We start from the raw sequence: 57,339 nt of genomic DNA on the forward strand, positions 1-57,339 counted from the left end.
ACCCCGCCGAGATCGCGATGGTGCTCGACGAGTGCGAGCGCCAGGGCCATTGACGTCGCTTCGCAGAGGTCCGGAAACCGAGCTCTATGGTCCCGTCAAGCGCTTCCTCGAAGAGCTTGGTTTTGCCGTGAAGGGCGAAATCGGGGGCTGCGATCTCCTCGGCGTGCGCGACGGCGAGCCGCCGGTGGTCGTCGTCTGCGAACTGAAGCAGGCGTTCAACCTCGAACTCGTGCTGCAGGGCGTCGACCGGGCCGCGGCCAGCGACGAAGTCTGGCTCGCCGCGCGCCTGTCGATCCGAGGCAAGGGACGCGAAGCCGACGCGCGGTTCCGCAATCTCTGCCGGCGCCTCGGCTTCGGGCTCCTGGGTGTCGGTGCCGACGATCAGGTTCATTGTCTCCTGAGCCCCACCGCGTTGATGCCCCGCCGGGATCCGAGGCGACGCTCGCGCCTTCTCGACGAGCACCGAAGGCGGCAAGGCGATCCCGTGCCGGGTGGGGGCTCCCGCGCGCCGATCATGACGGCCTATCGCCAGCAGGCGCTCGTCTGCGCCCGCGCATTGGCGGCGGGCCCGAGACGACCGCGCGACCTGGCGGCCTCTGTACCGAAGGCCGCGGCCATCCTGCACCGAAATGTCTATGGCTGGTTCGAGCGCACGGCCCACGGCGTCTATGCCCTCACACCAGCCGGCCATGACGCGCTCGCGCGCTGGCCTGTCACCATCGAGACGACATCATAGGAGGCACGCCCGGCGGCGGCGCATCGACCAAGTATCGGAGCGGCTGGCATGTCAGGTTCCGGCGCCGCGCCGATCGACGCAGCGCGAGGATCGTCGCCGAAGGCTGGCGCTGCCCATGCAAACATCGGGCGACCACGCTTGCGCCCGGGCCACCGTCCGCCGCCAACTGCCGCTCGGCCGTGGCCGGTCGTGCAAATCCCAACCCGCTTTCCGGGCGACCTCGACCGTCGGCGACACGCCCACCGTCCACCACCTTTGAACCGGACCACCGAGAGGGCCGGCCACCCTCCAAGCCCATACGATGAAGGCCTATAAATAGGGGGCGAAGCGGGTGGAGCGCGGCCCGCGGGATCGTGCGGCATTCAGGGGGTGTCAGGCGTCGTCCCGGCCGCCGTCCGACGTCCCGTCGGATCGCATGTGCGCCGCCAGCCGAAAGCCCGCTTCCAGCAGCACGGCCTCGATCAGCCGCCGCAGCAGCGACTCGCCGGCATCGTCCGCGAGGTCCCTCGCTTGCATCAGGTTCTCGATGACCTCCGAGAGAAGCCCCGTCGGACCGGAGGCCGCGCCGGTCGAGGCGTCGCCGCTCAGGAGATACCCGGACAGGTGGGTGCAATCACCGGCCCGGTTGAGGAAGCACTGCCCGCTCGCGTGAACCTGCCGCAACCCGTGGATCACGCTGATCACGCGGTAGCTCGCCTGAAACGCTTCCCCGCTCGCAATGGCCTGCGCGCTGCGGCGCGTCAGTTCCGGCAGATCGTCGGGATGGACGGCGTCCAGGAACGTGCGGAGCGGGACACCGGACTGCCCGTGGTTCGGATCCACGTTGAAGTACTCGCAGACCCGTTGGTCGGCGATCACGAGATTGTTGACCTTGTCGGACGTCCAGATGCCGATCAGCTCGTCTGCCGGCCTGAGGTTCTTGACCCTCCTGTCATCCATCCCGTCCTCGCGTCGAAACTACGGCAAGACCGTGAACGGTAGGGCGCTGGCGGGGTACGGCGAGATCCGTCGCAGAATGGGCGGTTCGATCGCACGTGACCGGATGACGCGTCATGCCTCGAGATCGGGTTGGGGACGGGTCGATTTCGACCAGATATCCCGTCGACGAGCACATCGGCCGGCGCCTGACCCGGGAGCGCACCCCGCGCCCGTCAGTCCACAACCGCGGCAACCCAGTCTGCGTACCGCAGCGACGGCATGACATCGCCGAGCTCGCCTTGATCGCTTTTCTGCAAGGGCCGGAGCGTGCTTCCACAAAGCGAGCGGCATGCGGGGCGCTGGCGCGACGCGTGGATGTGATCGATCCGGCTGGCCAGCGACGGCCATCGAGGCTATCTTACCGGTCAAGGCGTGTGCTGCGTGCGCCCTGGGCTTCCCAAAACCGACGGAGAACTGGATCAACCTTTCGCAAGAAGGAACGCGAAGCCATGTCCTCTCCGCCCGTCGTCAAGATCGGCAGCCAGCGTCCGTCCGGCTTCCTGCGCCGCTTCATGGCAAGCGAGGCCGCCGGCGGTCTCGTGCTGATGGCTGCGGCCGCGCTCGCGCTCGGGATCGCGAACTCCCCCGCCGCCTCGCTCTACTTCGAGGCTTTGCATGTCTATGTCGGCGGACTGTCGATCCAGCACTGGATCAACGACGCCCTGATGGCCGTGTTCTTCCTGCTCGTCGGCCTCGAGATCAAGCGCGAGGTCGTGGGCGGGCAGCTGTCGAGCTGGCAGGCGCGGATCCTGCCGGGCCTTGCGGCGCTCGGCGGCATGGCGGCACCCGCCCTGTTCTTCGTCGCCTTCAACACGGGGTCGCCCGAGACGCTGCGGGGCTGGGCGATCCCGGCCGCGACCGACATCGCCTTCGCGCTCGGCGTCCTGTCGCTCCTCGGCAGCCGAGTGCCGATCTCGCTGAAGGTGTTCCTCACCGCGCTCGCCATCATCGACGACCTCGGCGCGGTGCTGATCATCGCCTTCTTCTACACCGCCGATCTCGACGTCGCGGCGCTCGCCGGCGCCGCCGCGGTGGTGGCGATCCTCGTCGGGCTGAACCGGGCGGGCGTGACGCGCCTTCTGCCCTATCTCGTGCTCGGCGCCGCGCTCTGGCTTCTCGTTCTCCTGTCGGGCATCCATGCGACGCTGGCGGGCGTGGTCCTGGCGCTCACCATTCCGCTCGTGGTGGAGACGCCCGGGCTCCAGGAGGAGGAGCCGCCGCTCCTGAAGCTCGAGCACGCCATCCAGCCCTGGGTGGCGTTCGCCATCGTTCCGATCTTCGGCTTTGCCAACGCGGGCGTGTCGTTTGCCGGGTTCACGCCGGCGGCCCTCCTCGATCCGGTTCCGCTCGGCGTCGCCGCCGGGCTGTTCCTCGGCAAGCAGGTCGGCGTGTTCGGGGTCATGGCCCTGGCGATCCGGGCGCGCTGGGCGAGCCTGCCGGAGCGGGCGACCTGGGCGCAGGTCTACGGCGTCTCGCTTCTCTGCGGCATCGGCTTCACCATGAGCCTGTTCATCGGCCTCCTGGCGTTCCCCACGAACCAGCTACTCCAGGACGAGGTGAAGCTTGGGGTCCTGATGGGATCGCTCCTCTCCGGCGTCGCCGGGGCGCTGGTGCTCGGCCTGGCGCCGGGGCGAGGCGCGCGCCCGCAGCCAACTTGAGGAACCGGTTTCGCTCCGACGCCGCCCTGACGCCGAATTGACGCCTTTCCGGGGAGCGGTAAGCTCGCCACGGACCGGTCCGGCATCGTCGGACCGGACTTCAGCGACAGCCAATTCACGTCACCTGACGATCTCGATCGGAGCGAATGGCGAGCGATCATGGGGCAAGACGACTTCGACCAACTCGTCCTGAGCATCTACGACTGCGCCGTCGACCCGACATCCTGGCCATCGGCCCTCACGCGGACCGCCCGCTTCCTCGGAGCGAGGGGCGCCTTCGTCTTCGAGCTTCAGGGCGGCGGCGGGGCGCGTCGCATCGCGGCCCGCTGTTTCAGCGACACCTATGACGGGGCGCTCGTCCAGCAGTATCTGGACCGCCACAACGACCAGGAGCTGATCGATCAGGACATCTTCGCCCGGCACTCGAAGCAGTCGGATGCGATCGAGATGATCCCCGATACGGTGCTCGCGGACACGGAGGCCGAACTGCGCGAGCGAGCCAACGTTCGCGAGATGCAGCAGTATCGCATCGGTCACCGAGCAGGTGCCCTTCTCAACAAGGACCATCTCGACCAGGACCGCTTCGCTCTCCAGTTCTCGACCAGCTGGGAGAGGATCTCGCCCGAGCAGCTTCGGCTGGCATCGCGCGTGATGCCCCATATCGCGAAGTCCCTGAACATCTCCCGCCCGCTGACGAAGCTGGCTGAAACGCATGGGGCCATCGAGCAGTCGCTGGACCTTCTCGCCGTCGGGGTCTGCGTGATCGATTCGCGCGGAATGATCGTCACCGCCAATGCCGAGTTCCGGGCGCAGATGGCGGCTTACGGCATCTTCCGCCTCGACCCGCAGGGACGGCTTGCGATGCGATCGGAGGAATCGATGCGCAGCTTCGCCCGGTTGACGGCGGACGCCAGCGGTCACGGACGCTTCGGCGGCCGGCCGCGCAAGGAGGCGATCGTGGCGACCGTGAACGGGGAGGAGCATACGCTTTGCGTCGAGGTCGCACCCCTGCAGAAGGCCGCCTCGTTCGGCGAGCCCGACCTCGTCGGCCACATCGTCTACAGCATGGACACCGGCAAGGGCTTTGCGATCGACGAGGAGATGGTCGCCCCGCTCTTCGCGCTCACGAAGGCCGAAGCGAGCGTCCTGACGCTCATGGCCGAGGGGCTGACCAACCCGCAGATATCGGACATGCGGGAGCGATCGCTGGAAACGATCAATTCGCAGGTCAAGGCGGTCCTGGAAAAGACCGGCTCGGCCAACCGCACGCAGGCCATCCGCCTCGCGGTCAACGTGTCGTCCTCGTTTCTGATGTCGAAGCCCCGGACGGCGCCGAAGGAAGGCGTTCCGCCTCGAGAGTGAAGCAGATCATCCTGCGCCCGGTGCCGCGACGACGCTTCGAATTTCCAACGGCATCAGCGGGATGCGCTCAAGGTCGTCGCTGAAGCCTCGTTCGGCCGACCGAACGCCGTTCCGTCGCGCATCGGCCCTTCACCCCGAACGCTGACGGCGGCCCCGTGCGGCCGATCGACGACCCATCCCTTCAGGACCGGCACGAGGAACGCGAGGCCGACCAGCGCCAGCGAGATCGCCGAGGCGCGGGTAACGAGGCGCAGACGTCGTTCGTCGAGACGTTCGTGGCTCAGGAGGCGAACGGCGATGACCACGGTGCTCCACCAGGCGAACGATCCGGCGGCGACGCCGAAGACGACGAAGAACGGGATCCCGACCCCCGGCGTTCGCCCGAGGAGGCCGTCGAAGGAGGGAATGACGGCCACGAAGAAGAAGACCGTCATCGGGTTCGTCGAGCCGAGGAGCAGGGCCGAAGCGTAGGATTTGCCCAAGCGCCGCGCCAACCGGCCGGAGAGCGCCATCTGGTCCTTCTCCAAGCGCTGCGTCGACGTCAGAGCGCGAAAGGCGAACACGAACAGAAGGCATGCGGACGCGATCGTGAAGACGTCCGAGTTGGCTCCGACGAAGCTGGCGATCTCGCTCGAGCCGCGCACCGCGAGTGTCGCGTAGGCCGCATGCACGGTGGCGATGCCGAGCCCCGACGCCAGACCGACCGCAAGCCCGCCGGCGAGGCAGCGGTGGACGCAGAGCAAAAAGGAGGGCCCCACCGGGACCGCGATCGAGAGGCCGATCAAGACGCCCGAGAACAGGTCGGCTGCAGTCTCGCTTGCATGCATGGGCAGCCCCTGGAACCGGTCTCGTGCCGTCCGCGCCATCGAAGCGTCGGCGCTCGCAGGCCGACCATTTCTCCGGCCGATCGCCGCGTCATCACGCGATCGGGGGATGCGCCGCCTGATCCGCTCCTCGCCGGCACCGTTCGCGGCCGCGGTCCGTCGCCCCCGGCTCGAGGGTGCGCCGCAGGGCGCTCCCGTCCCCCGAACTGGTGATGCCGATCGCCTTGCGACGTTCCAGACTCCCCGCCGACATCCGCAACGATGGACCTCCACGCCCTTTCGGGTTCACGAGGGCCGCTGACCAGGGTTCGAGGAGGACCAATCCATGCTTTTCACGCTCGGTCACGGACAGCACGTCATCGTCGAGCCTTCGCCGCCCGCCAACGCGGCGAGGTCTTTGCGCAAGCCGGCGGAGGTCGTGCCGCTGGGCGCCGTCGTCGACGAGGGGGACGAAACGATGGCGCCAGGGGAGACGAACCGGGCCCGCGCCCTCCGCGCCAAGCCCGCCGCACCGCTCGGCGGCCCGTTCGCCTACTATTTCGCGCAAGCGCCGGATGCGCCCGACCTTCCGGACATGGCGGCGAAGCTCGATGCGCTGGCGGAGGCCATGGTGGAGGCGGACGGCGATCCGGACGCACAGAACTCCGATATTCCGCCGATCTTCACCTATTTCGGTCAGTTCATCGATCACGACATCACCGCGAACACGGACCGCGACGGCGCGATCTCGATCATCGAGGGAGCGCAACTGGCGCCGCTCCCTCGATCCACGGTCACGAGCGGCCTTCTCAACTTGCGGAACGGGGCACTGGAGCTGGACAGCCTCTACGGCGACGGGCCGGACCAGGGACCGTTCTCGAGGAAGCTCGCTCGGCTGATGCGGCACCCGACGCTCAAGGACAAGATGCGGATCGGCCTCCCATCGAAACCGGACGGCAACCGGCCGCCGCTACCGGCCGACCCGGCGGCCGACCTCCTGCGCTTCGGTCGTCTCATCGGCATCGACGCGTCCGATCACGTCACGCCTGAGGACCTCCAGGCGCTCGATCCCGCGTTGCGCGCAAGCTTCGTGGGGGCCGACGGAAAGCCGATCGTGCAGAAGGCGATCATCGGCGATGCGAGGAACGACGAGAACCTCATCGTCGCGCAGCTTCAATGCGCCTGGCTGCGCTTCCACAACCGGATGGTGGATCGCTCGCACGAGACCGGCAGCGGTTTCCACGACGGCGACCGGTTCGAATGGGCGCGGCAGCGCGTCCGCTGGCACTACCAGTGGCTGGTGGTCAACGCCTACCTGCCGACGGTCTGCGATCCCGCCATCCTCTCGCGCGTGAAGACCGCGAACGCGCCGCTCTATGCCGCGTTCTTCGCGGCCCACGGCTCGGGCGACGCCAGACGGATGCCCCTGCCGCTGGAGTTCTCGGTCGCGGGGTTCCGGTTCGGCCATTCGATGGTGCGCGGCGCCTACGATCACAACCGGTTCTTCGGACGCGCCGAGGGCGGCTCGACGCCGTTCATCGACCGGGCGCCCTTCGACCTCCTGTTCGCCTTCACGGGCAACGGCCATCCGCCGATGCCCTCGCCGCAAGGGGTGCAGGAGACGCTTCCGACGAACTGGATCATCGAATGGGACCGGTTCGTCGCCGTCGACCCGGCCTTCCCGGATCGCAGCGCGAGACGGATCGACACGCGCCTCGCGCGCCCCTTGAGCGTTCTGAAGAACGAGGCCGAAGGCGTCTTCAAGCATCTCGCCAAACGCAACCTGCGTCGGGGCCATCGGCTCAATCTTCCCTCGGCGCAGGACTGCATCGCCGGCATCAACGCCATGCGACCCTACGGCGACAGCGCCCTCTTCGCGCTCGACGAGGCGACCCTGTCGTCCGGCCGGACCGGCGACGCCGTGCGGGCCGGGGGCTTCGAGAAGCGCACGCCGCTCTGGTTCTACGTGCTCAAGGAAGCGGAGGAATCGGCCGGCGGCGCGCATCTCGGGGCCCTCGGCAGCACGCTCGTCGCCGAAACCCTGATCGGGCTGATTGCGAACGATCCGACATCCTACTGGAACCAGGCGGGATCGGATCACGGCCGCTGGCATCCCCGGGATGCCAGCGGCCCGGGGCACCCGCCCGTCGACAGCCTGGCGGCGATGCTTTCCGTGGCGGGGCTTCTCGGCTGACGCCCCGCCACCGGGCGTGTCTGGCGACCTCCCACGCCGGACACGTCATTTCGGATGCGCACTTCGGCAGTCGATGCTAGCCTGCCCGAAGAAAGCAGTCGCATTGCATGCATCAAGGTCCGGTTCTCGGGGGAATCGATGTTGCGCAACGGGCTTGTTCGTCTTTCCATCTCTTGTGCCGCGCTTCTCCTGTGCGTGGGGTTGCTCGACACGAGCCGCGACGTCGGCGCGGCGGAGACCGATACGGTCTGCAGCGGCAGCACCGTTTGCCTCGACCAGGGGTGGACGCTCGAGCAGCGGCAATGGTGGTATTCCGTGTCGCAAGGATCGCGGCTTCTGCCGTTGAGCTGGATGCGCGCGCTCGAAACGGCGGAAGCGGTCGGTGCTCCCGGCGAAGCGCCGCAGAAGTTCCTCGATCCGGCGCACATCGCCAGGCTCGGATATCTCGCCAATCCCGTCTCGCCCGCCAATCCCGAGGGCCTGCCGCTCGGCTTTGCCGTGGATCAGGACACGAGCCGCAGCGCCGACATCATGTGCGATACGTTCCCGGCGGCATGCGACGGGCTGGTGATGCGCCAGAAGTGGGTCGGGCTGAACTGCGCCGCCTGCCACACCAGCGAGATCGAACTCGGCGACCGCCGCCTGCGCATCGAAGGCGCGCCGGCCATGGCCGACTTCCAGGCCTTCGAGGAGGAGATCGCGGCCGCGCTCCGGCTGACGCTGGCCGACCGGTCGCGCTTCGACCGCTTCGCGCGCGAGGTGCTCGGCGACACGATGTCGATCGAAGGCCGGCAGGCGCTGGAAGCGCAGGTCTCCGAACAGCTGGGCTGGCAGCAGGCGCTTCTCGACAAGAACGCCACCCCGCTGCGCTACGGTCACGGCCGGCTCGACGCGCAGGGCCATATCCTCAACAAGGTCGCGATGACGACGGGGGTGGCGGATCAGCCAAGAACCATCGCGGCCGATGCGCCGGCCAGCTACCCCTTCATCTGGAACACCTCGCAGCAGGGCAAGATCCAGTGGAACGGGATCGCCAACAACATCTTCAAGATCGACCTGTTCGGCTTCGAGACCGACATCGGCGCGCTCATCCGCAACACGTCCGAAGTGGTCGGCGTCTTCGCGCATATCGACACCCGTCGCGGCAAGGCGACGCGTGGCTACGCGTCCAGCCTGCGCCTGCCGGCCATGGTGGCTCTGGAGCGCCAGCTTTCGGTCCTCCAGTCGCCGCGCTGGCCCGAGGAACTCCTCGGGCGGATCGACTACGACCGGGCGACGAAGGGCAAGGCCGTGTTCGACCGGATGGCTTGCGCCTCGTGCCATCAGCCCTTGGCGCCGGACGACACCCGAAGCCCGCTCAAGGAGGTGATGACGCCGCTCGCGGAGGCCGGAACCGACATCTTCCTCGCTTGCAACACGTTCCTGCATCGCTCGAAGGCCGGCAACTTCGCCGGGCAGAAGATCTTCGGCGTCGCCGGTGATCGCATCGCGGACACCGACTTCACGCGGACCATGCTCGTCAACACGGCGGTCGGAGCGGTCGCCGGACAGTTCGACGACCTCCTGCTCAGCCTCTTCACCGACGTCGCGCCGAACGGCCGGCCGTCCGCGTCGCCCTCCCTCGATCGGCGTGATTTCCTGCCGGGCGTCGACGATCCCGCCAAGAAGGCGCGCGCCCGCGTCTGCCTGACGAACTCCGACGAACTCCTCGCCTACAAGGCGCGCTCGCTCAACGGGATCTGGGCCACCGCCCCCTATCTGCACAACGGGTCCGTGCCGACGCTCTACGACCTGTTCCTGCCGGCCGGCGTCCAACTCGTGGGCCCGAGCGAGGCGGACCGAGCGGAGGGCGCGGCCGCGACCGCGGGCGAGGTCGGGCCGCACCGGCCGGAGGTCTTCGGCGTGGGCGGTCGGACGTTCGATCCCATGAAGGTCGGCTTCCGCAGCGATCCCGCACTCAGCCCTTCGGTGTTCCGGGTGCGCGATCCCGCCACCGGCGCGCCCATTCCCGGCAACTACAATTCCGGACATGACTACGGAAACGCCGCCCTGTCGGATGCCGAACGCCACGATCTCGTCGAGTACCTGAAGACGTTGTGAGGGAGGGCCGGGATGGGAGAGGGGAGCGTCGCGGAAAGGTCGAGGATCGGACCGGAAGCGTCGCACCGCCCTGTCGGCCGGTTCGGCATCCCGGCTCCCGCCGCCCTCGCGCGTGTCGGCGCCATCGCGCTTGCCGTGATCGTCTCCACCTCGGCCGGCGCCCAGGAAAGCGGGATCGTCGACGCCTTGCGGAACGGGACGATCCCCGGTGGTTCGATGCTCGCACTGCCGTCGCCGGCGGCGAGCGGCGAGCATCCTGGGCCGCCCGGCAGCGGCTTATCCGGCGCCGGGGCGGGGCGGGACGGCGGCATCCTCGCCATCACCGACGCACAGGAGCGCAACATCGTTGATCGCGCCTTTCCGCTGCTGGCCAGCAAATGGCCGTTCAACGTCGTCTATGTCTGCTGGGAGCGGCCGGAGGCCGGTGACCATGGCAAGCGCATGCTCGTGCGCCAGGCCGTCCAGGAGACCTGGGAGGCCAACTCGGGCCTTCGTTTCCGCGGATGGAACACCTGCTCGGCGAACTCGAAGGGCGTGCGCATCCGCGTTGCGGACGAAGGGCCGAACGTCAAGCTGCTCGGCAAGTTCGTGGACGGGGTGCCGGACGGCATGGTCCTGAACTTCGCCTTCCGCAACTGGAGCCCGGAGTGCCAGGCGATGAGCGACTACTGCATTCGCACGATCGCGGTGCACGAGTTCGGACATGCGATCGGCTTCGCGCACGAGCAGAACAGGCCCGATACGCCCGGCGAATGCGCGGAGCCCGCACAAGGCGCGTCCGGGGACACGACCACGCTGACGCCGTGGGATCCGCACTCGGTCATGAACTACTGCAATCCCGCCTACAACAACGACGGCGTCCTCAGCGACTTCGACGTCACGGCCGTCCAATATGTCTACGGAGCACCGTGATGCCTGGGAGATGGTCTGGGAAGTTCTCGTCGAAGGACCGGCATGCCGGCGGCTGGCGGCCCATTGTCGCGATCGCCCTCTTGTCCATCGCGATGGCGGGCGGCGAAGCGGCGGCCCAGTCGCCCCATGAAGCGATGCGACGCAGCCTCGTCGCCCTCGTAGCGGACGGGATCGGGGGGGAGGGCGGCGCCTTCACCGGCCAGACCGTCGAGGAGCGGGCGACCGGGGTTCTGATCTCCACCGACGGTCTGATCCTGACCACCTATCACCTGATCGGCGGCCTCCTGGAGCGATCGGTGGACGGCCAGACCGTCGCGATCAGCGCCAATATCGGCGAGAAGTCGGCCACCCCCCGGTTCACCAACGTCACCATCATGAACTCCATGCCGCTCCTCGATCTGCTTCTCCTGAAGATCCCGCCGGCTGCCGATCCGTTCCATGCCGCGACGATCGGGACCGCCGACGCGCTGACCACCAGCGATCCCCTCTTCACCTCCGGCTTTCCGGAGGCCGCGAACTACACGGTCGAGGAAGGTCACCTGAACAGCAAGGATGGTCCGAGGGGCTACCTGTGGACGGTGGATATGCCCTTCGCCAGCGGCCAGAGCGGAAGCCCGATCTACGACAAGGACGGCACGGTCGTCGGGATCGCGAAGGGAAACGACGACCGCGCCCCGCATCAGAACTACATGATCCCGATCCAGTTCGCCGATCCCCTGATCGCCCACCTGAAACTCGCGGCGGTCGAGGGTCGGCTGGCGAAGCTGGCGCGCGATATCGACCCGTTGCGCCGCCATTTCGAGTGGACCGGCCGATATTCCGAGGACGGGCGGGAGGTTCTCCTCGGATACACCAAGCTGATGGCAAGCGATCTGCAGGTGCGCAAACTTGCCTACAACGTCTACCTGGAGGCCGACAACTTCGACCGGTGGAAGGCATTCCCGGGCCTCAAGGAGATCGACGTCGAGCCGACGGGGCCCGCCGAAGGCACCATCCTGATGGAGGACGTGGCCCAGGCGATCGACAGCTTCGAAAGCTTCATCCGTTACAAGCCGATCAAGGAGATCCGCATCGTCTTCGTGCCGACCCTGAGCAGCGGCCAAACTCTTCCGCCTCAGACGGTCTACGTCGAGCCGCGCGGTCGGTCGTCGTGATGGGCCTGCGAGCTCGCATGGGCCTGGACCCGATGCGAATGCCGCGTTTCCGGGCGATCGGGATCGCCGTGGCCATAGCTGTGCTCGCGCCTGCGCCTTCCGATGCGCGGGCCGCCGGCCTCGATCTCGACCATACCGGCCGGCGTCTCGAACTCGAGGGTGTTCCCTCATTCATGGCGAGCATGGGGGACGAGCGCTTCGTATTCGGGTTTCCCGAGGATGATGCCACGCGGCTGTCCGTGATCGATCTCGGAGCGGATCCACCAGCGGAAGTCGCGCGGTCGAGCCTGCGGTTTCCGGTCCTCGATGGACAGGTGGACTTCTCCGGCCAACGGCTCGTGGCCGTCGGCAATGCGGACGGCCGGTCGTGGATCGCGTCGCTCGATCCGACGTCGGCCGGCGGGGGCGTGGAACAGCGGTTGCCGATGACGCTCGCCAATCCGCTGGTCGCCGTCGATGCCGCGGGCGTTGCGCGGGTGGCGGACGCGGGCCTCGGCCGGGTCTTCACGCTGGACGGCGATCTCTTCCGGGACGCTCGCGGCGAGGCCCGCGTCGCGCGGACCCAATTCTTCGACAGCGCCGGGGGCGTCGGGAGCCTGCACGTCACGGCGGACGGGCAGTTCACCTTTGTCGGGGACCATGCCAGCACGCGCCTTTCGATCCTCGACGCCTCGGGCCGTGTTCTCGATACGTTGGGAAAGCCCGCAACCTCGAACCGGGGCCGCGTCGCGGGACAGGCCACGGTGAGTTTTCACGACGGGAGCCAGGGCGTGTCCGCTCCGGCCTCGTTGCTCATGGCGGACTATGCCAGCGAGACGTTGCGGGTCATCGACTTCGAACCCGTCCTTGGCGCCCTGTCGGTGACGGCAACGGCACCGATCGGCCTGCCCATCCAGCCCGGCTCGGTCGTGGCGACCGATCCGGTCGGTGCGACACCTTTGTCCCCGATCCTTCTGGGCGCCAGCGCAGACGAGGGCACGATCGCGGTCGGCAACCTCTTCTCGACCGCGGTCCTGTTTTTCTCCCGGACCGGAAGCGTCCTGGAACGCATCGGATCGGCGACGACGCCGCGACCGCCAGCCTGGATTCTGGTTTCCCGTACCGGCAAGACCATCGTCGTCTCGTATCCCGATGCGTCCTTCGTCACGATCTTCAGTCTCTCAGGACCGGAGACGACGGCCGAGGGAGGCTCCCGCCTTGTGCCCGGCGGAAGCCGCGCGGTGCGGGACATCCAGAAAGCGCTCGATGAACTCGGATACCCGATCGGCGTCGTCGACGGCTATGCCGGTCCCCGGACGATGCAATCCCTGGATGCCCTGCGGAAAAAGACCGGCCGCGGCATCGACCTCGCAAAGCCGGCCGAGGCCCTGGAAACGCTTCGCTCCCTCCGGATATCCCCCCGAGAACGCTGAGCGGATCGCCGTCGCCATCGCTGCGCAGCGCGAGGGGGCATCGATTTCGGTTGCATCGGTCCCCTCGCGCGCGACGCGGGCTGACGGACGTGGAGGTGTCTTCCCGCAGGATCTGGAAACACCCGCCCGATCGCCTCCTCGCCGACTGCGTCGCTTCGATCGCTCGCGGCCCGCATGTTTCTTCGCAGGATGCCCTGATTTGAAAGGCGCCGCCTCGCGGACGTCGGACGCAAACTCGTCCTGTTCGTTGAAGGGCAGTCGTGGACCGTCCGCCTGCGCTGGTGAGATCGGAGAGCGGCTGTCCGCTTCAGGGGCGGTGGGCCACGGCAGACGCCCGTCGTCCCGACGAAACCCTTCACCCTGTTCCATGGGCTGAAGGTCCCCGTCAGGCAGCCCAGGAAGGGTTGGCTTTGGCTGAACGATGGGTCCTGCGTTCGGCTTCGACCCGAGTGAGCGAACCACGTGTGGTCCTACGACTTCGTCGAACACCGCACCCCAGGATGGGCGCAAGTTCCGCATGTCTGGCGACAAACGCTGCGCGTTTGCGCCGATGTCATCGATGTCCTGTCCGACCTTTTCATCCTGCGCGGTGTGCCGGGTCATCTTCGTTCGGCCAACGGCCCCGAGTTCGGGGGCAAGGCGGTGCTCGAGTGGATTCCCGAAGTCGGCGTCAGAACGGCGTTCATCGAGCCGGGCTCCCCTTGGGAGAACTGCTATTGCGAGAGCTTCAACTCTAAGCTTCTGAACGGCGAGATCTTCAATAGCCTCGCCGAGGCCACGATCCTCATCGAGAGATGGCGCCAGCACGACAACACCAAGCAACCCCGCTAGAGTCTGGGCTACCGTCCGCCGGCACCTGCCGCCGTGCCATGGCCGGCTGCGCCACCCCGACCCGCTTTGCCGGCCACCTTGACCGTGACCAGCAAGCCCACCGCGAATTTGTTTTGGACCGGGCCATCTATTGGGGGCAGTCCAACCTGTCATCTGCCGGATTGCCTTCTGAAGCTTCGGCTGACCAAAGGACTCCGTGACCCGTAGCGCTCGGCAAGGCGACGATCGCGGTGCTTCGCCGCTGACCGCCCTTGCTTAGGCGAGGCAGATCGGCGGGCGGCGAAGGTCCCAGTGCGTGGCGTCTTCCAGAGCCTGCGCGAGCGAGAGTAGGATCGCCTCGTCCCCATGCCGCCCGATCATATGAATGCCGATGGGCAGCGGCCCGGCCTCGGCCGCGCCCGGCACCGAAATCGCCGGCAGGCCGGAGATGTTGCAGGCGAAGAGGTAGCCGCCCTCGGCCCAAAGGTCGAGGTATCGGTCGAGATCCGGATTCTCCATCGACCAGAAGCCGATCGGGCGCGGCGGCTCGGTCAGTGTCGGGGTCAGGAACACGTCGAAGGCATCGAGTTCGCGCTCAATCTCCTGGCCTGCCTTCCGGACGGCGGCGACGTGATCCGCGTAGTCGACGGCCGAGAGCGCCCGCCCGCGCTCGACGAGGGCCGCATTGACGGGAGCGAGTTCGGAGAGATCGACGGGGTGTCCGACCAGCGGCTCCCAGCGGCGAAAGTCCGCCGCCGTCTCGACGGCGGTGATGCGGGTGTAGTTCCTCCAGGCGTTTCGGAGATCTGTCTCAAGATCGTGCTCGACGAGATCATGTCCCATGGATGCGAGAAGCGACGTTGTCGCATCGAGGTCGGCAAGAACGGTCGGAGAGACCGGCCCTCCCCAGGGCGCGGTGCGCGTGAAGCCCACTCTCAGCCGCTCCGGCGGGCGGTCGAGGGCGGAGAGCCAACTCCGTTCGGGCCGGGCGAGGCGATAGGGATCGCCCGGCGCATCGCCGACTACCGCGTCGAGATAGGCGGCGGTGTCGCGAACCGTGCGCGTGACGCAGAAGGTCGCGATGCTGCCGAACCAGAGGTCCGGCACCTGCGGCCCATAGGTGATCCGCCCGCGCGAGGGCTTCAGGCCGACGAGGCCGCAGCAGGAGGCCGGCCCGCGGATCGAGCCGCCTCCGTCGGAGGCCTCGGCGATCGGCAGCATGCGGGCTGCGACGGCCGCCGCCGCGCCGCCGCTCGATCCGCCGGCCGTGCGCGACGGGTCGTATGGGTTGCGCGTCGGACCATAGAGCCGCGGCTCGGTGCCAAGCGACCAGCCGCCCTCCGGCGTGTTGGTGCGCCCGAGAAGAAGGAAGCCGGCCTGCCGGATGCGTCGCGACAGCTCGGTATCCTCGGGGCACACAAAGTCGGCGAGGTAGCGGTAGCCGTTGGTGAGCGGCGTTCCCTTCCACATCGAGCCGATGTTCTTGAGAAGGAAGGGCACGCCCGCGAAAGGACCCTCGGCAGGCACGTCTGCGGCGGCGCGGGCGAGATCGAAGAGGCGGAGCGGGGCGGGAACCGCGTTCAAATCCCCATCCAGTGTCTCGATCGCCGCGATCGCGGTGTCTACGAGCTCGCGTTGCGAGACCTCGCCCCGGCGGACGAGGGACGCGAGGCCGAGAGCGTCGCTTTCGGCGTAGAGGCGGGTCAAATCCGGCGTGACCATGTCGATCTCCTGCGGCCGTGCCGTTTCCTGGTTCGTCAGCCCCTGTCACGCAGCGGCTTCACGGTCTCGACGAGTCTGCGCACGCGGGACGTCTCGACCGCGTTCCACCAGACCCCGCCTTCCTTCAGGCTGGAGCCGACGATGGCGCCGTCCAGCCGGCCGAGGATCTCCGGAGCGTTGTCCACAGTCACACCGCTTCCCGCGATCAGGGGGAGGCGGGTGCCGCCGCGAACGGCGGCGATCTCGCTCTCGGGAACCGCGTCGCCCGTCCGGTTGCCGGTGGCGATCGCGACGTCGGCATCGGCGAACTCGACATCCGAGGCCTGTTCGCTGACCGGTCGGTCCCCGACGATGGCGTGCGAGCCGTGCTTGACGTGGACGTCGGCGAAGATCGCGACCCCTTCAGCATCGATCTGGCGGCGGAAGCGCAGGGCGCGCGCGCTCTCGCCGTCGATCACGCCTTCGTTGGCGACGTAGGCGTTGACCCACTGGTTGACGCGGATGAAGCGGGCGCCGGAGGCTTTCGCGACGGCAAGGCCCGCCACCGCGCCGTTGGCGAGGACGTTGATGCCCATCGGCAGACCGCAGGCTTCGCGCACGGCTGCGGCGACCACCGCCATCGCGGCGACGATCTCCGGCCCAATGTCGGCCGGCTTCAGGAAGGGAACGTCGCCGTGGTTTTCGACAATCACGCCGTCCATCCCGCCTTGGGCGAAGGCCTGCGCGTCGCGGCAGGCCCGCTCGATAATGGCGGCCATGCTTTCACCGCGCGAGCGCGGCGTGCCGGGCAGCGGCGGCAGGTGGATATCCCCGATGAGAGGCTTCCTGACAGGAAAGATCGTGTCGAGGGCGGAGGGGCGGATCGAAGAGATCGACATCAGGTTTCCGTTTGGCCGGAGAAATCGTCAGGGGACCGTTTGCATCGCGGCCGCGACATGGGCGAGGCGGGCGGCGCGGTCGGCGTGGTCCGGCCGCCGGGTGGCGAGAGCCCCCGTCGCCTCGACGACGTAGGAAGCCGAGACCGTTCCCATCGCGGCGGCGATGGAGGGCGGATGGCCGGCGACGAGCCCGGCGAGGAAGCCGCCGCAGAAGGCATCGCCTGCACCGGTCGTATCGACGACCGCCGCGGGCCAGGCGGCGACGCGGATCAGTTTTCCCGTTCCCGCCTCCGCCAACAGCGCACCGCGCTCGCCGAGCTTCGCGCCCATGTGGCAGCGGTGGCGGATCGCGTTGTCCGCAAGGAAGCCCTCGATCGTCGGAGGATTCCAGATCCGGCGGATCTCCGCTTCGCTCGGGAGAAAGGCGCTGAGGTCGGCGAGGAAGGCGAGATCCTCGTAGAGGGAGGCGTCGATGAAGCGGTCGGAGAGAATGTCCATCGTCACGATCGGCCGGGAGTGGAGGGCCGAGAGCCGTGCCGCGTTCGCCCGGGAGCTCGCTGGCCCCTGCGGCGCGATGTGGAAGCCGCGAGCGCCGGAATAGACCGGCGGCAGGTCGCCGCGCTCGTTGTCGAGGTTGAGGGCGCTCTCGGAAGTCAGCTTGGGGACCTGCTGCTTGTGGACTTCGCTCTCGTGGAGGAGCCAAAGCTCGAGGCCGTTGCCCACGCTTTTCGAGATGCCGGAGGTGTCGATGCCGCGCGCGCCGATCGATCGGCACGTCTCGTCGTGATGGGGGCGTCCGGCGACCGAGTGGATGCCGACGGAGGGGCTCCAGAGCGAGGCGCCGATGGCCGAGTAGAGCGCGCCCCCGCCCGGCACGCCGAGACTGCAGGTCCCGTCCGTCAGGACGATGTCGTCCATGGTCAGCCAGCCGACCGTCACGACGTCGGTCATCGCCCCGCTCCGGCCAGGAGTGCCAGGGGCGGGCGAAGCAGGGCGGCGTAGACGAGCGCTTTCGAGAGATCGACGATGTCCGACAGGGCCGCGCGCGGCTCGCCGCGATCGAAATGGCGGTCGAAGCCGGGGAAGCCGAGAAGCAGGATGTTCGGGGTCTTCAAGAGGACGCTTACGTCGTCGCTCCTCGACGTGTAGGCGTTGTTCGATTCCTGGATGCCGACGCCGAGCTCCGGCAGCAGGCCGCAGAGATGACGGGCAAGCGCGTAGAGGGGCGGGGGCGTGACGGCGCCGCGCGCGAGGCTCGAGAACTCGCTGAGGACCGCGCCCTGGCCGATGCGGGTGGAGTTCGAAGGCCCGGCGCGCGCATCCGCCTCGCCGCCGGCCTGCTGCATGTCGGCGACGATCGCGAGATCGGGCGGGGCGAGCCGCGAGACGATGCGCGATCCGCCTCGCCCCATGACCTGGCTTCCCGTGCCGTGCGGTCCTTCCTCCTCGTCGGGAAAAGCCAGCAACGCGTCCACCCCGGCCTCGGCGATCACCGGTGCGGCAACGGCAAGGGCGGCGGCGCCGCCGGCATTGTCGAAATGCCCGGTCCACAACCCGTCCCGTCCCGGCAGGCACCGCGTGACGGGCACGACGCGGTCGCCGGCGCGCAGGCGCAGCGCCGCATCCACCGGCGCGAAGAAGGGCGCCCCGGCCTCCGACTCCAGCCAGCCCTCCGCCGCGACCGCGTAGCGCCCGCTGGACAGGTCGAAGCGATAGGCGCGCGCGGCGCGGCGGCCGTCGGCCGTCAGGTGGTAGCAGAAGGGGACGAGCGGATGGCGGTGGCCGTCGTGCGGCTGGACGAGGTAGCTGATCGTGTCGAGATGGGCGAAGTACCAGAGGCCCTTGTCACCGGACGCCGCACCGGCGGTGAGGACCGTGCTCGCGGTGTTGCCGAAGTTCGGCTCCAGCACGAGGCGGCCGTCGGACAAAGCGCCGTCGGCATCGAGCAGGTCACGCAGGACGGGGGCGCGCATGGCGCTCGCCGCCGTGGAGGGGGCCGGGGTCTCGGCGAGGGCCACGAGGTAGCGGGCGACCCGCTCGGCCGTGACGTGCCGGTCGACGAGCGGACGAAGGGCCGCCGCTTGCTGCCGCAGGGCGTGAAGGCCTTCCGCGATCGCCACAACCGGTTCCATCGCGATGGCGGCGCTCATGCACGGCCCCTTCGCGACATGAGGTAGACCGCGACGACGATCAGCGCGCCCTTGAAGAGCTGCTGGACGAAGGGGTCGACGCCGGTGAGATTCAGGATGTTGGCGAGGACGCCGATGATCAGCGTCCCGAGGAAGGTGCCCCAGACGCTGCCGACGCCGCCGAAGAGGGAGGTGCCGCCGACCACCACCGCCGCGATGGCGTCGAGCTCGTAGCCCTGCCCGGCGATCGGCGTGCCGATCGAGAGCTGCGAGGCGTAGACGAGGCCGGCAAGGCCCGACACCGCCCCGGAGATGACGTAGACCGCGGTCGTGTACGCGCGAACGGGCACGCCGGAGAGGCGCGCCGCGTCCTCGTTCGAGCCGATCGCGTAGAGGCTGCGGCCGAACGGCGTGCGGCCGAGGATCACGGCGCAGACGAGGAGGAGGGCGAGCAGGATCAGCGAGGGAATGGGGACGCCGAGGATGTAGCCGTTGCCGAGGTCGTAGAAGGACTCGTCGAGGATCGGGATCGGCGTACCGCCGGTGTAGATGAAGCAGAGGCCGCGCGCGAAGGAGAGCATGCCGAGCGTCATGATGAAGGGCGGGATGCCGGCGACGGCGACGCCGAGCCCGTTGACGAGGCCGGCCAGCACGGCGGCCCCCAGGCCGAGCGGGATCGCGATCGCCATCGGCTGGCTTTCCAGGAAACCGGCGTAGAGAACCACGGAGATGCCGAGGATCGAGCCGACCGACAGGTCGATGCCGCGCGTCAGGATGACGAAGGTCATGCCGATGGCGAGGATGCCGACGATCGCGACCTGCCGCAGGACGTTGAGGAGGTTCGGCAGGGTGAGGAAGCGGTCCGACAGGAAGGAGGCCGCGATCACGAGGATCACGAGGGCGGCGAGGACGCCGACCCGGCGCCAGGCCCTCATGAAGGACCGGCCGTCGATCCTCGAACTCTTCGGAACGTTCTGCATGGTCAGGCTCATCCGTCGTCAGGCCGCGATCGCGGCCGCCCTCATGATGGTGGCTTCGCTGGCGTCCGCCCGGGAAAGCGTCGCGGCCACCCGCCCGCCGCGCAACACGACGACGCGGTCCGACAGGCGCAGGATCTCCTCCATCTCGGAGGAGATCAGGATCACGCACATGCCGCCGGCGACGAGTTCCTCGATAAGGGCGTAGATCTCGCTCTTGGCACCGATATCGACGCCGCGCGTCGGCTCGTCGAAGATCAGGATGCGCGGCTCGACGCTGAGCGCGCGGGCGATCAGCGCTTTCTGCTGGTTGCCGCCGCTGAGGAGGCGGATCTCGGTCTCCATTCCGGCGAGGCGGATATCGAGCCGCCCGATCAGCCCGGCGACGTGCCGGCGCTCGAGCGCGGGTCTCAGCAGCCCGAAGCGCCGGAAGCGCGAAAGGGCGGAGACGACGACGTTTTCGCGCACGGAGCGATTGGGCAGGAGGCCGAGCGCCTTGCGGTCCTCGCTGACATAGGCGATCCCGTGCCTTGCCGCGGCGCCGGGACCCCTGATGCGGACGGGCTTGCCGAAGAGGCGGATCGACCCGGCGCCGAGGCTCCGGATGCCGAGGATCGCCTCCGCCACCTCCGTCCGGCCGGCCCCGACGAGGCCTGCGAGGCCGACGATCTCGCCCCGACGGGCGACGAAGGAGACGTTCTCGAAGATGCCGCGGACGGTCAGCCCCTCGACTTCCAGCGCCGGCTCGCCGCCCGGTCTCGCCCCAGCGGAATGGGCCGGGAAGCCGCGTCCGATCATGTGTGCGACGAGCCACTCCTGGTCGATGTCGCGGACCGCCGCCGTGCCGGTGCGCGTCCCGTCCCGGAGGACCGTCACGCGGTCCGCGATGCGGAAGATCTCCTCGAGGTGATGGGAGATGAAGACGATCGCGAGGCCCTCCGCCTTGAGGCGCTCGATGAGGCGGAAGAGGATCGCGACCATATCCTCGTCCAGAACCGCCGTCGGCTCGTCGAGGATCAGCACCTTGGCGTCGAAGGAGATAGCCTTGGCGATCTCGACCATCTGCTGCTGCGCGATGGAGAGCTCGCCGACGGGACGCTCCGGGTCGATCGAGATGCCGAGCCGTGCGAGAAGGTCGGCGGTGAAGGCGCGCATGCGCCGCCGGTCCACGACCCCGAGGGCGGTACGGGGGAAATGGCCGAGGAAGATGTTCTCGGCGGTGGTCAGGTGAGGCGCGAGCGAGAGCTCCTGGTGGATGACGATCACGCCGTGACCGATCGCATCGCGCGGCGAACGGAGCTGCACGGGAGTCCCGTCGATCGAGATCGTGCCGCCGTCCGGCCGGTGAATCCCTCCGAGCGCCTTGATGAGCGTCGACTTGCCGGCGCCGTTCTCGCCGACGATCGCATGGACCTCGCCGGCGTGGACGGCGAGGTCGACGCCTGAGAGGACGGTGTTCCCATCGAACACCTTGCGCAGGGCCTCAACTTCGAGACGCGCCGTGGACGTGGTCATCGAGCCGGCTGACCTTGATGCGAGGGAGGAAGGGGCGGCCGATCGGATGGCCGGCCGCGCGAGGCCTACTTGCAGGGATCGGGGGTCGGCTCGAAGTCGCCCCAGCCGCGCCCGATCCATTCATCGGCATTTTCAGCGACGACGGTCGGGGAGTCCGGGAGAAGCAGCCGCTGGCCCGGCTGGTCGTAGCTTTCCTGCCCGGGGATCGCCTGGCCCATGAGCGTGTAGAGGGCCGCACGAAGTCCGATGTCGGCGATGAAGGGCGTGTAGTTGCCATCCGCGCCGAAGGTGCCGGCCTTGACCGACTTGAAGCCGGCATTCGAGCCGTCGAACGTGTAGTGGCGGATCTTGTCGCCGCAGCGGTTGGCGCGCGCGATGGCGAGCTGGGCGCCCCAGGACGACTCCTCGGCGTGGGAGAACACGGCCGCAATGTCCGAGTTGGCCGTCAGGAAGTCCTCCATCAGCGGCACGGCGGGCTCGCGGATCCACTGCCCGTCGCCGGTCGCCAGAACTTTGATGTCCGGGTGCTTCGCGAGGACGTTCTTCATGCCCTTGTCGCGGTCGACGGCTGCGGAAGAGCCCTTGAGGCCGGTGATGACGACGATGTTGCCCTTGCCGCCGAGGTCCTTGGCCATGCGCTCGGCGACCTGCTCGGCCATGGTGACGTTGCTCTGGCCAATGAAGAGCGTCTTGGCGGCCGGCACGTCGCGGTCCATCACGACCAGCGGGATGCCGGCATCGTTGACCGCGCGGGCGGCGGGGACGAGCGCGGCCGACTCCACCGGGCTGAGCAGAACCGCGTCGACGCCGCGGGTGAGAAGGTCGCGGAGGTCGTTGCTCTGCTTGGCGACGTCGACATTGCCGTCGAGGACGACGAGCTCGACGTTCTTGTGGCGGCAGGCCTCGGCCTGCAGCGACTCCAGCATCGAGACGCGCCAGGGATGGTTGAAGGCGGTCTGGGAGAAGCCGATCGTCAGCTTCTTCTCGTCGCCGCCGACGAGCACCGGGCCTTCGGGCAGCGGCAGGATGTCCTTGAAGGGCAGCTTGTCGTAGCCGGCGAGCAGCGTCTCGCAGGTCTTGCCGGAGACGGGCAGGACCTCCTGCGCATGGGCAGCGCCGGCAAGCAGCGCGGCGAAGGAGACGGCGAGGGAAAGACGTCTGAGCATGCGGGCGGCCCTTTCACGATGGCGGCAGATCGCCGTTGGAGATGCGGAAAGTCCTCGTCGGTCTCTTCGCCCCGCCGTGCGGGACGATGGTTCGCGTCGATGGGTTCGGGGTCAGCGCCCGGCGAGCCAGGTCGCGATGTTGACCCAGAGCTTCGGGTAACCCTCCCAGGAGACGAAGGCGGGCGGTCCCCAGTGCGGGCCGCAGTCGGAGGCGAAGACCGCGCTGCGGCCGCCTCCGACCTCGCGCGTCGCGATGAAGGGATGGTCGCCGAAGCTCGCGACGAGACGGGCGTCGGGGCGGAGCGTCGACTTGTTGTAGCCGAGGAAGTGCGGCCACTCGCCGAGCCCCGCGACGATCGGATGTGCCGCGTCGTGGATGCGGGGATGGATGCCCTGCGGCTGCTCGCTGCGGTCGTCCGAGGCCTGGAGCGCGACGGGCAGGACCTCGTCCACCGGGCTCTGGAAGTAGTTGCCCTTGGCCTGGATGCCCTGGAAGGTGAGATAGCCCCCGACCATCAGGAGTCCGCCGCCGCCGCGCACGAAGTCGGCGATCAGTTCCAGGCGGTTCGCGGTCGGCTCGGAGCGCACGGCGGTGCGCTCCGGAAGAAGCAGGGTGTTGGCGCCGATGTCGGACAAGACGACCACGTCGAAGGCGCCGAGTTCCTCGGCCGTCGTCGGGAAGGCGTTCGCGGCGATATGGCTCGGCTGATAGGTCACCTCCACGCCGCCGTTGCGCAGGGCCGCGATCATCTCCGTCCCGCCCTCGTGGTAGGACGACATCTCGAAGGAGTCGAAACCCTTGATGTGGAGGCTTCGCGTCACCCAGGACTCGCCGGCGAAGAGAAGTCTGATCGCATCAGCCAAAGGCATCACCCCATGCTTCGCCACGACGCTCTCCCGGTTGCGGGCCGGCCTTCCCCGTATTGTTCGATGCGCCTTCTCCGGGTTAAGGACAGGGCGTCATCGGGAGGCCGACGTGCACGGACAAGACGATCGAGACGATCTCCTCAAATGTCATGACGTTCGGACGTCATGACTGGAGCTTGGTACGATCCGCTGACGAAGTCCAGCCCCCTTCCGCTCTGGTTTCAACTGGCCGAGCGATTGCGGGGAGCGATCGCCGACGGCGTCTTCAAATCGGGCGAAGCGCTGCCCTCCGAAGCGAAGCTGAACGAGACGTTCGGCATCAGCCGCGCCACCTCCCGCGCCGCGCTCGACGCGCTGGAACAGGACGGGCTCGTCGTGCGCCGCTCCGGCAAGGGATCGATTGTGCTGGCGACGCGCGTCGACCAGCCGGCCAACGAGATGCTGGGCTTTGCTGACGACATGCATCGCCGCGGACTGAAGCCGTCCTACGAGACGCTGTCCGCCGGCAAGGTGCGCGCGACGCCGGAGGTGGCGGAGGCTTTCGGCGTGCGCGCCGGCAGCCCGGTCTTCCAGTCCCGCAGGCTCCTGAAGGCGGACGACGTGCCGATCGGATGCGCGGTCTCGTGGCTCTCCCCAGCGCTCCTGAAGGGCCGCAAGCCGCCATCCGAGAGCGAACTGCGGGAAGGGTCGCTTTATGCCTGGCTGGCCAATCACTGCCAGGTGCGCATCGCGGGCGCCAAGGAGTTCATTGAAGCGGCCATCGTGGAGGATGAGATGGCCGCGGCTCTTCAATTCCCGAAGGGCAGTGCTGTTCTTATTGTCAGGCGCCGTTCCCATCAGGGAGATGGATCGCCCGTCGAATATGTCGTCCTGCATTTCCGGGCCGATCGCTACAGGTTCCACTTGGAGTCCGGCACGAGCGCGTGATCGGGCGCCTGGAAGTCATGGCGGGGTGGAGCTTCGCCCTGCCTCGCCGTCCAACTCGCTGTCGTTGCGCTGGCGCAGACTGTGCGGCCGGACGTTGGGCTGGGGGTAGGGTGTGGCGGGTTCGGCGATCGCTTTTCCGTAGCGCTGTCGGCACGGCGTGCAGCTCCTGCAGCTTCATAGCGGGGACGAACATCATCACCCGCGAGGCGCATACCAATGAGTTGAGACGCCGCGACGCCGAAGAGCGCGATGTCGACGTTTGCACGAAGACGCGCATCATCTGCTAGCGTCGGAGGGAAACGGCATGAGAACTGCGTCGGTCACGCGGTGCGGGTCGTAACCGGAGCCGCACCCAATTGCCGGCCGTCGAGCGGGATCAGGGTCATGGTGGATGAGGGAAGCGGAGGACCGTCCGCAATCAGGCAAACCCCCGGGCAAGCGCATTGTCGCCACGGAGTCGAGCGCGGAAGGGCAGCTATATTAAACAGAAAGTCGCATAGCTGCCGGCCCGCTTTCGGCCCTCCGTCGACCTTCAAGCATAGAAGAGGCTGCACAGTTGCCCGGAGGGCTCGTTGAAGCAGGAGCTATCCAACGTCGGTCCAGCACCGATCCTGTCTCTTCCGGAAGCTCGCTTACCGGTTTTTTCGCTCCTGCGATCCCATCTCACCGCGTACAACCCGGCAGGCCCGCCCGCTCAGATGGCGAGCGAGCCTCCATGTGAGGGAGCTATTCAGAACCCATCACCAGACCTTCGATGTCATGCTTCTGCGTGATTGGCACCAGTTCCTCGACCACGCGGCAGACGAGGTGGTCTCGCACCGACTGTGGCAGTCCATCGTAGAAGGCACGGGTGACCATCATGTCGTGGAGCTCCGCGTGGCCAGCGCCCGGTGCATCGACCCCAAGCACCAGGACAGGGCGAGAAATCGGCGATGGATGCGCCGTGCCCCGGTGCATCATCAGAGCCGAGCGGCAGGAAATGTCACCCATCGAGGGATACTTGCGCGTCGCACGCTCTTCGTAACGGCCCCAGAGCGAGCGGTCCGGGAACATCTCGTGCTTCCATTCGCGCCCGTCGTCCCACTGTGTGCCGGGAGCGCATTCGAAGGGGCCCATGTCCTGGGTCACGTCGACACCCGTCAGGTTGAACGCGAGCGAGGTGATCTTCTTGTTCTGCCAGGAGTCCTGGGGGGAGGGGAAGTCGCGGTGCCAAGGCTGGTTCTCGGCGCCTTGGAAGGGCGTGTCGAAGCCGATCTCGACGATCTGGTAATCCGGTCCGCAGACCGCCTCGCACATGCCGGCGACCCAAGGGTGGGTGACGAGGTCCGTGAAACCGGAGATGGCCTCCGGGTGCAATTCCACATACCAGCGCCGGGGACCGCGCGTCACGGCGCCGCCCGGACGCTGGATCGCCTCCCAGAACGAGGTCATCATGTCCTCGCGCATCTGTTCGGTCCATTCCCGCGAGAAGGCGCCCTTCAGGCCGGTGATGCCGTCGCGATAGAGCGTGTCCACGCTCGCCCGGATATCGAAGCTCGGCAGTTCATGGGATTTCTGGAGTGCGGACATGACCATTCCCTTTGCTTAGAAGTCGTCGGAGGTCTTGGCGATCTTCGCCTGAAGGAGGACGAAGAGGAGAAGGAACAGCCCGCGGATCACCGACTGCCAGTAGGCCGAGAGGGAGATCCAGCCCTTGCCGTTCTCGAAGTTGAGGAGGTTGAAGAGGAGCGCAAGGAGCATGGCGCCCGCGAAGGTCGCACCGACGGAACCAGAACCGCCGGTGAGAAGGGTGCCGCCGACCACGACCGCAGCGATGGCGAAGAGCTCCCAGCCCACGCCCTCCGTCGGCTGACCCGCGCCGAACTGAGCGGCGAGGATGACGCCGGCAAGACCGGCCAGTGCGCCGGAGGCGAGATAAACGCCGAGCTTCAGCCGGTCGACGTTCAGGCCCATCAGGCGCGAGGCGTCCTCCGCTCCGCCGACGGCGAGCACCCGGCGGCCGGTGCGGGTCCGCTCCAGGACGACCCATCCGACGAGATAGGCCGCGACCATGACGAGCGCCGGCATGGGCAGGGCGAACAGATCGCCTTGGCCGAACTCGGTGAAGGCCGTGTCGTAGGAAGCCGACACGGACTGGTTGTCGGCCAGCAAAAGGGCCGACCCATAGGCCGCCAGCATGGTGGCGAGCGTCGCGATGAAGGGCGCGATGCCGAGCCGCGTGACGATGACGCCGTTCAGGAGCCCGGCGACGAGACCCGTCGCGGTGCCGGCCACCACGCCGGCAAGGAGGCCGTAGGGCGAGGCGAGAGCCGCCACGACGCTGGCGAGCGCCGCGACGGCGCCGACGGACAGATCGATGCCGCCGGTGATGATCACGAAGGTCATGCCGAGCGCGATCAGCGCGAACATCGCGTTGTATCTGAGGAAGCTCAGGATGTTGTATTCCGACAGGAAGTTGTCGTAGCGCGCCCAGCCGAAGAGCACGAGTAGCACGAGGGCGGCGACGACGCCGACCTTGGCGATGTCTTGCGGCGAGGCGAAGGGCGTGCGGGGCGAGGCGGATGGGTTGAGGGACATCAGCCGGCCTTTCCGAGGGAGCGCTGCTGGATCCAGACGGCGGTTACGATCAGCGCCGCCTTGACGACGAGGGCTGCGGCATCCGGCACGCCGTTGGCCAGAAGCGTGTAGCGTACGAGCTGGATGACGAGAGCGCCGAGCAACGTGCCGACCATCGAGGCACGGCCGCCCGACAGAAGCGTGCCGCCGACCGCGACGGCCGCGATGGCATCGAGTTCCATGCCGAGGCCGACGAGGTTGGCGTCGCTCGCTCCGTTGCGGGCGATCACGACGAGGCCCGCAAGGCCGGCAAGCGCGCCGCTCGCCACATAGGCCAGGGCGCGCACGCGCCGCACCGAGATGCCGGAAAGATGGGCCGCGCGCGCATTGCCGCCGACGGCGATGAGCTGGCGCCCATACAGCGTCTTCGTCAGGACGAAGGCGCCGACGGCGACGATCAGCACCATGAGCACGACCTGGATCGGCACGCCCGCGATGCGGCCGAGCCCGATCGCCTGGAAGCCCGGCTCGCGGAAGACCTGGAGATTGCCGTTGGTCACGACCTGCGCGATGCCGCGCCCTGCGATGAAGAGAACAAGGGTCGCGACGATCGGCTGGATGGAGAAGCGCGTCACCAGCCAGCCGTTGAAGAGGCCGAGCAGCGCTGCGACGAGAACCGGCAGAACGAAGGCGAGCGCGATGCCGACCCCGTGCGAGGGCAGCGGGAACAGGGCGCCGGTGAAGACGAGCGGTGCCAGTGCCCCGGAGATCGCCATCAGCGAGCCGACCGAGAGGTCGATGCCTCCGGATGCGACCACCAGCGTCATGCCGACCGCGACGATGACGATCGCGCAGGCCTGCGTCAGGTTCACGTTCAGGGTCTGCCAGGACAGGAAGTTCGGCGTGAAGACGGCGTTGAAGGCGAGAAGCAGAAGCAGCGCCACGACGACGCCGTAGCGGCGCACCAGCTCGGCCGTGTTGGGGCGGGCGCGGGAGCTGCGAGCCGGGGCGGTTGCTGCGAGGGTCGGGTGGCTCATCGCGCGGTGGTTCCCTGCACGGCTCGTGGTGCGTCGGCTGCCATGGCCGAAAGGATCGCGGGTTCCGAAATGCCGTCGCCGGACAGTTCTGCGACCGTCTGCCCGTCGGCAAGCACGGTGACGCGGTCAGCCAAGCTCAGCACTTCCTCGATCTCCGAGGAGATCATCAGGACGCCGAGCCCATCCTTCGATAGTTCGCGCAGGAGGGTCAGGATTTCCGCCTTGGCGCCGATATCGATGCCACGGGTCGGCTCGTCGACGATCAGGAGGCGCGGGTTCATGGCGAGCCAGCGAGCGAGCAGCACCTTCTGCTGGTTGCCGCCCGACAGTTCGCGGATCTTCTGGTCGGGCGAGGCGAGCTTGATGCCGAGCCGCTTCACGAAGCGATCGACCACGGCCCGCTGCGCCGCCTCATCCACCAGGCCCGCCTTCGCAAGGCGCGGCATCAGGGCGAGCGTCAGGTTCTCGGCGACGCTCATGTCGGGCACGATCCCCTCGATCTTGCGATCCTCGCTGCAGAAGCCGAAGCCGGCGGCGATCGCCTCGGCCGGGCCGGAGAAGACGCGCGGGCTCCCATCAAGATGGAGCGTTCCGGCATCGGGCCGGTCGGCGCCGAAGACGATGCGGGCGGTCTCCGTGCGCCCCGAGCCGAGGAGTCCGGCCAAGGCCACCACTTCCCCACGCCCGACGGAGACGCTGGCCCCGTTCAGCCGGCGTCCGGCGACGAGGTCGCGCGCGTCGAGGAGGGCTTCGCGCCCCGTGCCGTCCTGAGACCCGCCGAGCCGCCTCTCGGCTTCCGCCAGCGTGCGGCCGAGCATGGCGGTGACGAGGTCGATCTTGGCGATCTCGCTCATGCGGTGGACGCCGACCGTCTGGCCGTCGCGCATGACGGTGACGCGGTCGCAGACGGCGTAGAGCTCGTCCATGCGATGGCTGACGAAGAGAACGGCAACGCCTTCCGCCGTGAGCTTGCGGATCGTGGCGAACAGGGTCTCGACCTCGCGCTCGTCCAGCGACGAGGTGGATTCGTCCATGATGACGAGGCGCGCGCGCATCGACAGAGCGCGGGCGATCGCCACCATCTGGCGCGTGGCGGCATTGAAGCGCCCGAGCGGCAGGGACACGTCGACGGCCAAGCCGAAGCCGGCGAGCAGCCGTTCGGCCTCGCGCGCCATGGCGCGGCGGTCGGTGAGGCCGAAGCGGGTCAACTCGCGGCCGAGAAAGATGTTCTCCGTCACCGAGCGCTGCGCGACGAGATTGATCTCCTGGTAGATCGTGGCGATGCCCGACCCCTGCGCCGCACCGGGGCTGGCAAAGTCCACCGGCTTGCCGTCGAGCGTGATCGCCCCGCCATCACGCCGATAGGCGCCGGTCAGGATCTTGATGAGGGCGGATTTTCCCGCGCCGTTCTGGCCGATCAGGGCCATGACTTCGCCGGGCTCGATCTCCAGCGAGGCGCCGGACAAGGCCGGCACGCCGGAAAAGGACTTCTCGATCTCGCGCATCGAAACGAGCGCCATGGCCTTGGTCTCCACTGTTCGGTCTGCGCCCGGCCGGAGCCGGGCAGCAAGGTCGGTGCGAACCCTGGAGGTCAGTAGGCGTTGGCGACTTCGGTCGAGGCGTTCGACTTGTCGTAGAAGGCATCGACGTTCTTGACCCAGGGCTCGATCGTCTCGCCGGCCGCATAGCGGTTCAAGGTCTCGAAGGCCTTGGGGCCGAAGCGCGGGTTGCACTCGACGACGGCGGCGATCTTGCCGTCCACGACCGCCTGCACGGCCTCCTTGCCGCCGTCGATCGACAGGACCATGATGTCCTTGCCCGGCACTTTGCCGGCTGCCTCGATGGCGGCGATGGCGCCCATCGCCATCTCGTCGTTGTGGGCATAGACGACGTCGGCGTCCGGATGCGCCTGAAGCAGCGCCTCTGCCACCTGGCGGCCCTTGTCGCGGGCGAAGTCGCCGGACTGGGAGGCGACGACCGTGAAGTTGGCCTTGCCGGCCAGCCCGTCCTCGAAGCCCTTCTTGCGGTCGTTGGCCGGCGAGGAGCCGGTGGTGCCTTCAAGCTGGATGATCTTGGCACCGTCCGGCTTTTCCTTGGCCAGGAACTCCGCAACGCGCCGTCCCTCGTCCACGAAGTCCGAGCCGATGAAGGTCACGTAGTCGCGACCCGCCTTGGCGAGGGCGGGATCGACGTTGCGATCGAGCAGGATGACCGGAATGCCGGCACGGGCGGCGGCGCGCACGGCCGGAATCAGAGGCTTTTCCTCGCGCGGGGCGAGAAAGATGAGATCTACGCCCTGTGCGATCATGGAATTGACGTCGGCGACCTGCTTGGCAGCCGAGCCGGCGGCATCGGTGTAGACGAGCTGGTGACCGAGCTTCTTGGCCTCGTCCTGCATGCTCTGCGTCTGGGCGATGCGCCAGGGATTGTTGCTCTCGGTCTGGGCGAAGCCGACCTTGTAGCTGTCCTTCTTTTCGAGCTTCGGCAGCTCCTGCGCGCCGGCCGGCAGCGAGGCGGCCAGCGACATGGCGGCAAACAGCGTGGATGCCAGAAGCACGGCACGGCGTGTCGGTGCGAACATATGATTCCTCCCCAGGAAGGGCGACCGCTTGGGATCTCCCGCCGCCCGGGTACAGAGAAGCTGATAATAATATTATCAGTCAATCGATAATTTTATCAGCCACGCAACGAGATGGCTTTTGACGCGAAGGCTGACACAAGGGGATGGTGTGCCAAGCCGCTTCGGCCGGACGAAGGAGACTGACGTGCAGAGAAAACCGGATGAAGATCGCATCCGGCGGGTCCAGGACGCCAAGGCTTCCGAGCGGCGCCCGACGATGATCGAGGTCGCTCGGCTCGCGGGCGTCTCGCAGTCCAGCGTGTCCATGGTGCTCAACCGCATGGAGGGCGCGCGGATCACGGATGCGACGCGCCAGCGTGTCGAGGAGGCGGCCCGCACGCTTGGCTACGAACTGCCCGGCCGCCGCCGGCTTCGACACCGGGACCTGGAACGGCGGACGATCGCCTATCTGGTGGACGAGATCTCGACCAGCCCGCATCCCGTCGTCAATCTTGATGGCGCGCGCGACGCAGGCTGGGAACAGGGCTATCTGGTCAGCGCCCATGTGACGCGATCGGACCCGGCGCTGGAGGCGACGACGCTGGCAGCCATCCTTGCCGATCCGTCGGTTCTGGGCATCGTCTATTCCACCATCTTCACGCGCCGGATAACCCCGCCCGAGCCCTTGCGCAGTCTGCCGAGCGTCCTTCTCAACTGCTACGATGAGGAGCGCTCTCTTTCGGCCGTGCTGCCGGCGGAAGTCATCGGCGGCTTCACCGCGACCACCCATCTGACGGAACTCGGGCATCGCCGGATCGGCTTCATCAACGGCGAGCCGTGGATGGACGCGGCCGCCGACCGGCTGGTCGGTTACCGCCAGGGGCTGGCGACCTCGGACCTGCCATTCGACGAAAGCCTCGTGCGCCATGGCGACTGGTATCCGACGAGCGGCTACCAGCACGCGAAGGAACTCCTGACGCGTGCCGACCGGCCGACGGCCATCTTCTGCGCCAGCGACCAGATGGCGGTCGGTGCGCTGGAGGCGGCCGTGGAGCTGGGCCTGAAGGTACCGGACGACGTGTCGATCCTCGGCTACGACAACCAGGAACTGGCGCGTTACACCAACCCACCTTTGTCCACCGTGGTTCTTCCGAACTACGAGATGGGCCGCCGTGCCGTCGAGACGCTGATCCGCCTCGCCAATGCCAACAAGCCTGCTCGCCCGCATCTCATCAAGATCGACGGCCCTTTGGTCGCGCGTAACACGACGGGGCATCGCTCGGCGGCAGCTTCGAAGAGGTGAACGATCTAGAGGCTGTTAGCGCCTGATCCAGTCGAGGGCTGCGGCGAGGCAGGGGACGCCGAGATCGGCCAAGCGCTTCACGGCCGTCTCGCACTCTTGCAGATCCCCCTTTCGGCCGGCGCCCGCCGCTTGTCTGTGGGCGCGGACGTTGGTTCCGTCCGGGAATACCATGCCGAGCCTGACGCCGCGCTCCTGAACCAGTGGCAGCCGCTTTTCCCCGACGCCGAGCCGCAACTAGCGGATGAAGGTCTGCGCCGCCATCCACCTGGGCCGAACTCGGCCGGCGGCGATCGCCGCATCGCCCCGTTCTGGTGACGCCGGAAGATCGCCTCGATGGTTCGGCGAAGGCGCGGGCTCGGAACCGTCGCATGCGGGCGGAACGCTTCGATCAGCGGTTCCAGATCAGACCATCGCTCGTCGCCCGGCATCTGCACTCTCCCTCATCGGAAAAGCCAGCGACATGAGGACCGGCTTCAAACGCTCAAAGCCCCGAAGGCCCGGCGATGAGGATCAGGGGGCATGATCTCGAAATGGTGGAAAGCGGATGTCGCATCGGGAGGGTGCAACGTATCGTTTCGTCGACAGGAGCGGATATGGTCTGCCAGGGCTACGACATGGGGTGGAAAGAGGCGATCGAGCGGATCCACCGGACGGCGGAAATTCGCAAGGGAAACGCCGGAGACGGCAATGACACCGTTGTCCCGTACGGAAGGGAGAATGGCTCCGCGTTCGAACGGTAGGTGACCGGGTCATCCCATGGGATGACCCGGTCAACAACGGGGTCCCCGCTACTTCATGTTGGCTTCGAAAATCCGGTCGAACTCGCCCGTCGCCTTGGCGAGGTGCAGCCACTGATCGACGTAGGCCTTGAACTCGACGTCGCCGCGCGGCAGCAGAAAGCCCATCTCGCCATACTGGAGTGGCTGGTCGGGGTTCACCGCGCACAAGCCGGGATGCAGCTTCTCCTGAAGCTTCACCTCGACGGACTCGGCGACCATGACGTCGGCGCGGTTCTCGGCGATCTCCTGCCAGATGACCCGGTTGTCCGGGAAGAGCTGGATCTGCGCGTTCGCGAGGTTGGCCCGGGCGAACTTCTCGTTCGTGCCGCCGGGGTTCACGACGACCCGCGTCGCCGGCTGGTTGATCGCCTCGGCGGTCTGGTACTTCGAGACGTCGTCGCAGCGCACGATGGGCGCCTTGCCGTTCACGAGGTAGCCTTCGCTGAAGAACGCCTCGCGCTGACGCGGCAGCGTCACGGAGATGCCGCTCATCGCGACGTCGCACTTCGCCTTGAAGTCGGCCATCAGGTCCGACCACTTCGTCTGGATGAAGACGGCTTCCGCGTCGAGCGACTTGGCCAGCGAGCGGCCGAGGTCGATATCGATGCCCACGAAGTCGTTGGCGCCGTCCGGGCGGTACGAGAACGGGCGGTAGTCGCCCGTCGTGCACACGTTCAGGATTTTACGCTCGAGCACCTCGTCGAGCCGCGATTTGGATGGCATCTCCTGAGAGAGCGCCTGCGTTGCTGCGACGGCCAAAGTGATACCGATCGCAACCCGTGATGTCCGATAGCCCAACGCCATTCCGTCCGCCCTATGCCACGTGATTCTGCTGGCAGCAGCCTACGGTTGGTGGTGTCGAGCGTCCAGTTCGACGCACTCCGCAGGAGTGTGATGCGTTGGTCGCGACGTCGTTGGCGATCAACGTCGTCGTCTTTCCATGCGCCTGCGTCCCGGAGCGGTATTCACTCGTTCGGACGACTACACGATCAGCCGTATCCGACGCGTTCGGCTAGGCGCCGGCGGCACTTCCCGCGTTCGCGGCTGACGACCGAACGATCATTCCCCCTTGGGGTCTTCGAACGCAAATCCCTGCCTTCAGATCGCCCGTCGAACATATTTATATATCGACTGTGTAGATATATTAGGCCTTCGGGCTGCGTGGTGAGACGAGGGGACCGTATGCTGGATCGCCGCCAATTCATCCTGTCGACGCTGGCCGTCGTCAGCGTCTCGATCCCGGGACGCGCGTTCGCCGTCGGCGAGGCTGCCGCGGCTCCGCTGACCGTCGCCGACCAGAGCGAGCTCCTGCGCAACCTGTTCGAGGCGAGCGGCGAGGCCGCAAAGCTGGGCTCGCCGGTTGCTTTCCCGAACTTCGCGGGTGGTCCAGCGATCCTGGAGGCCATGCGCGCCGGGGCGCTCGACCTCGCTTATGTCGGCGACACGCCGCCGATCCAAGCGCGAGCGTCCGGCACCCTCCTGCCGATCGTTGCGACTTTCACGCGGCCGGTCGCCGAGTACCGTCTCACGAGCCGGCCGGGTCTGGTCATCGAGAAGCTCGCTGAGTTGAAGGGCAAAAAGGTGAGCTACGTCGAGGGCTCGGGCCGGCAGGCCTTCCTGATCGAGGCGTTGAACCGCGCCGGCCTGAAGCTCGACGACGTGGAAAGGGTCAACCTTCGCGTCGCCGACCTGCCGGACGCGATCCGCACCGGGGCGGTGGACGTCGCGGTGTTGCAGGAACCGTTCGTCACGCGTCTGACGAAGCAGGTCGGCGCTGCCCAGGTGCGCGACCCGGAAGAGCGTCGCCTCCTGCCGAGCACCAGCTATATCTACGCCCGGCCGGAGGTGCTGGCTGATCCCCCAAAGGCGGCCGCGATCGGTCCGTTCCTGTCGGCGTTCGTTCGGGCGGGCAACTGGTCCAACGCGAACCGGGACGCTTGGGGCGAGCACTACTACTCCGGCTTCCAGCGTCTTCCGCCGGAGGACACCGCGTCGATCCTTGCCGCCCAGGCGCCCGTCTCCTTCCAGACCTCGGCGGAAGCGATCCCGCACCATCAGCGTCTGATCGACATCCTCTACCAGGCCGGGTCGCTTCCCCAGCGCTTCGACGCCGCGGGCTCCTTCGTCGACACGTTCGATCCGGTGATCGTGGCCAGCCGCTGACCTTATCCCTTTCGACCCGGAGGCATCCGATGTCCGACTTGGCGATCCGAACCGCGGCGCACCATGCGCCACCGCGGCACGCGGTGGATCTCGTTCCTGCGGCTGGTCCGAGGAGCCGGCGCTCCGGCCCGGCCCGCAGGCTCACCCCCGCACCTCTTCCGAAGGGCATGCGGCTTCTCGGCCCCATTCTCCTGCTCCTCGTGTGGGAGGCGGCGTCGCGGCTCGGCCTGATCTCGCCCTATACGCTGGCGGCGCCCTCGACCGCGCTCGCCACCGGCTACGCGCTGATCGCGGACGGATCGCTCCTGCCGCATCTCGCGGCCTCGGCCGCCCGCGCCTACTCCGGCCTCGCGCTCGGCGTGACGGCCGGCGTGGTGCTCGCGCTCCTGTCCGGCCTGACCCGCAGCGGCGAGGCGCTGATCGACGGGCTGGTCCAGGTGAAGCGCGCCGTGCCGACGCTGGCGCTCATCCCGCTTGCCATCATCTGGCTTGGCATCGGCGAGGCGATGAAGGTTTTCCTGATCTTCACGGCCGTCCTCGTGCCCGTCTACATCAACACCCACGCGGCGCTCCGCGGCATCGACATCCGCCATATCGAGCTGGCGCGAACGCTGCGGCTGACGCGCTGGGAGTTCATCCGCAAGGTGGCGCTCCCGGGAGCCTTGCCGGGCTTCTTCGTCTCGCTGCGCCTCGCCGTCGCCCTCTGCTGGACGGCGCTCGTGGTGCTCGAACTCGTGAACACGCAGACCGGCATCGGCTATCTCATGAACCGCGCCCGCGACTGGGGCCAGACCGACATCATCGTCGTCGGCATCCTGATCTACGCCGCGTTGGGGCTCGCCTCGGATGGCGTGGTCCGCGCTGTGGAGCGCCGCGTGCTGCGCTACCGCAGGGGGCTCGGCGCATGACCTTCCATCAGGCTCCGCCACCGGCCGTTTCGCTGCGCGAACTGTCGCGCGGCTTTGCAGGCAAGACTGTCCTCGACCGCCTGTCGCTCCAGATTCCGCACGGCCAGTTCGTAGCGCTGCTCGGAGAATCCGGTTCCGGCAAGACGACGCTCCTGCGGGCGCTCGCCGATCTCGACGAGGACGCCGACACGCAAGGCGAGTTCGCCGTGCCGGACGAGGTCTCGGTCCTGTTCCAGGACGCCCGTCTGCTGCCCTGGATGAGCGTCCTCGACAACGTCGTCCTCGGGTACCGAGCCGCCGCCGCACGCGAGAAGGCAATGACGCTGCTCGATGCCGTCGGGCTCGGCGACAAGGCGGACGTCTGGCCGGACACCCTGTCCGGCGGCCAGAAGCAGCGCGCCGCTCTCGCACGCTCGCTTCTGCGGGAGCCGGACCTCCTCCTTGCCGACGAACCCTTCGGGGCCCTGGACGCGCTCACGCGCATCCGCATGCAGGGCCTGCTGCGCGACCTCGTTCGGCGCCGCAACCCGACCGTCGTCCTCGTCACCCACGATGTCGACGAGGCCCTGCTGCTCGCAGACCGCATCCTTGTCCTGAAGGAGGGGCGGATCGCCGAGGACCACCCTGTGCGTCTCGGCCATCCACGCCTTGCTCACCATCCCGACTTCATCTCTCTACGCCAGCGCCTGCTCGCGAGCCTCGGCGTCGAGGCCGGCCTTGTAGAAGGAGAACGCCCGTGACGCGTCAGCTTCACCTCAACCTCTTCCTGATGCCCCGTGGCCACCACGAGGCCGCATGGCGTCATCGGACCGCGACCCGGCGCGCATTGACCGACTTCGAGCTCTACGTCGAGGCGGCGCGGATCGCAGAGAACGCGCGGTTCGACGCGGTCTTTCTCGCCGACGCCCTCGTGGCCCCCGGCAATGGAGGCCTTGTGGCGAGCGGGGCGCTGGAGCCGCTGACGCTCCTGTCGGCGCTTGCGGCGCGGACCGAAACGATCGGCCTGATCGGAACGGCATCCACGACCTACAGCCACGCCTACACGCTGGCCCGCCAGTTCGCCTCGCTCGACCACCTGTCGCACGGGCGTGTCGGCTGGAACATCGTCACCTCTTGGCTACCGCTGGTCGGCGCCAACTACGGGTTGGAAGACGACGTGCCCCATGCCGATCGCTACGCCATCGCCGAGGAGTTCGTCGAGGCGGTGGACGCGCTCTGGCGCTCCTTCCCGGCCGATGCCGTCCTCGACGACCAGGCGTCGGGCCGCTATCTCGATCCAGCCCGCGTCGTGCCCGCCGACTACCGCGGCGAGCGCATCCGCACGCGCGGTCCGCTCAACGTGCCGGGCAGCCCGCAGGGGCGTCCGGTCTACATTCAGGCTGGGCAGTCCGACACGGGTCGGGACTTCGCGGCGCGCTGGGCGGAGGCGATCTTCACCGCGCACATCAACAAGGAGTCGGCGCGCACCTTCTATGGCGACGTCAAGGGCAGGGCGGCCGCCTACGGGCGCCGGGGCGAGGACATCGTGGTCCTGCCCGGCATCAGCCCGGCGATCGGGTCGACGCAGGCCGAGGCCGAGCGCGTCTGGGAGGAGCTCGACGACCTGACGAGCACCGAAGTGGGCCTCTCGCGCCTGTCTGCCCGCTTCGGCGGACACGATTTCACCGGCGTGCCGCTCGACCGGCCGCTCCGGGCCGGGGACTTTCCCGATCCCGCCAAGGTCGAGGCTTCCAAAAGCCGCGCCATGGGCTACGCCGACGTCGCCTTGAACGAGGGGCTGACGCTTCGCCAGCTCCTGCGCAAGCTCGCAGGCGCGAGGGGACATTTCACGGCAACGGGGACGCCCGAGGCGGTTGCCGACATCATCGAGGACTGGTTCACGACGGGAGCCGCGGACGGCTTCAACGTCATGCCGCCGATCATGCACAGCCAGTTCGAGCTGTTCGCGACCGAGGTGGTGCCGATCCTGCGCCGACGCGGCCTGTTCCGGCAGGAGTACGTGGGTTCGACGCTGCGCGCGCACTTTGGGCTCGGCCCCGTCGCGGAACCTGCACCGCTGGCCCGGTCCGCCTGACTGCGCTCTCGAGCCACATCCGGTGTCGGGCCTTGAACCGTTCGGTCGCTGTGATGCGTTGTACGATCGCTTTCGAGTGGCCGCCGTAGGCCTTTTCGGAAGGGAGCGCGTCCTCTTCGTCGAAGGCAGTCTCGTCGACATCGCGCCATCAGCATTTGTCGCGACCGTTCGACCCGTCCGACCAGCGACAGCCGCGCCCCTTCAAAGCGTCCTTCATTGCGCCGTCCGCTGACCGTTTGCGCGCTTCCTCAATCTTGGATCGCCTCATTTGCTTGGCCCCGCCGATTGCGCCCGCGACGGGGACGGCCCTTCTCCGCAAGGGGCCTCGACTTCGAGGACGGCTTCACCGACAGCTTCGTCAGGTTGCGCTCGATCTCTTCGTTCAGCGTGGCAACACCCTGTCGCACGGTCGGTTCGTCGACATAGACATCGGGGAACCGCTGCGACAGCCAGAGCCAGGCAGTGGCGAGGTTCACGCCGTCCTCCAGACGCTGGAGGTCGCCCGAGCGCAGCGGCGGGAGCGGCGCCCGTTTCCGGGCCGCATGTGCTCTTGCCCAGGTGACGACCGTGTCCATGAACCAAGGGTGGCGCAGCGAGACCGGCACCACGGCATAGGCGAGGCGGTCAAGGAGCGGCAGGCCGATGCCCGACAGCCGCCGTGCCTTCTCGATCTCCTCGTCCATGTCACCGATCTTGAGATCGGGATGATCGAGCACGAGCCGCGAGCGCAGGTAGGCGAGAACCTGATCGAGGGCGTCCGTTTCCAGGAACTCGGCGGCGAGTGCCACGCTGTCGCGGTTGGGTCGCACGAAGGCGCGACCCGCGAGTTCCTTCGGCGGTGTCGAGAGCGCGGCGCGGATTTTCTCGACCCCGTAGTTGCCGCCGCCGATCGATCCGACCCAGCCCTTCTCGAACATGCCGAATCGGCCCGCCCGCCCGCCGATCTGACGGATCTCGGAATGGAGGAGGGCGCGGCGCTTCGTGCCGTCGAACTTGTCGAGCGCCGAGAAGAACACGCGAGAGATGGGAAGGTTGAGTCCCATGCCGATCGCGTCAGTGGCGACGACGATGTCGGCCTCGCCGCTGCGGAAGCGGGCGGCCTCCGCCCGGCGCACCTCGGGGCTGAGAGCGCCATAGACGGTCGCGACCGAAAGGCCGAGGGGGGCGATCTGCTCGCGGAGTTCGTGAACCGCCGCACGGGAGAAGGCGACAACCGCGTCGCCGCGCTGAAGATCCTTCAGGGAGATCGGCTTCGGCCAGGCGTCCAGCTCGTTCTTGCGGGCGAGGGTTCGCACCTCCAGCGGCTCCCCGAGCACCTTGGCCAGGCGCTCCACCATGGGGACGGCGTCCGGCGAGCCGGTCATCACGACGAGGTCGGCCGGTACGCCGAAGAGCGCCTGCGTCCAGGCCCAGCCGCGCTGCCCGTCGGCCAGCATCTGGATCTCGTCGATAACAGCCACATCGATGCGCCGCCCGACATCGATCGTCTCGATGGTGCGGGCATAATGGGTGACATCGTCGCCTGTGTCGCGCTCCTCGCCGGTGACGAGACCCGCCCGCACGCCGCCAGCGGCCAGCGTCTCGCGATGCTCGTGGGCGAGCAGGCGCAGTGGCGACAGGACCTCGGCGGTCGGTGCGTCGATGGCCAGGCGCATGGCCTCGTAGGTCTTGCCGGAGTTCGTCGGGCCCGCGAGGAAGAGGAGCTTCCGGCCGATCGAGCGGGCGAGGGGAAAGAGGTTGGGATAGCGGTCGTAGCCGGACGCTTCGGCGAAGCTCGTGCGTCGACGGCTCTGGCGGCGAAAGGACCGCACCGACCCCAGCACCTTGTCGAACCACTTGTCCGCCGCGCCCCGGACCTCTTCCTCGGAGGCGGACTGTGCCGCAAAGACGAAGCGCTCGAGGTCGGCCTGAACAGCGGCTTTCAGGAACGACGCCGGGTCGCCGAGATCATGCGTCGCCTCGGTGAAACGACGCGCGTAGTCCTGGCCGACCCACGCGAGAGCAACCCGCATGCGCTCGGCCGTCGCGGTCGCATCGGCGGCGACGAACTCGACGGTCGCCTCGACCTCGTCCTCGCGCAGAAGCACGTCGTCGGCCAAGCGCCGGCGTACGTCCGCGGGCGCGCGAACCCGAACGAAGGCCATGAGAAGAGTCTCGCGCTCGACGGGAAAGATCGAGACGAACACCGGGACCTCGACCTCGAAGGCGAGGAAGGAGCTGTCCTTGGCTCGGCGAGCTCGGACCACCTCGCCGGCGCGCGATGTGGCGATCCGCGCGATGCGGTCGGCGTCGTCTTCTTCCGCATCGGGCGTGATTTCGCCTTCCGGAATCTGGGTGATGGCACGCACACGACCCGCCGGAACGAGCATGGCTTTCCGGCGCCCGCCGTCGTCCTTGGCCTTGTCCCCGAAGGGCACTTCCATCCGGCGAACGAGCCCCGCCTCGACGATCTCGAGGCAGCGGGACAGCGAACGTCCGGTGAGCGCCGGAAGCATGCCGATGGGATAGGCGGTAGGCGGCTGCATGAGCTACTTGTCCGAAACTCTGTACGCGATGGGTCGTCGTGGACGACCGCCGCCGGCATGTCCATGCGGTTGAGACCGCGATCGCCGATCCTTTCGCTTCCCGCGATACGAACCGTTTGCCCGTCAGAGCGTCAGGATCTTAGCGAACACGACCCGGGCGCTCATGTCGACCAGAGACATCGCGCCGCCATTGAGGTTCTGTACCTGATCATAAGAGTGGACAGTCAGCTTGCCGCCCATCGATGCGTCGGAAAGTGGGGGGCGGTCTGAGTTGTCGCTCTCTAGAACCGTCGGTCTCCCCTATCGAACCGCCAATCGATTCGTTGACGTCCTTTCGTGCCGCTTGGGGAGTGGTAGGCCTCGTCGCGCCGACGATGCGTTCGACCGGGCGAGGCGATGAAACCCTACCCGGTCTTCTTTGTCAGTGACTGGAGGCCGGTCGGCCCAGCGAATCCACGCTGCTCGCAAGCGCGCTCGCGGTCCAGATCGCGTCCGCGATCGCTCGGGCCGATAGCGTCACCGGAACCGAATGGATGACGTTGGTCGGCATCATCGCGGCTTCACCGACGCGGGCCATCTCGGCGGCCGTGACATCCCCTAGCCCAAGATCCGCCAGGGTCGTCGGCAGTCCGATATCGCGGCAGAAGGACAAGGCTTCGGCGAACTCGGCCTGCGGCCGGTTCTCCAGCACCAAGAGGCAGAGGACACCGAAGGCGACCTTTTCGCCGTGCAAGAAGTGATGCGTCGGCTCGAGGACGGTCAGCGCGTCGTGGATACCATGCGCGCCCGATACACCGCAGTTCTCGAAGCCCAGGCCCGAGAGGAGCGTGTTGGCCTCGATGATATTCTCGACCGCGGTCGTCAGGCGCTCATCCCTTGCCGCGACATAGGCCGCGCGTCCGTCGCGCATCAGCGTGTCGTGGCAGGCGCGGGCGATCTGGTAGCCGCCGACCGTCGTGGCGTAACTGTCGCCGATATAGTTCTTGGACCGCGACTCGACGTTGGAGCGGGCCTCGTAGAAGGTCGAGAGCGCGTCGCCCATGCCGGCGGCGAGAAAGCGCGCCGGCGCCTTCACGATCAACTCGCTGTCGACCAGCACCACGTCCGGGTTGCGCCCGCAGCGCACGACGCGGTCGTAGACGCCTTGCGGAGAATAGATCACGCCGAGCGAGCTCGTCGGGGAATCGGTCGATGCGATGGTGGGCATCGTCACGATCCGCGCGCCGATGTGGAAGGCGGTGATCTTGGCCGTGTCGAGCGCCTTGCCGCCGCCGATACCGACCACCGACGTCGCGCCGGCCTCGCGGCCCGCAGCCACGCAGCGCTCGATCTCGGCGTCCGACGATTCGCCGCCGAAGCGCACGAACTCCGCCGCGACCCCCGCCCCGGCCAGCGCCGACTGGAGTTCGGGGCGCAGCGTGTCCCAGAAGAAGCCGTCGATCACCACCAGCGCCCTGTCGCCGAGCGGGGCGACGTAGCAGCCGAGATCGGAGGCCACGCCCGGGCCCTGGACGTAGCGAAGCGGTCCGCCGTATCCGCGTTGTGTCATCGTGATATATCCTTGATGGCGTTCAGCGCAGCGTCAGGCCGCCGTCGACGGTGTGGATCTCGCCGGTGGTGAAGGAGGCGGCGTCGCTCGCGAGATAGACGACCGAGCCGGCGAGCTCGTCCACCGTGCCGATGCGGTTCTGCACCGCGCTCTTCGCCCAGTGGTTGTTCACGACGTCGGGGTTCTCGCGCAGCACCTCTTCCGTCAGTTCGGTGAGGATGTAGCCGGGCGCGAGCGCGTTGACGCGGATGTTGTGCTCGGCCCACTCGGTGGCGAGGCACTTGGTCAGCATGTGCACCGCCGCCTTCGACACGTTGTAGGCGGAGTGCTTGAACGGCCAGTTCACGATGCGACCGGACATCGAGCCGATGTTGATGATCGAGCCGGACTTCTGGCGGATCATCAGGCGCCCGATCGCCTGGCTGACGAGGAACACGCCATCGAGGTTCACCGCCATCGTGGCGCGCCAGTCGGAAAGCGCATAGGTCTCGGCGTCGCCGGGATAGATGGTGCCGGCGTTGTTGACGAGGATGTCGGCGCGTCCCCAGCGCGCCTCGACTTCCGTCGCCAGCCGCTCCACGTCGGCGGGGTCGGCGACGTCGGCCTGGATCGCGAAGCTGTCGCCGCCGCCGGCGTTCAGCTCGGCCACAAGTTCCCCGGCCTGGGGCAGCGTCGAGCGCACCACGACGCACACGTCCGCGCCGTGCGCGGCGAGCGCCTCCGTCAGCGCCCGGCCGATGCCGCGCGAGCCCCCGGTCACGATGGCCTTGCGGCCGGTCAGGTCGAACATCCGCGCGTAGTCACGCTTGGGCGCCATGGTGGTCCCCCTCCCTTGAAAAGTCTTCTGTCGTTCGATGCGGCGTCAGGCGGGCACGGTGTCGGCCACCCGCGCCAGTGGGACGGGCACCGCCATCGGCTCGCCGAGTTCCCGCTCGATGTGCTCGGCGGTGCGCAGCGCCTGCGCCACGATGGTCAGCGACGGGTTGAAGCCCGTCGAGGACGGCAGGAAGGACGCGTCGACGACGTAGAGATTGTCGACGTCCCAGACCTTGCAGTTGGTGTCGAGGACGGAGGTTGCAGGGTCCTTGCCGAAGCGCGCGGTGCCGCACTGATGCATCGAGACCTTGATGTCCATCTTCTGCGTGATGATCAGGGGATAGCCGAGCGAGCGCATCACCTTCGACCAGACCTTCACCAGCTCGCCGTGCGATTTCAGGTTGTTCGATGTATAGGACAGGCGAATACGGCCGTCGGGATCGACGCTGACGCGGTTCTCCGGGTCGGGCAGGTCCTCCGACATCAGCCACCAGTCCACCGAGCGCTCGGCGAACAGGCCCATCGCCCATTCCGGCGCCCACTTGGCGTTCGCCGTCAGCATGCCGGCCTGCAGCTTGCCGAGGCCCTGGATGTTGCCGAGCGGGTAGGGCCTTTCGGAATTGGCGAGGTAGAAGTCGTTGATCGCCATCGACTTCTGGAAGGTGACGCGGTTCTTCTTGAACGGCGAGATCGCCATCATGGCCGTGTTGTTGTGAGCCATGTAGTTGCGGCCGAGCTGATCGGACGTGTTGTTGCCGAGGCCGCGCGGGTGCTTGTCGTTCGCCGAGCGCAGGAGCAGCGCCGAGGAGTTGATGGCGCCGGCCGACGAGACGAAGATGTCAGCCGAGACCGTGCGGCGCTCGCCCTGGTAGTCGAGCTCGACGGCCGTGACCCGGCCGCCCGACGGGTCGGTGACGAGCCGATGGACGAAGGCTTCGGTGATGAGCGTCACGCCACCCTTGGCAAGCGCGGGGTTGACGAGGCGCACTTCCGCGTCGCCCTTGGCGCCGATCTTGCAGGCGAACCCGTCGCAGGTTCGGCAGCGCGCGCAGGCGCCCCCGTCGTGGTAGTCGATCGCGATCGGCAGCGGAAAGGGGCGCAGACCCTTCTGGCGGAGCTTCCGCTCGAACCAGGCGATCTCCGGCTCGTGGCCGATCGCGGGGTAGGGCATTGGCCCCGAGCGCGGCGGCTCGATCGGATCGACGCCCGCCTCGCCATGCGTGCCCATCAGCCTCTCGGCGCGGGCGTAGTAGGGCTCGAACGTGTCGTAGCCGACCGGCCAGGCAGGCGCGACGCCCGCCTCGTGCTGCAGGTCCTCGAAATCTTCCTTGCGGAAGCGCACGGTGGCTGCCCCGAAGAACTTCGAGTTGCCGCCGACATAGTAGTAGGTCGAGGGGTTGAAGAGCTTGCCGTCGCGGTCGCGCCACTCCTCCTTGGTGGCGTACTTCTTCCTGTGGAAGACGGCGTCGACGCTCCAGTTGTCCTTCTCGCGCGGAAGGCGGGGGCCGCGCTCGATCATCAGGATCTCGCGGCCGGGCGCGGCCAAGGCGTTCGCCAGCGCGCCGCCGCCGACGCCTGCGCCGATGATGACGATGTCGTAGTTATTCTTGAGTTCGCTCATTGTCCCGTTCCTCCCGAACACCCGGCCGCTCGCCTCCCAGCGCGCTGGCGCGACGTCCCGTCCTCACATCATCGCGCCGGCCTGTCGGGGCGTGAATTCGCTGTCGTCGTCGAAGGCTCTGGCGCTCGCCGGCTCGCCGGAAGCAGCTGCCGGAATCTCGGCAAAATGCGGGCATCCGCCGCCTCCGCCGTCCCGTCACCCGCCGTCACGGCAACAGCGTCGTCGCTCATGCGGATCGGCGGGGAGAGGCCTCTCAGGGAGCCCGGCATCAGATCTCCTTGCGTTTGAAGTAGCGGCCGTCCTCGTACATCGCGCTCATCACCGCGAAGGAGGATTCCAGGTGGATCTTCATGGCGAGCTCCGCCTGGTCGGCGTTGCGCCGGCCGAGCGCGCGCACGATGGCGGCGTGCTGTTCGGTCACCTCGGCGAGATGCCCGGGTACCGGCGCCGACAGCTGGCGCATCCGGTCGAGATGCGCCTTCACGAGGTTGATGAACTTCCAGATGCGCGGATAGCGGCTGATGTCGGCGATCGCCGCATGGAAGGCGTCGTCCACCTCGATATATTCGTGCAGCGCGCCGCGCTTGAGAATGTCGCGCATCTCGTCGATCAACCGTTCGAGGCGGCGGATGTCCTCGTCGGTGGCAAAGGCGACGGCGCGCCGGATGCTCTCGATCTCCAACGCCCGGCGGATGACGAAGCCTTCCTCAGCCACCTCGAAGGAAATCTTCGAGACGTACGTCCCCGAGTGCGGAAACACGTCGACGAGGTCCTCGTCGGCGAGCCGCTTGATCGCCTCGCGCACCGGCGTGCGGGAGACGCCATAGGCGAGGCACAGTTCCTTTTCGGAGATCACCGAGCCAGGGACCATCGACAGCCGCACGATGGCGTGGCGCAGCATCTCATATATCTGTTCGGCTTTCAGCGTCGGCTTTTCCGCCGGCGAGCGCCTGTCTTTCACAGCGCTAGTCCCTGCAATCATTGCATAATCCGACGGATCTGATGGGGTGTTGACAACCTGGAACCGGTCTGGCTTCAATAACTCATATATCGGTTGACGGCGCAAGGCGCAATCCGATACGAGATCGAACCGCGGCGGAGGAGGCCGCCACGGACCGGCCGGCCGGTCCGCCCCATCCGAACCATCATCGCAGTCCTGATCGCGTGGCGCATCCGGGCGAGCGCCGGCCCATGCCGGCGGCGCTGCGGCCCGCCCCGACGAGACCCATCGCGCCCGATCGGCGCGGCCAGCCCCCTGGCCGTGGACGATGCCGCGCATCCCATATGTCGACAAGTACGAGAGTGCCGGCCATGGCCCTGATCACCTATCTCACCCGCATCGAGTTCGACGAAGGCGCCATCGCCAAGCTGCCCTCCATCCTCGAAGGGCTGAACGTGGCGCGCCCGCTGGTGGTGACCGACCGGGGGCTCGTCGCGAGCGGCCTTGTGGAACGGGTGCTCTCCCTCTTCGCCGAGCGCCCGTTGGTCTTCTCCGACACGCCTGCCAATCCTACCGAAGCGGCGACCGAGGCAGCCTTCGCGCTCTACCGCGCCGAAGGCTGCGACGGGATCGTCGGTCTTGGCGGTGGTTCGTCGATCGATCTCGCCAAGGCCGTGCGGCTCCTCAGCGGCCACGAGGGGCCGCTCGCTCAGTACACCGCGGTCGAGGGGGGCGCCGCCCGGATCCACGCTCGCATCTGCCCGCTGGTGGCGGTCCCGACGACGTCGGGCACCGGCTCCGAGGTCGGGCGCGCCGCCGTCATCATCACGGCAGAAGGGCGCAAGCTCGGCATCGTCAGCCCGCACATGCTGCCCTCGGTCGCCTTGTGTGATCCCGAGCTGACCTACGGCCTGCCGCCGTTCCTGACGGCCGCGACCGGCATGGACGCGATCTCGCACTGTCTCGAGACCTTCATGGCGCCGTCCGTCAACCCGCCGGCCGACGCCATCGCGATCGACGGTCTGAAGCGCGGCATGGGCGCGATCCGGATGGCGGTGCGCGACGGCTCCGACCCGCGTGCGCGCTGGGAGATGATGATGTGCGCGCTGGAGGGCGCGATGGCCTTCCAGAAGGGCCTCGGCGCGGTGCACGCGCTGACCCATCCGCTCGGCGCGGTGCGCGAATTGAACCTTCACCACGGCACGCTGAACGCCGTCCTGATGCCCGCGGTCCTCCGGTTCAACCGCGAGACGATCGGCGCGAAGTGGCAGGTTCTGGCCGACATCCTCGGCGGCGAGCCGGACGCCGTGATCGCCGACCTCGTGCGCGACATCGGCATGCCGTCCGGCCTTCGCGCCATGGGCGTCACCGACGAGATGATGGAGCGCGTCGCCGGCGAGGCGCTGAAGGACCATTGCCACGGCACCAACCCGCGGATCCCGACCCGCGAGGACTACCTCGAACTGCTTCGCCAGTCCGCCTGAGGGCGGCGGCGCCATTCCAAGCGGGGCGGCGGGGGGCCGCCTCGTCCACCGATCACTGGGAGGACCGACATGACCGACTTCGACGACAACAGCCTTGAGGCCGCCCGCCTGCGCCTGACGCGCCGCGGGTTCCTGAGCGGGGCCGCCGCGCTCACCGTGGCCGCGGCGCTCGCCCGTCCGAACTTCGCCTTCGCGCAGGACGCGCAGTTCTGCGCCTCGCTCGGCTGGACGGTCTGGGAATCGGGCCGTCACATCGTGGCCGGCTACGAGGACGCCGTGAAGCGCCTCGGCGGCACGCTGACGATCGCCGACGCCAACTACGACGTGAAGAAGCAGGCCGACCAGATCGCCGCCTTCGTGGCGTCGAAGCCCGCGGCGATCTTCATCACGCCCGCCGACGCCGCCGCGATCGCCCCGGCCGTACAGGCCGCGGTCGCCTCCGGCATCCCGATCTTCTGCGGCGACAGCTACGTGCCCAACACGACGGTGACCTCCACCGCCATGTCCAACAATTTCGGCCTCGGCTCCTATGGCGCGCAGTACATCGCCGACCGCCTGAAGGGGAAGGGCAAGGTCGCCATGGTCTGCCTGCCCTCCAACGAGTCCTGGGACCAGCGCACGCTCGGCGCGAAATCGATCTTCACGCGCTATCCCGACCTGGAGGTCGTGTCCGAGATCGCGTTCGCGCTCGGCGGCACGACGACGCCGCGCCAGGTGGTCGACAACATCCTCACCGCCAATCCCGAGCTCGACGCCATCTGGTGCGCCTGGGACGGCGCGGCCTCGGAGGGCACGCTGGCCATCAAGGCCTCGGGCCGCGACGTGTTCATCACCGGCATCGACGGCGGCGCGCAGTCCTTCGAGTACATCCAGGCCGGCTCGCCCTTCGCGCTCACCATGGCGCAGAGCTTCTACGAGATGGCCTACATGAACGCCTTCTTCGCGCACGAGGTGATCGCCGGGCGCAAGGCGCCGCGCTTCGTCATCACCCCGTCCTACGCGGTGACGCAGGAAAGCCTCGCCGACATCGACATCCCCGACACCTACGACCAGCCCGGCGAGGCCGCCAAGCTCGGCTGGAACCGCGTGCTCTGATCACGCCGACGTAACGCAAGGAGGGCGGGGACCGGTCCCCGCCCTCCAGTGTCGAGAGGAGGGGAGGCCATGTCGAAGATCCTGACCATGAGCGGCATCGCCAAGCGGTTCGGGCCGGTTCAAGCGCTTGGCGGCGTCGATTTCGACCTCGACCGCGGCGAGATCCACGCGCTGCTCGGCATCAACGGCGCGGGCAAGTCGACGCTGATCAAGATCCTCTCCGGCGTCTACGTGAAGGACGACGGGACCATCTCGATCGACGGCGAGGCGGTCGAGCTCGGCACCCCGCGCGCGGCGATCGATGCGGGCGTCGCCACCGTCCAGCAGCATCCCGAGCTCGTGCCCGACTGCACCGGCGTCGAGAACATCTTCCTCGGCGGCGAGGGCGCCGCGCCCGGCCTCTTCCGCCGCATGAACCGCGCCGCGATGCGCGAAAAGGCGCAGAAGCTGCTCGCACGATTCCCGATCGAGATCGATCTCGACGCGCGGGTGGGCGAGATGCCGGCGGTGGACCGCGAGATCGTCGCCATCCTCCACGCCCTGCGCCACGACCATATCAAGGTCCTGATCCTCGACGAGCCGACCTCGACGCTGACGGAGCGCGAGAAGGCTTCGCTCTTCCAGATGATGCGGGCCCTCCAGGCGGGCGGCATCTCGATCATCTACATCACCCACCGACTGGAGGAGGTCTACGAGATCGCCGACCGGTTCACCGTGTTTCGCGGCGGGCGCAACGTCGCGACGATGACGCTCAGTGAGGCGCGCCGGACGGGCGTGTCGATCCCCGAGCTCATGCTCGACGAGGCGGCGGGCGACCTTTATCCCGCCCGCGACGGTCGCTCCGACGGCGACGTGCTCGTCGAAGCGAGGGGCCTTGGCTGCGGTGCGCACTTCTCCGGCGTCGACCTCGTCGCGCGGCGCGGCGAGATCCTCGGCATCTTCGGCCTCGTCGGGTCGGGCGTCGACGAATTGTCCAAGGTGCTCTACGGCGCGATGCGCCACGATGCGGGCGAGCTTGTCGTGAAGGGCGAGAAGCGCACCTTCCGCGGCGCTCATGACGGCCTGGCCGCCGGCATCTTCCTCGTGCCGGGCGACCGGCGGACGGAAGGGCTGACGATGACCAAGGACGTCGTCTTCAACACCACCGTCGCCCATCTCGGCCGCGCCTCCTGGCTTGGTGGGCTCCTGCGCATACGTGCCAACCGGCAGGCGAGCGAGCGGCTTGCGCGCGACGTCGGCCTCCAGCCCTTCGAGCTGGACCGTCCGGTCAGCGCCTTCTCGGGCGGCAACCAGCAGAAGATCGTCATCGCCAAGGGCCTCTTCCGCGACGCCGACATCTACATCTTCGCCGAGCCGACGGTCGGCGTCGATATCGGGGCGCGCGCCAAGCTCTATGCGATGATGCGCGAGCTCTCATCGCGCGCCGCCGTGATCGTCGTCTCGTCGGACTGCGACGAGGTCCACGGCCTCGCCGACCGGGTGCTCGCCCTCTACAAGGGCCGCCCCGTGCATCCGGGCGGCGCCGAGCCCACCCGCGACCAACTTCTCGCCGCCGGCATCATGGGAGCGCGCGCAGCATGAAACGACGCACCAACCCGCTTCTCCCGCGCATCCTCGCCTTCGCGATGCTTCTGGCCATCGTCGCCGCGGTGTTCGCGAGCCTCAGCCCGGCCTATCTTTCGGCGGGAAACCTCCACGGCCTCTTCCGCCACATGGCGGTGCAGGGTCTGGCCGCGCTCGGCCTCACCTTCGTGATCGTCGTGCGCCAGTTCGACCTGTCGTTTCCCGGCGTCGCCTCGCTCGGCGCGATGACGCTCGGCTGGCTGATCGCGGGACGCTACGGGCTCGGGATGGGTGTCGCGGGCGCGCTCGCCGTCGGCCTCCTCTGCGGCCTCGTCAACGGCTTCGCGGTCGCGTACCTGCGCCTGCCCGACATCGTCGCGACCATCGCCACCGGCGGCGCGGCCGTCGGGCTCTCCTATTTCTATTCCAACGGCACCTCGATCTCGAAGAACTTCTTCTCCTCGGGGATCCTCGACCTCAACGACGCCAAGTATCTCGGGCTCGACGCGCCGGTGGCGATCCTGGCTCTTGCCGCGATCCTCTCGGCCGTCGTCCTCCATGCCTCGCGCTTCGGACGGGCCTTCTACGCGACGGGCGAGAACCGCACCTCGGCGGTCTTCTCTGGCATCCGCGTCAGGCTTTACGTGCTGGCCGCCTTCGCCCTGTCGGGCATGCTTTCGTGCCTCGCCATCACGCTCCTCGTCGCGTCCTCGGGCGCCGCCAACGTCACGGCCGGCGCGCAGCTCCTGATGCCGGCCTATGCGGCCGTCTATCTTGGCGCCGCGCTCTTCGGCGCCCCCTCGGTGCCGGCGACGGTCGCCGGAACGTTCCTGATGTCGGCCATGCTGAACGGCTTCACGCTGCTCGCCGTGCCCTACTACTACTCCGACGCCATCGTCTCGATCGTGCTGATCAGCGCCATCGCGCTCTTCGACCCGAAGATCGCGGAAGGCCTCCGCCGTTTCCGCGACGCCGGCAAACCCGCTTTGCGCGAGGCTCGTTCATGAGCGCTGTCATGCCCACCGCGTCCCGCTCCGCGCCGGCCCAGGCTTTCGACCTCCGCCGCCTCATCGTGCGCTACGGGTTGTTCGTCCTGCTGGCCGTCCTCGTCGTGGTGTTTTCCTGGCTGCGGCCGAGTTTTGCGAGCGTCGGCAACATCACCGACATGCTGCGCTCGGCCTCCATCTCGGCCGTGATGTTCCTTGGCCTCACCTGGATCATCGCGGCGGGAGAGATCGACGTCAGCTTCATGTCGGTGGCGGCACTCTCGACCATGATCATCGCCGGGCTGGTTTCCGCCGGCTTCGGTTGGCCGGTGGCGGTGCTGATCGCGCTCGGCGCCGGCGTCGTGGTCGGACTTTTGAATGGGCTGCTCGTCGCGGGCATGGGCCTGCCGGCCCTTGTCATCACCATCGCGACCGGCGGCCTTGCCGGTTCAATCGCGGCGGCGATCGGCAAGGGCACCTCGATCCCGATGGCGACGACCGGTTTCGTCGGCCCGATCGTCGATGCCGATGTCGGCATCGTGCCGCTGATCGCGCTGATCGTCGCCGCGCTCTACGCCGTAGCCTGGTTCTTGCAGGACCGTACGACCTTCGGCCACTACATCTACGCCATGGAGCAAAACCGCCGCGCCGTGGTCGAGGCAGGCGTGCGCGCGAACCGCATCCTCCTCATGCTCTACGTCCTGTCGGGCACGCTGTCGGCGGTGGCCGGCGTGCTTCTCGCTGCCGACCTCTCGTCAGGTCAGCCCTATATCGGCACGTCCTACTTCATCGACGGGCTGACGGCGGTGCTGCTCGGCGGCATGGCGCTGAAGATGGGCAAGCCGAACATGATCGGCACGCTGGTCGGCGTGATGCTGCTGGCCGTCCTCCTGTCGGGCGCCGCGCTCCTCGGCTGGACCGACTCGCAGCGCCAGATCGTGCGCGCCGCGCTCCTTATCGCGGGCGTCGCTCTCGTCGTCTGGACCCGCCGCAAGACCCGCGCGCATCTCTGACGCGGAGCCCGGTCGCCCCTCGATCGGCGGCCGCACGGTCGCCGAACCTCACCCACCGCATTTCGAAAGACATCCATGCTGAAGACCATCGATCCGCTCCTCAACGGCCAGCTTCTCGCGATCCTAGACGACATGGGCCACGGCAACGAGATCGTCATCGCCGACGCCAATTTCGGCGCGGCCAACGTCGCGCAGCGTCTGGTCGACCTGCCGGGCACGACCGCGACCGCGCTGGTCGACGCGATCCTCTCCGTGTTTCCGCTCGACGACTTCGTCGAGGATCCGATGGCCGTGATGAAGGCGCCGGACGAGACGCGACCGATGTACGACGCCTTCCAGGCAAGCGCCGACAGGGCGGAAGGGCGCGCGATCACCATCGCCGAGATCGACCCGGCGGAGTTCGTCGAGCGCACCCGCCGCGCCTATGCCGTGATCGCCAGCGGCGAACGGCGGCTGTATGGCAATGTCGTGCTTCGCAAAGGCGTGCTGCGTCCATGACATCCACCATCCGGCCGAGTGCCATCGACAGCCACCAGCATTTCTGGCTGACCTCGCGCGGCGACTACGGCTGGATGGGCGACCATGTGAAGCCGCTCCTGCGCGACTTCATGCCGGAGGATCTCGAGACCCTCCTGCGCCGCGCCGGCATCGATCGGACGATCCTCGTCCAGGCGGCCGAGACGGAAGCCGAAACCGACTTCCTCCTCGAGATCGCGGCCCGCACGCCCTTCGTCGCGGGCGTCGTCGGCTGGCTCGACATGGATGCGGATGGCTTTGCCGAGCGCCTCGCGCATTACCGGGCGAACCCGTATTTCGTCGGGCTGCGGCCGATGCTGCAGGATCTCGAGGACGACGCCTTCATCCTGCGCCCGCGCGTCCTCGACAACTTGCGGCGCGTGGCCGACAGCGGTCTCGCCTTCGACATCCTGACCTTCCCGCGCCATCTGCCGAACGTCGCCAAGGCGCTGGAGGCGGTGCCGGGCCTGCGCGCCGTGGTGGATCACCTGTCCAAGCCGTCGATCGCGACCGGCGACCTCGACCCCTGGGCCGCCGACATCGCGGCGGTCGCGGCCTTCCCGAACGTCTCGTGCAAGGTGTCCGGGATGGTGACGGAGGCGAAGGCCGACTGGGCGCTCGACGACCTCGCGCCCTATGTCGACCATGTCGCCCGCTGCTTTGGCGCGGACCGGCTCCTGTTCGGCTCGGACTGGCCGGTCGCGACGCTCGCTGCCGAATACGGCGAGGTCGCCCACGCGGCGCGGGCCCTTCTCGGACGCCATTTCGGGCCGGACGAGATGGCCAAGATATTCGGCGGCAACGCCGCGCGGTTCTACGCCGTTGGCGCCTGAATGAGACTTACTGCGCCGACGAGAATGGCCGCCTCCCGGATGCAGGAGAGGCTGTCCAACTCGATGGAGATCGAGCCGATACGTTCGTATGCGTCGGCTGCGGGTCCGCAAGCTTTCACGAGCTTCGCAGACATCTGCTCGAGACCGTCCTCCTGCCGACGAACCAGCAGCATGTCGTCGCATACTGGCGTAGGTGGGACCTGACATCTGCAGGGTGCCTGCTTCTTCCCGTGTCACGAAGAAGCTGACTTTCCGCTGTCGGCCCGCCCTCGGCCACCCTGGCTGTGGGAGAACGACGGTGAGACGCTCACACTTCGACCCGGTGACGGGCACACGTAGGGCATGGAACGCAGGCCGCACCATCGGCGCCGAGCGGCCGCAGAAGCCGCCCGCAGGTCCGGGCTATTCGGTTCTGGCTCGACCATGAAGGCCGAATGCGACCGAGCCCTCTTCGATCTCGCCATCGACAGGAAGCTGAGAGGCTGCGACGTGGCGAAGGTCGAGATCGGCGACCTGGTATCGGGCGTCCGCGTCCATGCCCGAGCGATCGTCGTGCAGCGCAAAACGAAGAAGCCCGTTCAGTTCGAGCTCATGGAGGCAGCGCGAACGAGCCTCCTTGCTTGGCTGGAGCGCGGCGAGCTTGGCCGGAAAGGATCGCGGCGGTCGGACAGGAGCGCCGCTCTGCGATCCTTCGCCGCGACCTCGCAGCCCCGGTGGCCCGTGTTCGAAATGACGAAGGCGCAGTCCGTCGCGAACAGCGCCGCGCCGTTCTCGAGCCCGCGCAGGATGACGGGATAGCCCTCCGTGCGGCCGAAGGCGCGCACGCGCGCCGCCCGCTCGGCCGACCCCCGAGGTCTGGATCACCGCGATGGGGACGATCGCTTGGTCCCCCTCGCGTGCCTCGTGGACGACGAGGTCCGCATGGGCCTGAAGGAAGCGGCTGGTTCCGAACTGGATGATGCCGGTCGTCACGGGCCCGATATCTCGACAAGGTGGCACGGCCGGCGCCCAGGGGCGCTCAGGTCGTGCCAGTCGCTCGTTCAGATATCGAGCTGGCGGCGCATCGTCTCCAGGCGCTCCATCGCCACCACGCCGTCATGGATGGTCGGAGCCGGCGTCGTCTCGCCCATGAGGGCGGGCACGACGTCGGCAAGGAGCGCGTGGTAGCCCTTGTAGTCCTCGTTGGCAGCCGCCGTGAAGTTGGGTTTCCAGGTGAGGGAGTCCTCGGCGTCCAGAAGCGTCGCGGCGGGGTCGGCGACCTTGAAAGGAGGGTTGCGGTGCCAACGCACCTCGACCACGTCCTCGACCTCGAGGCGCTGGTGGTCGCCCATGATCTCGATGCGCTCGACGGGCGTTCCCCGCGACTGGACCGTGCCCATGACGACCGTGCCGATCGCGCCGCATTCGAAGTCGAAGCCGACGTGGAAGAGGATGCGGCCGGGCGTCTTCTCGACCTTGCGTGCGGCGATCTTCGTCACTGGCGAGACGAGGTGCGAGACGAGGTCCATGTAGTGGACGCAGTGGTGCAGCAGGAAGCCGGTGTAGTCGACATTGCCCGCGAAATAGCCGGGCGCCGTCATGTAGTAGCCGGTGAGGCCGAGAACGTCGCCGAAGCGGCCGGACTTCAGGACGTTGTGGGCGATCTTGTTGCCGACCGAATAGCGCTTCATGAAGCCGACGAGAAGCGGCTTGCCGGAGCGGCGCGAGGCGTCGGCGAGCTGGCGCGCGCCGGCCGCCGAGCCCGACGGCGGCTTCTCCATGAAGACGGGCAGGCCCTTCTCCAGCGCCGCCACGCCAAAGGCGAGATGCTGGTCGGGGCCGACGGCCATGCCGACGGCGTCGAGGCCGGGCGTGGCGATCAGATCGTGTGCGTCCGTCGTCAGGCGCGACACGCCGAACTGGCGGCCGGCCTGCGCGAGGCGCGCGGCGTCGATGTCGCACATAGTCACGATCTCCACGTCGTGGCGCAGCAGTTGCGGCAGCAGCATCTGCGTCGCGTGGATGCCGCAGCCGATCCAGCCGATCCGAAGGGTCATCGTCTGAACTCCGTCAATGCGATGTGGGACTTGATGAACCGCGCGCTCGCGGCCAGCCGCTCGCTCTCGTCCTCGTGCGGCGCGCGCCAGTGCGCGAAGGGCACGCCGAAGCGGTCGTCGTTGCGCCGGAAGGGCTCCAGCGAGACGGGGCCGCGATAGCCGACCGCATGCAGGGCCCGGCATACTGACACCCAGTCGACCGAGCCGGTGCCGGGAAAGCCGCGATGGTTCTCGTTGGCCTGGAAGTGGGCGATGCGCGCACCCCCTAGCAGGATCGCCTCGGCGATCGAGGCCTCCTCCATCGCCATGTGGAACGTGTCGAGCATGAGCTGCACGCTGCCATGATCGACCGCGTCCAGAAGCTCAATGGCCTGTTGTGTCGTGCAGAGGACGTCGCTCTCGAAGCGGTTCAGCGGCTCGACGGCGAGCGTGACGCCGCTTCCGGCCGCATGGGTGCCCGCCGCCTGGAGGCCGCGCACGCAGCGGTCCTTGCGGGCAAGGCGCTCGTCCTCGGCCACGGGCGCGGGCGGCCTGCCGGCGAAGACGAGCGGGTTGCCCGTCAGCGGTCCGCCGACGATCGGCGCACCCATCTCCGCCGCACAGTCGACGGCGTAGCGGAGATAATCGACGCCGCCCTGCCACGCATCGGGCTCTGCCGACGACAGGTTGCGCTGGAGGTTGACGCGCGCGGCCAAGACGACGTCGAGGCCGGCATCCTTCAGCGCCTTCGCCGTCTCGCGCGGGTCGAGTTCGCCGGGCTCGGGAACGAGAAGCTCGACGAAGTCGTAGCCGAGCGACTTCATCTTCGAGAAGAGCGGGAAATGCTCGGCCGTGAAGGGCCTGGCATATTGCATCGAGATTAACCCGACTGGGTTCATGGGACGAGTGTTCCTATGGCTAAGAGGGGTTGGACGGTGGGGCCGGGTCAGCCCTTCACCGCCCCTTGCGTGAGGCCGCCGACGAGCCGGCGCTGGACGAGGAGGAAGAGGATGGTGACGGGCAGGGCGCCGACGACGCCGCCGGCCGCGAGCAGCCCCCATTCGATCTGGAACTCGCCGATGAGGGTCTGGATGGCGACGGTGACCGTGCGCACGTTCCGCCCACCGAGCGTCAGGGCGTAGAGGTATTCGTTCCAGGCGGTGATGAAGATGTAGATGCCGGTCGAGATGATGCCGGGCAGGGCGAGGGGCAGGACGACACGGCGCATCGCCGTCAGCCGCGAGCAGCCGTCGATCATCGCGGCCTCGTCGAGGCTCTTGGGGATCGCGCCGACATAGCTCGTCAGCATCCACACCGCGAAGGGGATGGCGGTCGTGGCGTTGGCGATGATGAGGCCGATATGGGTGTCGAGGATGCCGAACCGGCGCATCATGACGAAGAGCGGCAGGATCAGGAGCACGACGGGGAACATGTTGACGAGCAGGAACTGCAGCATGAACGCGCGCCGCCCGGCGAAACGGAAGCGGGAGAAGGCGTAGGCCGCCGTGACCGAGACAAGGAGGCCGAGGATGACTGTCCCCACGGCAACGATGAAGCTGTGGCCCATGTTGTCGAGGAACGAGGTCTGGCGCAGTAGGCGCGTGTAGTTGTCCGCGCTCCAGCCAGAGACCCCAAGCGAGACGCCTTGGGCGACAATGGCGGCCGACGGGGTGAGCGAGGTCAGGATCATCCAGGCGAAGGGACCGATCGCCAGCAGCACGATCAGCGCTACGGGGATATGCGTCGTCAGGAGGCGCTTGAGAAAGCTGGACTTGTTCATCGTTCGACCTCCCGCATGGTGCGCGCGATGTAGATCGCGACGAAGCTGCCCAGGATCAGGGTGAAGGTGACGGCGATGGCCGAGCCGTAGCCGAAGTCGAGGTTCTGCCGCGCCTTGACGAAGGCGTAGAGCGGCAGCGTCGTTGTGGCATAGCCAGGGCCGCCCCCGGTCATGACGAAGATCACGTCCATGGAATTGGCGACCCAGATGACGCGCAGGAGACCTGCGGTGGCGAGCACCGGCGCGATGCCGGGGAGCGTGATGTGGCGGAACTGGCGCCAGGCGCTCGCCCCGTCGATCGAGGCCGCCTCGTACTGGCTCTTCGGAATGCCCTGGAGGGCGGCAAGGATCATCACCGCGAAGAAGGGGAAGCCCTGCCAGGTGAGGGTCGCGATGATTGCGTAGATCGCGACGTCGGGGTCGGCGAGCCAGGGCACGGCCGTCGCGATGACGGAGAGGTAGAGGAGGAGGTCGTTGAGGACGCCGATATTGGGGTCGTAGATCCAGCGCCACATCAGCGCGATCACGACGCTCGGCAGTGCCCAGGGGATGATCACGAGCGCACGCGCGAGGCCCCGCCAGGCGAACTCGCGGTTGAGGAGGATCGCGGCGAGGAGCCCGAGCCCCATCTGCAGTGGAACCGTGAGCCCGATCCAGAGAGCGGTGTGGCTGAGCGCCTCCCAGAAGACGGGATCGGCGAAGAGCTTGACGTAGTTGGCGAGCCCGACGAACCGGCTGGCGTTCGGCCGGAACAGGATCAACTCGTAGAAGCTCGTGACCACCGCCTCCGCCATCGGCAGGAAGACGACGACCGCGACCACGAGGACGGCGGGCGCGAGGAGCGCATAGGGCATGAGCCGGGCGCGGGAGACGCGCCGCCGGGGCGCGCCTTCCAGCGCTGCGAGGTCTTCGACGGTGGACAT

The 57,339-nt window shown here is 67.9% G+C and carries 47 protein-coding genes and 2 pseudogenes; 22 read left to right on the forward strand and 27 right to left on the reverse strand.

Going from position 1 to position 57,339, the window contains the following annotated elements:
* The first annotated feature begins 49 nt into the window (after window positions 1-49).
* Window positions 50-736 (forward strand): DUF2161 family putative PD-(D/E)XK-type phosphodiesterase, encoded by a 687-nt coding sequence (locus tag AUL34_RS14610; protein ID WP_082653401.1) that lies wholly within the window; start codon window positions 50-52, stop codon window positions 734-736.
* Window positions 737-1,108: 372 nt separating this feature from the next.
* On the opposite strand, the gene AUL34_RS14615 is transcribed toward AUL34_RS14610, so the two are convergent.
* Window positions 1,109-1,675, reverse strand: coding sequence for a PAS domain-containing protein (locus AUL34_RS14615; RefSeq protein WP_061935064.1), 567 nt, complete (start codon window positions 1,673-1,675; stop codon window positions 1,109-1,111).
* Between the two features lie 488 nt (window positions 1,676-2,163).
* On the opposite strand from AUL34_RS14615, the gene nhaA reads away from it, so the two are divergent.
* Window positions 2,164-3,372 carry a Na+/H+ antiporter NhaA gene (gene nhaA, locus AUL34_RS14620; protein WP_061935066.1) on the forward strand — a complete coding sequence of 403 codons (1,209 nt, stop codon included), beginning with the start codon at window positions 2,164-2,166 and terminating at the stop codon, window positions 3,370-3,372.
* 159 nt (window positions 3,373-3,531) lie between these two features.
* Window positions 3,532-4,734, forward strand: a complete 1,203-nt coding sequence (locus AUL34_RS14625; RefSeq protein WP_061935069.1) for a helix-turn-helix transcriptional regulator — start codon at window positions 3,532-3,534, stop codon at window positions 4,732-4,734.
* Between the two features lie 53 nt (window positions 4,735-4,787).
* Here the strand turns inward: AUL34_RS14625 and AUL34_RS14630 are convergent, their stop codons facing one another.
* Window positions 4,788-5,561, reverse strand: coding sequence for a LysE family translocator (locus AUL34_RS14630; protein WP_061935071.1), 774 nt, complete (start codon window positions 5,559-5,561; stop codon window positions 4,788-4,790).
* 322 nt (window positions 5,562-5,883) lie between these two features.
* Here AUL34_RS14630 and AUL34_RS14635 point away from each other — a divergent pair, with 322 nt between their 5' ends.
* The 6 genes and pseudogenes from AUL34_RS14635 to AUL34_RS14660 all read left to right on the forward strand — a co-directional run.
* Window positions 5,884-7,731, forward strand: coding sequence for a heme peroxidase family protein (locus tag AUL34_RS14635; RefSeq protein WP_061935073.1), 1,848 nt, complete (start codon window positions 5,884-5,886; stop codon window positions 7,729-7,731).
* 138 nt (window positions 7,732-7,869) lie between these two features.
* A complete protein-coding gene (locus tag AUL34_RS14640) occupies window positions 7,870-9,831 on the forward strand; it encodes a di-heme-cytochrome C peroxidase (protein ID WP_082653417.1) in 1,962 nt (653 codons plus the stop codon).
* A gap of 12 nt (window positions 9,832-9,843) precedes the next feature.
* Entirely contained in the window at window positions 9,844-10,743 is a 900-nt protein-coding gene (locus AUL34_RS14645; RefSeq protein WP_061935076.1) for a M57 family metalloprotease, read from the forward strand.
* Complete coding sequence (locus AUL34_RS14650) at window positions 10,743-11,897, forward strand: serine protease (RefSeq protein ID WP_061935078.1); 1,155 nt, start codon at window positions 10,743-10,745, stop codon at window positions 11,895-11,897. The genes AUL34_RS14645 and AUL34_RS14650 overlap by 1 nt, the downstream gene beginning before the upstream one ends.
* A 38-nt stretch (window positions 11,898-11,935) precedes the next feature.
* Window positions 11,936-13,309, forward strand: a complete 1,374-nt coding sequence (locus AUL34_RS14655; RefSeq protein WP_156420944.1) for a hypothetical protein — start codon at window positions 11,936-11,938, stop codon at window positions 13,307-13,309.
* Between the two features lie 369 nt (window positions 13,310-13,678).
* Window positions 13,679-14,347: pseudogene (locus AUL34_RS14660) on the forward strand (integrase core domain-containing protein); the annotation flags it as partial.
* A 48-nt stretch (window positions 14,348-14,395) separates the two neighbouring features.
* Here the strand turns inward: AUL34_RS14660 and AUL34_RS14665 are convergent.
* From AUL34_RS14665 to AUL34_RS14700, 8 genes are all read right to left on the reverse strand, one after another.
* Window positions 14,396-15,841, reverse strand: coding sequence for an amidase (locus AUL34_RS14665; protein ID WP_061935084.1), 1,446 nt, complete (start codon window positions 15,839-15,841; stop codon window positions 14,396-14,398).
* 35 nt (window positions 15,842-15,876) lie between these two features.
* Window positions 15,877-16,719 (reverse strand): BtpA/SgcQ family protein, encoded by an 843-nt coding sequence (locus tag AUL34_RS14670; protein ID WP_061935086.1) that lies wholly within the window; start codon window positions 16,717-16,719, stop codon window positions 15,877-15,879.
* Between the two features lie 27 nt (window positions 16,720-16,746).
* Window positions 16,747-17,670 (reverse strand): carbohydrate kinase family protein, encoded by a 924-nt coding sequence (locus tag AUL34_RS14675; protein WP_061935088.1) that lies wholly within the window; start codon window positions 17,668-17,670, stop codon window positions 16,747-16,749.
* On the reverse strand, window positions 17,667-18,869 hold the full coding sequence (locus tag AUL34_RS14680) for a hypothetical protein (protein WP_061935090.1): 1,203 nt from the start codon (window positions 18,867-18,869) through the stop codon (window positions 17,667-17,669). The genes AUL34_RS14675 and AUL34_RS14680 overlap by 4 nt, the downstream gene beginning before the upstream one ends.
* Window positions 18,866-19,828 (reverse strand): ABC transporter permease, encoded by a 963-nt coding sequence (locus tag AUL34_RS22635; RefSeq protein ID WP_244492587.1) that lies wholly within the window; start codon window positions 19,826-19,828, stop codon window positions 18,866-18,868. Before AUL34_RS22635 ends, AUL34_RS14680 begins: the two co-directional genes overlap by 4 nt.
* 18 nt (window positions 19,829-19,846) lie before the next feature.
* On the reverse strand, window positions 19,847-21,340 hold the full coding sequence (locus AUL34_RS22640) for a sugar ABC transporter ATP-binding protein (protein WP_061935092.1): 1,494 nt from the start codon (window positions 21,338-21,340) through the stop codon (window positions 19,847-19,849).
* 65 nt (window positions 21,341-21,405) lie between these two features.
* A complete protein-coding gene (locus AUL34_RS14695) occupies window positions 21,406-22,506 on the reverse strand; it encodes a substrate-binding domain-containing protein (RefSeq protein WP_061935095.1) in 1,101 nt (366 codons plus the stop codon).
* A gap of 111 nt (window positions 22,507-22,617) precedes the next feature.
* Window positions 22,618-23,394: a glutamine amidotransferase gene (locus AUL34_RS14700; protein ID WP_244492588.1), complete on the reverse strand. Its 777-nt coding sequence runs from the start codon at window positions 23,392-23,394 to the stop codon at window positions 22,618-22,620.
* A 144-nt stretch (window positions 23,395-23,538) separates the two neighbouring features.
* On the opposite strand from AUL34_RS14700, the gene AUL34_RS14705 reads away from it, so the two are divergent.
* Window positions 23,539-24,300, forward strand: coding sequence for a GntR family transcriptional regulator (locus AUL34_RS14705; RefSeq protein WP_082653404.1), 762 nt, complete (start codon window positions 23,539-23,541; stop codon window positions 24,298-24,300).
* Window positions 24,301-25,026: 726 nt separating this feature from the next.
* Here AUL34_RS14705 and AUL34_RS14710 read toward each other — a convergent pair.
* The 5 genes from AUL34_RS14710 to AUL34_RS14730 form a co-directional block, all read right to left on the reverse strand.
* Window positions 25,027-25,869: a phytanoyl-CoA dioxygenase family protein gene (locus tag AUL34_RS14710; RefSeq protein WP_192845766.1), complete on the reverse strand. Its 843-nt coding sequence runs from the start codon at window positions 25,867-25,869 to the stop codon at window positions 25,027-25,029.
* A gap of 15 nt (window positions 25,870-25,884) precedes the next feature.
* Complete coding sequence (locus tag AUL34_RS14715) at window positions 25,885-26,877, reverse strand: ABC transporter permease (RefSeq protein ID WP_061935102.1); 993 nt, start codon at window positions 26,875-26,877, stop codon at window positions 25,885-25,887.
* A complete protein-coding gene (locus AUL34_RS14720) occupies window positions 26,877-27,893 on the reverse strand; it encodes an ABC transporter permease (protein WP_061935104.1) in 1,017 nt (338 codons plus the stop codon). The genes AUL34_RS14715 and AUL34_RS14720 overlap by 1 nt, the downstream gene beginning before the upstream one ends.
* Window positions 27,890-29,413, reverse strand: a complete 1,524-nt coding sequence (locus AUL34_RS14725) for a sugar ABC transporter ATP-binding protein (protein WP_061935106.1) — start codon at window positions 29,411-29,413, stop codon at window positions 27,890-27,892. The genes AUL34_RS14720 and AUL34_RS14725 overlap by 4 nt, the downstream gene beginning before the upstream one ends.
* A gap of 71 nt (window positions 29,414-29,484) precedes the next feature.
* Entirely contained in the window at window positions 29,485-30,474 is a 990-nt protein-coding gene (locus AUL34_RS14730; RefSeq protein ID WP_061935108.1) for an ABC transporter substrate-binding protein, read from the reverse strand.
* Window positions 30,475-30,658: 184 nt separating this feature from the next.
* Between AUL34_RS14730 and AUL34_RS14735 the strand changes: the two genes are divergently transcribed.
* Window positions 30,659-31,756, forward strand: a complete 1,098-nt coding sequence (locus AUL34_RS14735) for a LacI family DNA-binding transcriptional regulator (protein WP_244492589.1) — start codon at window positions 30,659-30,661, stop codon at window positions 31,754-31,756.
* A 61-nt stretch (window positions 31,757-31,817) separates the two neighbouring features.
* Here AUL34_RS14735 and AUL34_RS22875 read toward each other — a convergent pair.
* Together AUL34_RS22875 and AUL34_RS14750 are read right to left on the reverse strand one after the other, a co-directional pair.
* Window positions 31,818-32,184, reverse strand: a pseudogene (locus AUL34_RS22875) (transposase); the annotation flags it as partial.
* A 360-nt stretch (window positions 32,185-32,544) separates the two neighbouring features.
* Window positions 32,545-33,258, reverse strand: a complete 714-nt coding sequence (locus tag AUL34_RS14750; RefSeq protein ID WP_244492590.1) for a transporter substrate-binding domain-containing protein — start codon at window positions 33,256-33,258, stop codon at window positions 32,545-32,547.
* A 459-nt stretch (window positions 33,259-33,717) separates the two neighbouring features.
* Here AUL34_RS14750 and AUL34_RS14755 point away from each other — a divergent pair, with 459 nt between their 5' ends.
* The 4 genes from AUL34_RS14755 (at window position 33,718) to AUL34_RS14770 (ending at window position 37,680) form a co-directional block, all read left to right on the forward strand.
* On the forward strand, window positions 33,718-34,698 hold the full coding sequence (locus tag AUL34_RS14755; RefSeq protein WP_061935114.1) for an ABC transporter substrate-binding protein: 981 nt from the start codon (window positions 33,718-33,720) through the stop codon (window positions 34,696-34,698).
* Window positions 34,699-34,865: 167 nt separating this feature from the next.
* Window positions 34,866-35,606: an ABC transporter permease gene (locus AUL34_RS14760; RefSeq protein WP_244492591.1), complete on the forward strand. Its 741-nt coding sequence runs from the start codon at window positions 34,866-34,868 to the stop codon at window positions 35,604-35,606.
* Window positions 35,603-36,346: an ABC transporter ATP-binding protein gene (locus tag AUL34_RS14765; RefSeq protein ID WP_061935116.1), complete on the forward strand. Its 744-nt coding sequence runs from the start codon at window positions 35,603-35,605 to the stop codon at window positions 36,344-36,346. The genes AUL34_RS14760 and AUL34_RS14765 overlap by 4 nt, the downstream gene beginning before the upstream one ends.
* A 29-nt stretch (window positions 36,347-36,375) precedes the next feature.
* Complete coding sequence (locus AUL34_RS14770; protein WP_202814962.1) at window positions 36,376-37,680, forward strand: LLM class flavin-dependent oxidoreductase; 1,305 nt, start codon at window positions 36,376-36,378, stop codon at window positions 37,678-37,680.
* Window positions 37,681-37,928: 248 nt separating this feature from the next.
* On the opposite strand, the gene AUL34_RS14775 is transcribed toward AUL34_RS14770, so the two are convergent.
* The 5 genes from AUL34_RS14775 to AUL34_RS14795 form a co-directional block, all read right to left on the reverse strand.
* Window positions 37,929-40,205 (reverse strand): helicase-related protein, encoded by a 2,277-nt coding sequence (locus AUL34_RS14775; RefSeq protein WP_061935120.1) that lies wholly within the window; start codon window positions 40,203-40,205, stop codon window positions 37,929-37,931.
* A gap of 421 nt (window positions 40,206-40,626) precedes the next feature.
* Window positions 40,627-41,754, reverse strand: a complete 1,128-nt coding sequence (locus AUL34_RS14780) for a glycerol dehydrogenase (protein WP_061935122.1) — start codon at window positions 41,752-41,754, stop codon at window positions 40,627-40,629.
* A gap of 22 nt (window positions 41,755-41,776) precedes the next feature.
* A complete protein-coding gene (locus AUL34_RS14785; protein ID WP_061935124.1) occupies window positions 41,777-42,571 on the reverse strand; it encodes an SDR family NAD(P)-dependent oxidoreductase in 795 nt (264 codons plus the stop codon).
* 45 nt (window positions 42,572-42,616) lie between these two features.
* Window positions 42,617-44,191, reverse strand: coding sequence for a GMC family oxidoreductase (locus tag AUL34_RS14790; protein ID WP_061935126.1), 1,575 nt, complete (start codon window positions 44,189-44,191; stop codon window positions 42,617-42,619).
* Between the two features lie 268 nt (window positions 44,192-44,459).
* Window positions 44,460-45,470 carry a GntR family transcriptional regulator gene (locus AUL34_RS14795; RefSeq protein WP_244492592.1) on the reverse strand — a complete coding sequence of 337 codons (1,011 nt, stop codon included), beginning with the start codon at window positions 45,468-45,470 and terminating at the stop codon, window positions 44,460-44,462.
* Between the two features lie 32 nt (window positions 45,471-45,502).
* Between AUL34_RS14795 and AUL34_RS14800 the strand changes: the two genes are divergently transcribed.
* The 7 genes from AUL34_RS14800 to AUL34_RS14830 all read left to right on the forward strand — a co-directional run bounded on the left by AUL34_RS14800 (window position 45,503) and on the right by AUL34_RS14830 (window position 52,621).
* Window positions 45,503-46,615, forward strand: coding sequence for an iron-containing alcohol dehydrogenase (locus tag AUL34_RS14800; RefSeq protein WP_061935130.1), 1,113 nt, complete (start codon window positions 45,503-45,505; stop codon window positions 46,613-46,615).
* Between the two features lie 69 nt (window positions 46,616-46,684).
* Complete coding sequence (locus AUL34_RS14805; RefSeq protein WP_061935132.1) at window positions 46,685-47,710, forward strand: sugar ABC transporter substrate-binding protein; 1,026 nt, start codon at window positions 46,685-46,687, stop codon at window positions 47,708-47,710.
* Between the two features lie 69 nt (window positions 47,711-47,779).
* The gene (locus AUL34_RS14810) at window positions 47,780-49,291 is read left to right on the forward strand and encodes a sugar ABC transporter ATP-binding protein (RefSeq protein WP_061935135.1); all 1,512 of its coding nucleotides are present in this window, start codon (window positions 47,780-47,782) and stop codon (window positions 49,289-49,291) included.
* The gene (locus AUL34_RS14815) at window positions 49,288-50,280 is read left to right on the forward strand and encodes an ABC transporter permease (RefSeq protein WP_061935137.1); all 993 of its coding nucleotides are present in this window, start codon (window positions 49,288-49,290) and stop codon (window positions 50,278-50,280) included. The genes AUL34_RS14810 and AUL34_RS14815 overlap by 4 nt, the downstream gene beginning before the upstream one ends.
* Window positions 50,277-51,272 carry an ABC transporter permease gene (locus AUL34_RS14820; protein ID WP_061935138.1) on the forward strand — a complete coding sequence of 332 codons (996 nt, stop codon included), beginning with the start codon at window positions 50,277-50,279 and terminating at the stop codon, window positions 51,270-51,272. Before AUL34_RS14815 ends, AUL34_RS14820 begins: the two co-directional genes overlap by 4 nt.
* Before the next feature lie 75 nt (window positions 51,273-51,347).
* The gene (locus AUL34_RS14825) at window positions 51,348-51,770 is read left to right on the forward strand and encodes an RbsD/FucU family protein (RefSeq protein ID WP_061935140.1); all 423 of its coding nucleotides are present in this window, start codon (window positions 51,348-51,350) and stop codon (window positions 51,768-51,770) included.
* Window positions 51,767-52,621, forward strand: a complete 855-nt coding sequence (locus AUL34_RS14830) for an amidohydrolase (protein ID WP_061935142.1) — start codon at window positions 51,767-51,769, stop codon at window positions 52,619-52,621. Before AUL34_RS14825 ends, AUL34_RS14830 begins: the two co-directional genes overlap by 4 nt.
* A gap of 578 nt (window positions 52,622-53,199) precedes the next feature.
* On the opposite strand, the gene AUL34_RS22355 is transcribed toward AUL34_RS14830, so the two are convergent.
* The 5 genes from AUL34_RS22355 to AUL34_RS14860 form a co-directional block, all read right to left on the reverse strand.
* The gene (locus AUL34_RS22355; protein WP_156420946.1) at window positions 53,200-53,445 is read right to left on the reverse strand and encodes a hypothetical protein; all 246 of its coding nucleotides are present in this window, start codon (window positions 53,443-53,445) and stop codon (window positions 53,200-53,202) included.
* Between the two features lie 216 nt (window positions 53,446-53,661).
* A complete protein-coding gene (locus AUL34_RS14845; protein ID WP_061935147.1) occupies window positions 53,662-54,657 on the reverse strand; it encodes a Gfo/Idh/MocA family protein in 996 nt (331 codons plus the stop codon).
* Window positions 54,654-55,535, reverse strand: coding sequence for a sugar phosphate isomerase/epimerase (locus AUL34_RS14850; protein WP_061935149.1), 882 nt, complete (start codon window positions 55,533-55,535; stop codon window positions 54,654-54,656). Before AUL34_RS14850 ends, AUL34_RS14845 begins: the two co-directional genes overlap by 4 nt.
* 47 nt (window positions 55,536-55,582) lie before the next feature.
* Complete coding sequence (locus tag AUL34_RS14855; protein WP_061935151.1) at window positions 55,583-56,416, reverse strand: carbohydrate ABC transporter permease; 834 nt, start codon at window positions 56,414-56,416, stop codon at window positions 55,583-55,585.
* Window positions 56,413-57,270 (reverse strand): carbohydrate ABC transporter permease, encoded by an 858-nt coding sequence (locus tag AUL34_RS14860; RefSeq protein ID WP_370539050.1) that lies wholly within the window; start codon window positions 57,268-57,270, stop codon window positions 56,413-56,415. The genes AUL34_RS14855 and AUL34_RS14860 overlap by 4 nt, the downstream gene beginning before the upstream one ends.
* Between the last annotated feature and the right edge of the window lie 69 nt (window positions 57,271-57,339).

It is taken from the genome of Aureimonas sp. AU22 (assembly GCF_001463745.1).
GTDB lineage: Bacteria > Pseudomonadota > Alphaproteobacteria > Rhizobiales > Rhizobiaceae > Aureimonas.

Coding starts and splice junctions, on each gene's coding strand:
- AUL34_RS14630 (WP_061935071.1), bottom strand. CDS start 5,561: ATGCATGCAAGCGAGACTGCAGCCGACCTGTTCTCGGGCGTCTTGATC.
- AUL34_RS14775 (WP_061935120.1), bottom strand. CDS start 40,205: ATGCAGCCGCCTACCGCCTATCCCATCGGCATGCTTCCGGCGCTCACC.
- AUL34_RS14760 (WP_244492591.1), top strand. CDS start 34,866: ATGCGGCTTCTCGGCCCCATTCTCCTGCTCCTCGTGTGGGAGGCGGCG.
- AUL34_RS14615 (WP_061935064.1), bottom strand. CDS start 1,675: ATGGATGACAGGAGGGTCAAGAACCTCAGGCCGGCAGACGAGCTGATC.
- AUL34_RS14695 (WP_061935095.1), bottom strand. CDS start 22,506: ATGCTCAGACGTCTTTCCCTCGCCGTCTCCTTCGCCGCGCTGCTTGCC.
- AUL34_RS14790 (WP_061935126.1), bottom strand. CDS start 44,191: ATGAGCGAACTCAAGAATAACTACGACATCGTCATCATCGGCGCAGGC.
- nhaA (WP_061935066.1), top strand. CDS start 2,164: ATGTCCTCTCCGCCCGTCGTCAAGATCGGCAGCCAGCGTCCGTCCGGC.
- AUL34_RS14710 (WP_192845766.1), bottom strand. CDS start 25,869: ATGTCCGCACTCCAGAAATCCCATGAACTGCCGAGCTTCGATATCCGG.
- AUL34_RS14680 (WP_061935090.1), bottom strand. CDS start 18,869: ATGAGCGCCGCCATCGCGATGGAACCGGTTGTGGCGATCGCGGAAGGC.
- AUL34_RS14720 (WP_061935104.1), bottom strand. CDS start 27,893: ATGAGCCACCCGACCCTCGCAGCAACCGCCCCGGCTCGCAGCTCCCGC.
- AUL34_RS14715 (WP_061935102.1), bottom strand. CDS start 26,877: ATGTCCCTCAACCCATCCGCCTCGCCCCGCACGCCCTTCGCCTCGCCG.
- AUL34_RS14625 (WP_061935069.1), top strand. CDS start 3,532: ATGGGGCAAGACGACTTCGACCAACTCGTCCTGAGCATCTACGACTGC.
- AUL34_RS14785 (WP_061935124.1), bottom strand. CDS start 42,571: ATGGCGCCCAAGCGTGACTACGCGCGGATGTTCGACCTGACCGGCCGC.
- AUL34_RS14705 (WP_082653404.1), top strand. CDS start 23,539: ATGACTGGAGCTTGGTACGATCCGCTGACGAAGTCCAGCCCCCTTCCG.
- AUL34_RS14830 (WP_061935142.1), top strand. CDS start 51,767: ATGACATCCACCATCCGGCCGAGTGCCATCGACAGCCACCAGCATTTC.
- AUL34_RS14650 (WP_061935078.1), top strand. CDS start 10,743: ATGCCTGGGAGATGGTCTGGGAAGTTCTCGTCGAAGGACCGGCATGCC.
- AUL34_RS14850 (WP_061935149.1), bottom strand. CDS start 55,535: ATGAACCCAGTCGGGTTAATCTCGATGCAATATGCCAGGCCCTTCACG.
- AUL34_RS22635 (WP_244492587.1), bottom strand. CDS start 19,828: ATGCAGAACGTTCCGAAGAGTTCGAGGATCGACGGCCGGTCCTTCATG.
- AUL34_RS14855 (WP_061935151.1), bottom strand. CDS start 56,416: ATGAACAAGTCCAGCTTTCTCAAGCGCCTCCTGACGACGCATATCCCC.
- AUL34_RS14825 (WP_061935140.1), top strand. CDS start 51,348: ATGCTGAAGACCATCGATCCGCTCCTCAACGGCCAGCTTCTCGCGATC.
- AUL34_RS14765 (WP_061935116.1), top strand. CDS start 35,603: ATGACCTTCCATCAGGCTCCGCCACCGGCCGTTTCGCTGCGCGAACTG.
- AUL34_RS14815 (WP_061935137.1), top strand. CDS start 49,288: ATGAAACGACGCACCAACCCGCTTCTCCCGCGCATCCTCGCCTTCGCG.
- AUL34_RS14730 (WP_061935108.1), bottom strand. CDS start 30,474: ATGTTCGCACCGACACGCCGTGCCGTGCTTCTGGCATCCACGCTGTTT.
- AUL34_RS14645 (WP_061935076.1), top strand. CDS start 9,844: ATGGGAGAGGGGAGCGTCGCGGAAAGGTCGAGGATCGGACCGGAAGCG.
- AUL34_RS14820 (WP_061935138.1), top strand. CDS start 50,277: ATGAGCGCTGTCATGCCCACCGCGTCCCGCTCCGCGCCGGCCCAGGCT.
- AUL34_RS14860 (WP_370539050.1), bottom strand. CDS start 57,270: ATGCCCTATGCGCTCCTCGCGCCCGCCGTCCTCGTGGTCGCGGTCGTC.
- AUL34_RS14805 (WP_061935132.1), top strand. CDS start 46,685: ATGACCGACTTCGACGACAACAGCCTTGAGGCCGCCCGCCTGCGCCTG.
- AUL34_RS22640 (WP_061935092.1), bottom strand. CDS start 21,340: ATGACCACGTCCACGGCGCGTCTCGAAGTTGAGGCCCTGCGCAAGGTG.
- AUL34_RS14635 (WP_061935073.1), top strand. CDS start 5,884: ATGCTTTTCACGCTCGGTCACGGACAGCACGTCATCGTCGAGCCTTCG.
- AUL34_RS14640 (WP_082653417.1), top strand. CDS start 7,870: ATGTTGCGCAACGGGCTTGTTCGTCTTTCCATCTCTTGTGCCGCGCTT.
- AUL34_RS14770 (WP_202814962.1), top strand. CDS start 36,376: ATGCCCCGTGGCCACCACGAGGCCGCATGGCGTCATCGGACCGCGACC.
- AUL34_RS14665 (WP_061935084.1), bottom strand. CDS start 15,841: ATGGTCACGCCGGATTTGACCCGCCTCTACGCCGAAAGCGACGCTCTC.
- AUL34_RS14655 (WP_156420944.1), top strand. CDS start 11,936: ATGCCGCGTTTCCGGGCGATCGGGATCGCCGTGGCCATAGCTGTGCTC.
- AUL34_RS14670 (WP_061935086.1), bottom strand. CDS start 16,719: ATGTCGATCTCTTCGATCCGCCCCTCCGCCCTCGACACGATCTTTCCT.
- AUL34_RS14750 (WP_244492590.1), bottom strand. CDS start 33,258: ATGCCATCCAAATCGCGGCTCGACGAGGTGCTCGAGCGTAAAATCCTG.
- AUL34_RS14725 (WP_061935106.1), bottom strand. CDS start 29,413: ATGGCGCTCGTTTCGATGCGCGAGATCGAGAAGTCCTTTTCCGGCGTG.
- AUL34_RS14780 (WP_061935122.1), bottom strand. CDS start 41,754: ATGACACAACGCGGATACGGCGGACCGCTTCGCTACGTCCAGGGCCCG.
- AUL34_RS14675 (WP_061935088.1), bottom strand. CDS start 17,670: ATGACCGACGTCGTGACGGTCGGCTGGCTGACCATGGACGACATCGTC.
- AUL34_RS14845 (WP_061935147.1), bottom strand. CDS start 54,657: ATGACCCTTCGGATCGGCTGGATCGGCTGCGGCATCCACGCGACGCAG.
- AUL34_RS14810 (WP_061935135.1), top strand. CDS start 47,780: ATGTCGAAGATCCTGACCATGAGCGGCATCGCCAAGCGGTTCGGGCCG.
- AUL34_RS14800 (WP_061935130.1), top strand. CDS start 45,503: ATGGCCCTGATCACCTATCTCACCCGCATCGAGTTCGACGAAGGCGCC.
- AUL34_RS14795 (WP_244492592.1), bottom strand. CDS start 45,470: ATGCGCGGCATCGTCCACGGCCAGGGGGCTGGCCGCGCCGATCGGGCG.
- AUL34_RS14755 (WP_061935114.1), top strand. CDS start 33,718: ATGCTGGATCGCCGCCAATTCATCCTGTCGACGCTGGCCGTCGTCAGC.